53 protein-coding genes and 4 pseudogenes (2 of these 57 cut by a window edge) are annotated in these 57,671 nt (G+C 57.8%); 36 read left to right on the plus strand and 21 right to left on the minus strand.

The annotated features are described in order from the left end of the window. The 6 genes in view from P0R31_RS05330 to P0R31_RS05355 are tightly spaced (at most 32 nt apart) and all read left to right on the plus strand, a layout consistent with a single transcriptional unit that may run on beyond the window. On the plus strand, positions 1-403 hold the 3' portion of the coding sequence (locus P0R31_RS05330) for a 2-aminoethylphosphonate--pyruvate transaminase (protein ID WP_430516799.1). 2,009 nt of this gene lie to the left of the window's left edge; the window shows 403 of its 2,412 coding nt (coding positions 2,010-2,412); the start codon falls outside the window, past its left edge; it ends in the stop codon at positions 401-403. Between the two features lie 32 nt (positions 404-435). After that, positions 436-1,491 (plus strand): dhydrorhizobitoxine desaturase, encoded by a 1,056-nt coding sequence (gene rtxC, locus P0R31_RS05335; protein WP_275513134.1) that lies wholly within the window; start codon positions 436-438, stop codon positions 1,489-1,491. Next, positions 1,488-2,321 carry a gamma-glutamyl-gamma-aminobutyrate hydrolase family protein gene (locus P0R31_RS05340; protein ID WP_157286234.1) on the plus strand — a complete coding sequence of 278 codons (834 nt, stop codon included), beginning with the start codon at positions 1,488-1,490 and terminating at the stop codon, positions 2,319-2,321. The genes rtxC and P0R31_RS05340 overlap by 4 nt, the downstream gene beginning before the upstream one ends. Further along, positions 2,318-3,331 carry a DMT family transporter gene (locus tag P0R31_RS05345; protein ID WP_275513135.1) on the plus strand — a complete coding sequence of 338 codons (1,014 nt, stop codon included), beginning with the start codon at positions 2,318-2,320 and terminating at the stop codon, positions 3,329-3,331. The genes P0R31_RS05340 and P0R31_RS05345 overlap by 4 nt, the downstream gene beginning before the upstream one ends. Next, positions 3,328-4,614 carry an ATP-grasp domain-containing protein gene (locus tag P0R31_RS05350; protein WP_275513136.1) on the plus strand — a complete coding sequence of 429 codons (1,287 nt, stop codon included), beginning with the start codon at positions 3,328-3,330 and terminating at the stop codon, positions 4,612-4,614. The genes P0R31_RS05345 and P0R31_RS05350 overlap by 4 nt, the downstream gene beginning before the upstream one ends. Further along, positions 4,614-5,951, plus strand: a complete 1,338-nt coding sequence (locus P0R31_RS05355; RefSeq protein WP_275513137.1) for a glutamine synthetase family protein — start codon at positions 4,614-4,616, stop codon at positions 5,949-5,951. The genes P0R31_RS05350 and P0R31_RS05355 overlap by 1 nt, the downstream gene beginning before the upstream one ends. A gap of 269 nt (positions 5,952-6,220) precedes the next feature. Here P0R31_RS05355 and P0R31_RS05360 read toward each other — a convergent pair whose 3' ends face one another. Together P0R31_RS05360 and P0R31_RS05365 are read right to left on the minus strand one after the other, a co-directional pair. After that, on the minus strand, positions 6,221-6,598 hold the full coding sequence (locus P0R31_RS05360) for a hypothetical protein (protein WP_275513138.1): 378 nt from the start codon (positions 6,596-6,598) through the stop codon (positions 6,221-6,223). A gap of 262 nt (positions 6,599-6,860) precedes the next feature. After that, positions 6,861-7,790: a TauD/TfdA dioxygenase family protein gene (locus P0R31_RS05365; RefSeq protein WP_275513139.1), complete on the minus strand. Its 930-nt coding sequence runs from the start codon at positions 7,788-7,790 to the stop codon at positions 6,861-6,863. 2,325 nt (positions 7,791-10,115) lie between these two features. On the opposite strand from P0R31_RS05365, the gene P0R31_RS05370 reads away from it, so the two are divergent. Further along, positions 10,116-10,634 (plus strand): hypothetical protein, encoded by a 519-nt coding sequence (locus P0R31_RS05370; protein ID WP_275513140.1) that lies wholly within the window; start codon positions 10,116-10,118, stop codon positions 10,632-10,634. A gap of 86 nt (positions 10,635-10,720) precedes the next feature. Here the strand turns inward: P0R31_RS05370 and P0R31_RS05375 are convergent, their stop codons facing one another. The 5 genes from P0R31_RS05375 to P0R31_RS05395 form a co-directional block, all read right to left on the minus strand. After that, complete coding sequence (locus P0R31_RS05375) at positions 10,721-11,773, minus strand: pyridoxal-phosphate dependent enzyme (RefSeq protein ID WP_275513141.1); 1,053 nt, start codon at positions 11,771-11,773, stop codon at positions 10,721-10,723. Between the two features lie 449 nt (positions 11,774-12,222). Further along, on the minus strand, positions 12,223-12,807 hold the full coding sequence (locus P0R31_RS05380; RefSeq protein WP_275513142.1) for an anthranilate synthase component II: 585 nt from the start codon (positions 12,805-12,807) through the stop codon (positions 12,223-12,225). Next, positions 12,804-14,198: an aminodeoxychorismate synthase component I gene (gene pabB / locus P0R31_RS05385; protein ID WP_275513143.1), complete on the minus strand. Its 1,395-nt coding sequence runs from the start codon at positions 14,196-14,198 to the stop codon at positions 12,804-12,806. The genes P0R31_RS05380 and pabB overlap by 4 nt, the downstream gene beginning before the upstream one ends. A 128-nt stretch (positions 14,199-14,326) precedes the next feature. Further along, the gene (locus tag P0R31_RS05390) at positions 14,327-14,647 is read right to left on the minus strand and encodes a Dabb family protein (protein WP_275513335.1); all 321 of its coding nucleotides are present in this window, start codon (positions 14,645-14,647) and stop codon (positions 14,327-14,329) included. A gap of 96 nt (positions 14,648-14,743) precedes the next feature. Further along, positions 14,744-15,382 carry a GntR family transcriptional regulator gene (locus P0R31_RS05395; RefSeq protein WP_275513144.1) on the minus strand — a complete coding sequence of 213 codons (639 nt, stop codon included), beginning with the start codon at positions 15,380-15,382 and terminating at the stop codon, positions 14,744-14,746. Positions 15,383-15,495: 113 nt separating this feature from the next. On the opposite strand from P0R31_RS05395, the gene bioB reads away from it, so the two are divergent. From bioB to panB, 8 genes are all read left to right on the plus strand, one after another. Continuing rightward, positions 15,496-16,590 carry a biotin synthase BioB gene (gene bioB / locus P0R31_RS05400; protein ID WP_275513145.1) on the plus strand — a complete coding sequence of 365 codons (1,095 nt, stop codon included), beginning with the start codon at positions 15,496-15,498 and terminating at the stop codon, positions 16,588-16,590. Further along, positions 16,541-16,894, plus strand: a complete 354-nt coding sequence (gene panD / locus P0R31_RS05405; RefSeq protein WP_275513146.1) for an aspartate 1-decarboxylase — start codon at positions 16,541-16,543, stop codon at positions 16,892-16,894. The genes bioB and panD overlap by 50 nt, the downstream gene beginning before the upstream one ends. A gap of 91 nt (positions 16,895-16,985) precedes the next feature. Beyond that, positions 16,986-18,122, plus strand: a complete 1,137-nt coding sequence (locus tag P0R31_RS05410; RefSeq protein ID WP_275513147.1) for an 8-amino-7-oxononanoate synthase — start codon at positions 16,986-16,988, stop codon at positions 18,120-18,122. Between the two features lie 385 nt (positions 18,123-18,507). Beyond that, the gene (gene bioD / locus P0R31_RS05415) at positions 18,508-19,140 is read left to right on the plus strand and encodes a dethiobiotin synthase (RefSeq protein ID WP_275513148.1); all 633 of its coding nucleotides are present in this window, start codon (positions 18,508-18,510) and stop codon (positions 19,138-19,140) included. Then, a complete protein-coding gene (locus tag P0R31_RS05420) occupies positions 19,140-20,402 on the plus strand; it encodes an adenosylmethionine--8-amino-7-oxononanoate transaminase (RefSeq protein WP_275513149.1) in 1,263 nt (420 codons plus the stop codon). Before bioD ends, P0R31_RS05420 begins: the two co-directional genes overlap by 1 nt. A gap of 631 nt (positions 20,403-21,033) precedes the next feature. Next, complete coding sequence (locus tag P0R31_RS05425; RefSeq protein ID WP_275513150.1) at positions 21,034-21,531, plus strand: methyl-accepting chemotaxis protein; 498 nt, start codon at positions 21,034-21,036, stop codon at positions 21,529-21,531. 47 nt (positions 21,532-21,578) lie between these two features. Beyond that, positions 21,579-21,884 (plus strand): hypothetical protein, encoded by a 306-nt coding sequence (locus P0R31_RS05430; protein ID WP_275513151.1) that lies wholly within the window; start codon positions 21,579-21,581, stop codon positions 21,882-21,884. Between the two features lie 321 nt (positions 21,885-22,205). Next, positions 22,206-23,078 carry a 3-methyl-2-oxobutanoate hydroxymethyltransferase gene (gene panB / locus P0R31_RS05435; RefSeq protein ID WP_275513152.1) on the plus strand — a complete coding sequence of 291 codons (873 nt, stop codon included), beginning with the start codon at positions 22,206-22,208 and terminating at the stop codon, positions 23,076-23,078. 909 nt (positions 23,079-23,987) lie between these two features. Here the strand turns inward: panB and P0R31_RS05440 are convergent. Further along, positions 23,988-24,599, minus strand: a complete 612-nt coding sequence (locus P0R31_RS05440) for a cupin domain-containing protein (RefSeq protein ID WP_275513153.1) — start codon at positions 24,597-24,599, stop codon at positions 23,988-23,990. Between the two features lie 1,111 nt (positions 24,600-25,710). On the opposite strand from P0R31_RS05440, the gene istA reads away from it, so the two are divergent. From istA to P0R31_RS05485, 9 genes and pseudogenes are all read left to right on the plus strand, one after another. After that, positions 25,711-27,237, plus strand: coding sequence for an IS21 family transposase (istA, locus tag P0R31_RS05445; protein ID WP_275513154.1), 1,527 nt, complete (start codon positions 25,711-25,713; stop codon positions 27,235-27,237). A gap of 10 nt (positions 27,238-27,247) precedes the next feature. After that, positions 27,248-27,988, plus strand: a pseudogene (gene istB, locus P0R31_RS05450) (IS21-like element helper ATPase IstB). Between the two features lie 161 nt (positions 27,989-28,149). Then, entirely contained in the window at positions 28,150-29,154 is a 1,005-nt protein-coding gene (locus P0R31_RS05455) for an ABC transporter substrate-binding protein (protein ID WP_275513155.1), read from the plus strand. Next, positions 29,066-29,449 carry a hypothetical protein gene (locus tag P0R31_RS05460; protein ID WP_275513156.1) on the plus strand — a complete coding sequence of 128 codons (384 nt, stop codon included), beginning with the start codon at positions 29,066-29,068 and terminating at the stop codon, positions 29,447-29,449. The genes P0R31_RS05455 and P0R31_RS05460 overlap by 89 nt, the downstream gene beginning before the upstream one ends. 144 nt (positions 29,450-29,593) lie before the next feature. After that, a complete protein-coding gene (locus P0R31_RS05465) occupies positions 29,594-29,845 on the plus strand; it encodes a hypothetical protein (protein WP_275513157.1) in 252 nt (83 codons plus the stop codon). Positions 29,846-29,910: 65 nt separating this feature from the next. Further along, positions 29,911-30,555 (plus strand): carbohydrate ABC transporter permease, encoded by a 645-nt coding sequence (locus tag P0R31_RS05470; RefSeq protein ID WP_275513158.1) that lies wholly within the window; start codon positions 29,911-29,913, stop codon positions 30,553-30,555. 197 nt (positions 30,556-30,752) lie between these two features. Further along, the gene (locus tag P0R31_RS05475) at positions 30,753-31,274 is read left to right on the plus strand and encodes a carbohydrate ABC transporter permease (protein WP_275513159.1); all 522 of its coding nucleotides are present in this window, start codon (positions 30,753-30,755) and stop codon (positions 31,272-31,274) included. A 287-nt stretch (positions 31,275-31,561) separates the two neighbouring features. Beyond that, on the plus strand, positions 31,562-32,365 hold the full coding sequence (locus P0R31_RS05480) for a ribokinase (protein WP_275513160.1): 804 nt from the start codon (positions 31,562-31,564) through the stop codon (positions 32,363-32,365). Further along, positions 32,362-33,132, plus strand: coding sequence for an SDR family NAD(P)-dependent oxidoreductase (locus P0R31_RS05485; protein WP_275513161.1), 771 nt, complete (start codon positions 32,362-32,364; stop codon positions 33,130-33,132). The genes P0R31_RS05480 and P0R31_RS05485 overlap by 4 nt, the downstream gene beginning before the upstream one ends. Positions 33,133-33,141: 9 nt before the next feature. Here P0R31_RS05485 and P0R31_RS05490 read toward each other — a convergent pair whose 3' ends face one another. Further along, on the minus strand, positions 33,142-33,348 hold the full coding sequence (locus tag P0R31_RS05490) for a hypothetical protein (RefSeq protein WP_275513162.1): 207 nt from the start codon (positions 33,346-33,348) through the stop codon (positions 33,142-33,144). Positions 33,349-33,721: 373 nt separating this feature from the next. Here P0R31_RS05490 and P0R31_RS05495 point away from each other — a divergent pair, with 373 nt between their 5' ends. Beyond that, the gene (locus tag P0R31_RS05495; protein ID WP_275513163.1) at positions 33,722-34,105 is read left to right on the plus strand and encodes a VirK family protein; all 384 of its coding nucleotides are present in this window, start codon (positions 33,722-33,724) and stop codon (positions 34,103-34,105) included. 385 nt (positions 34,106-34,490) lie between these two features. Here the strand turns inward: P0R31_RS05495 and tnpB are convergent, their stop codons facing one another. The 4 genes and pseudogenes from tnpB to P0R31_RS41000 form a co-directional block, all read right to left on the minus strand. Next, a complete protein-coding gene (gene tnpB / locus P0R31_RS05500) occupies positions 34,491-35,315 on the minus strand; it encodes an IS66 family insertion sequence element accessory protein TnpB (protein ID WP_275513164.1) in 825 nt (274 codons plus the stop codon). Positions 35,316-35,655: 340 nt separating this feature from the next. Beyond that, the gene (locus tag P0R31_RS05505) at positions 35,656-35,961 is read right to left on the minus strand and encodes a hypothetical protein (RefSeq protein WP_275513165.1); all 306 of its coding nucleotides are present in this window, start codon (positions 35,959-35,961) and stop codon (positions 35,656-35,658) included. Between the two features lie 347 nt (positions 35,962-36,308). Beyond that, positions 36,309-36,605: an IS4/Tn5 family transposase DNA-binding protein gene (locus P0R31_RS05510; RefSeq protein ID WP_275513166.1), complete on the minus strand. Its 297-nt coding sequence runs from the start codon at positions 36,603-36,605 to the stop codon at positions 36,309-36,311. Positions 36,606-36,712: 107 nt separating this feature from the next. Next, positions 36,713-37,072, minus strand: a pseudogene (locus P0R31_RS41000) (transposase domain-containing protein); the annotation flags it as partial. Between the two features lie 986 nt (positions 37,073-38,058). Between P0R31_RS41000 and P0R31_RS05520 the strand changes: the two are divergent. Next, positions 38,059-39,204 (plus strand): TlpA disulfide reductase family protein, encoded by a 1,146-nt coding sequence (locus P0R31_RS05520; protein WP_275513168.1) that lies wholly within the window; start codon positions 38,059-38,061, stop codon positions 39,202-39,204. 871 nt (positions 39,205-40,075) lie between these two features. Here the strand turns inward: P0R31_RS05520 and P0R31_RS05525 are convergent. Beyond that, positions 40,076-40,420, minus strand: coding sequence for a hypothetical protein (locus P0R31_RS05525; protein ID WP_275513169.1), 345 nt, complete (start codon positions 40,418-40,420; stop codon positions 40,076-40,078). A gap of 294 nt (positions 40,421-40,714) precedes the next feature. Between P0R31_RS05525 and P0R31_RS05530 the strand changes: the two genes are divergently transcribed. The 4 genes from P0R31_RS05530 to P0R31_RS05545 all read left to right on the plus strand — a co-directional run bounded on the left by P0R31_RS05530 (position 40,715) and on the right by P0R31_RS05545 (position 43,544). Next, entirely contained in the window at positions 40,715-40,954 is a 240-nt protein-coding gene (locus P0R31_RS05530; protein ID WP_275513170.1) for a hypothetical protein, read from the plus strand. A gap of 744 nt (positions 40,955-41,698) precedes the next feature. Continuing rightward, a complete protein-coding gene (locus P0R31_RS05535; protein WP_275513336.1) occupies positions 41,699-42,325 on the plus strand; it encodes a J domain-containing protein in 627 nt (208 codons plus the stop codon). A gap of 380 nt (positions 42,326-42,705) precedes the next feature. Beyond that, positions 42,706-42,948, plus strand: a complete 243-nt coding sequence (locus P0R31_RS05540) for a hypothetical protein (RefSeq protein WP_275513171.1) — start codon at positions 42,706-42,708, stop codon at positions 42,946-42,948. After that, entirely contained in the window at positions 42,945-43,544 is a 600-nt protein-coding gene (locus P0R31_RS05545) for a mobile mystery protein B (protein WP_275513172.1), read from the plus strand. The genes P0R31_RS05540 and P0R31_RS05545 overlap by 4 nt, the downstream gene beginning before the upstream one ends. A gap of 140 nt (positions 43,545-43,684) precedes the next feature. Here P0R31_RS05545 and P0R31_RS05550 read toward each other — a convergent pair. The 3 genes and pseudogenes from P0R31_RS05550 to P0R31_RS05560 all read right to left on the minus strand — a co-directional run. Continuing rightward, positions 43,685-43,912, minus strand: a pseudogene (locus P0R31_RS05550) (tyrosine-type recombinase/integrase); the annotation flags it as partial. Between the two features lie 129 nt (positions 43,913-44,041). Continuing rightward, entirely contained in the window at positions 44,042-44,251 is a 210-nt protein-coding gene (locus P0R31_RS05555; protein ID WP_275513173.1) for a hypothetical protein, read from the minus strand. 120 nt (positions 44,252-44,371) lie between these two features. Next, a pseudogene (locus P0R31_RS05560) lies at positions 44,372-44,771 on the minus strand (ATP-binding protein); the annotation flags it as partial. Between the two features lie 163 nt (positions 44,772-44,934). Between P0R31_RS05560 and P0R31_RS05565 the strand changes: the two are divergent. Together P0R31_RS05565 and P0R31_RS05570 are read left to right on the plus strand one after the other, a co-directional pair. Further along, the gene (locus P0R31_RS05565; protein ID WP_275513174.1) at positions 44,935-45,297 is read left to right on the plus strand and encodes an FAD-binding protein; all 363 of its coding nucleotides are present in this window, start codon (positions 44,935-44,937) and stop codon (positions 45,295-45,297) included. 1,149 nt (positions 45,298-46,446) lie between these two features. Next, on the plus strand, positions 46,447-48,705 hold the full coding sequence (locus tag P0R31_RS05570; protein WP_275513175.1) for a S9 family peptidase: 2,259 nt from the start codon (positions 46,447-46,449) through the stop codon (positions 48,703-48,705). A 253-nt stretch (positions 48,706-48,958) separates the two neighbouring features. Here P0R31_RS05570 and P0R31_RS41005 read toward each other — a convergent pair whose 3' ends face one another. From P0R31_RS41005 to P0R31_RS05580, 3 genes are all read right to left on the minus strand, one after another. Beyond that, positions 48,959-49,048 (minus strand): hypothetical protein, encoded by a 90-nt coding sequence (locus P0R31_RS41005; RefSeq protein ID WP_430516803.1) that lies wholly within the window; start codon positions 49,046-49,048, stop codon positions 48,959-48,961. A 208-nt stretch (positions 49,049-49,256) separates the two neighbouring features. Further along, the gene (locus P0R31_RS05575; RefSeq protein WP_275513337.1) at positions 49,257-49,577 is read right to left on the minus strand and encodes an integration host factor subunit beta; all 321 of its coding nucleotides are present in this window, start codon (positions 49,575-49,577) and stop codon (positions 49,257-49,259) included. A 1,201-nt stretch (positions 49,578-50,778) separates the two neighbouring features. After that, entirely contained in the window at positions 50,779-51,186 is a 408-nt protein-coding gene (locus P0R31_RS05580; protein ID WP_275513176.1) for a hypothetical protein, read from the minus strand. Positions 51,187-51,516: 330 nt separating this feature from the next. On the opposite strand from P0R31_RS05580, the gene P0R31_RS05585 reads away from it, so the two are divergent. The 3 genes from P0R31_RS05585 (at position 51,517) to P0R31_RS05595 (ending at position 54,687) form a co-directional block, all read left to right on the plus strand. Then, positions 51,517-51,957 (plus strand): hypothetical protein, encoded by a 441-nt coding sequence (locus tag P0R31_RS05585; RefSeq protein WP_275513177.1) that lies wholly within the window; start codon positions 51,517-51,519, stop codon positions 51,955-51,957. A 248-nt stretch (positions 51,958-52,205) separates the two neighbouring features. Continuing rightward, a complete protein-coding gene (locus P0R31_RS05590; RefSeq protein ID WP_275513178.1) occupies positions 52,206-53,231 on the plus strand; it encodes a cytochrome-c peroxidase in 1,026 nt (341 codons plus the stop codon). Between the two features lie 460 nt (positions 53,232-53,691). Continuing rightward, the gene (locus P0R31_RS05595; protein WP_275513179.1) at positions 53,692-54,687 is read left to right on the plus strand and encodes a hypothetical protein; all 996 of its coding nucleotides are present in this window, start codon (positions 53,692-53,694) and stop codon (positions 54,685-54,687) included. Between the two features lie 3 nt (positions 54,688-54,690). Here the strand turns inward: P0R31_RS05595 and P0R31_RS05600 are convergent, their stop codons facing one another. Next, positions 54,691-55,053, minus strand: a complete 363-nt coding sequence (locus P0R31_RS05600; RefSeq protein WP_275513180.1) for a methylamine utilization protein — start codon at positions 55,051-55,053, stop codon at positions 54,691-54,693. 275 nt (positions 55,054-55,328) lie between these two features. Here P0R31_RS05600 and P0R31_RS05605 point away from each other — a divergent pair, with 275 nt between their 5' ends. Then, positions 55,329-57,671: the 5' portion of an EAL domain-containing protein gene (locus P0R31_RS05605; protein WP_275513181.1), read on the plus strand. The gene runs 555 nt beyond the window's last position; only the first 2,343 of its 2,898 coding nucleotides appear in the window; the start codon lies at positions 55,329-55,331; its stop codon lies beyond the right edge, outside the window.

Below are 57,671 nucleotides of genomic sequence, written 5' to 3' on the forward strand. Positions count from 1 at the left end.
GAAGGAGCACTGCGAGAACGCCAGGATTGTCGCCGAGTTCCTGAGCAAGCACCCAAAAGTGCGCCGGGTCTTCTACCCGAGCCTCTTTGAAGGAGCCGACCGAGAAATCATCGATCAGACACTCAATACCGGGTACGGGCATGGGGCGATGGTCATGTTCGAGGTGGAGAACGAGCAAGCCGGCCGCAAGTTCATCCAGAACGTCGGCTTGATGTATCACGTCTCGAACGTGGGAGATGCCCGCACGCTGGTAACCCATCCTGTCTCTACGACCCACACCACCGTCCCACGGCAAAAGCGCGAGGCGGCCGGCATATTCGGCGGCTCCATCCGGCTTTGCGTCGGCATTGAAGATGTTACCGACATCATCAAGGACTTGGAAAAGGCGCTATCCGCAATCTGACAACCTGAAAGCCGATCCAGGAAGGGGTTCTCATGAAACAGGCAGATGCTTGGAAACTGAGGTCGTCACGTTTTGAGGCGGTTCAATTTGACCGCGAGATCAACCAGCAGCTCTCCGCGCTCAGACCTGATAACATAACGGGAGCTGCTTACATCGTGAAGGACTACGCTGTGATCGCAGCTTGCGTCCTGGCGACGGTCCATGTCTCGTGGTGGCTCTATCCCCTCGCAGTTCTGTTGATTGGAGCCTTCCAGCGTGGATTGACGACAATCGCTCACGATGCCGCGCACCGCACCCTCGCAAAGAATACGACCTGGAACTATGTCCTGGGCATTTTGTTCGCGTCATATCCCTTGTTCCAGCGCCATTGGGCATACCGGATTTCGCACGTATACCTGCATCACCCATATCTCGGCGATCCGGAGAGGGATCCCGACTTGAAGTTCTTCTTGGCCAGCGGCGTTTACGACGTTCAGCCTCCTAAGCAGTACGCTTTCAACATAATCTGGAAGCCGATATTGGGTGGCGCGACAGTTGCGTATCTGAAGTATCTTTGGACCAATCGGTTTTCGGTCGGTGTCGAGGACCAGAGCCGGTCGGGTGTCCTTATCGACAAGTATGGCTTCTATCTCTTTTGGATAGTCATACTCGGTGGGTCATATCTTCTTGGCGTGCTCCACATCGTCGTCCTGTTCTGGATCGTGCCCTATCTCACCACATTTCAGGTTCTCGGCTGGTTCATCGAGCTCGCCGAGCACTCACCTATGTGCGAGACCGAGACAAAGAACGTCTACCTGACTCGGAATAGGAAGGGCAGCTTTATCGAGCGAGCCGTTTTCGGCCAGAATCTCGACGAATACCACCTCGAGCATCACCTCTCGCCCGGCATTCCTTTCTGGCTCTTGCACAAAGCGCAGAAAATTCGGATGCAGGATCCTCAATACGCAAGTGTTGCCGCAACGTGGGGAGGGCTCTTCGTCAAGGGACCTCAAGGTCAACCTAGCGTAATTGCCCAGTTGATTGAGCGAAATCGGCGGCTGTATGAGCAGTCTCTGGCCAGTTCCGATGCGAGGGAGAAGTTGGCTTGATACCGCAGCGGGCAGACGCGGTCCGCGCCGTGGTGGGCGTGACCTCAAACCGTCTTGTGACAGATGGCGTGCACCGCGACTGGTTGCGGCGCAAATACGTTCAAGCCCTCGTTCGCTATGCGGACGTGGCTTGCGTGATATTGCCGACGATCGATGCTGAGGATGCTGAACTGGATAACGATCTGGCGATCATGGGCAGGCTCGACGGTCTGATTTTGACGGGGGATGAATCGAATATCGATGCTGCCATGTTCAGTTCGTGCGCTTCGGGAAGACCGAAGCTAGCAAGTCAGCACGATGTTCGAGCCGGCGTGAGGGATCGCCCTCGTGACAGGCTGTCGGCGGCAGCCATTAAGAAGGCAGTTGCCCTTGGGATGCCGATCCTAGGCATTTGCCGCGGGCTTCAGGAGCTTAACGTCTATTTTGGCGGCACACTTCACCAGTCCTTGTCCGAATGGAGGCAGGAAAGCGGACACATGCATGCAGAGAAGGCCGGTTTGCCGAGGGATCGCCAGTACGATACAGCGCACAGCGTGAAATTATGTCCGGACGGCGTTCTCCGTCCTATCGCGGGCGCGGTCGAAGCACAGGTCAATTCCTTGCATAATCAAGGGATAGAAAGGCTTGCGGCAGAGCTAAAACCGGAAGCCTGGGCGTCCGACGGTCTGATCGAGGCGGCCTCGGTAACAGGCGCGCCGACGCTGCAGATTGGCGTGCAGTGGCACCCTGAATGGCACGTCGAAACTGATCCCCTGAGCAAGCAGCTTTTCAACGCATTTGGAGCGGCGTGCGTCACGTACCGCTTGGAAAGTGAAAGGGGTGTTTTGTGAAGCTTCGATCGAAACGCGGTGCTTTAAGATCGAAAGAAGGAGATCCTTTTGAAACGTCGTCAAAAACACGCTTCTGGTCTCGATCAGTTTTGCAGCCTTTGCACAAGCCGAGCGCAAAATTCGCGGCCGGAGTGCTCTTCGTTGCTCTCTATGTTCTCGTTAGCGCCGCAGGTGACGTCTATGCAGCAGCGTATTTCCAGCAATCAAACGTGTGGATCACTCTCCTGCTATCCTTTGGTATCGTAAGTATGACGTTCAACGTCTTGGCTCAGCGCGAAGGCGTTGGAGTGAGAGTCGGGAAATCATCGGTTCCGGCCTTTGTGTCCCTTAATTGTGTTACCGCGGTAAGTTGGGTCGGCTTGTTTGTCGGACTGAAATATGCCGAACCTGCTATCGTGGTCACGTTCATGGTCGCACTAGGACCCACTGCGACAGCATGGTTGAACGCACTGATCAGGAGACAGGGGCGTCCCCCGAAATCGGATATCATCGCGAGCGTTCTGATCGCAGCTGTCGGCAGTTATATGGTGTGGATCGCTGCCAGCGGCAACGCGGGAATCGAATGGGGGCCACGATCATCCCTTGGTATTTTCCTGGCAATTGTAGCTGGGCTGTCGCTTTCGCTGACCAATATCCTCGTGAAACTGCTGTTTGATCGCGGGTTATCTGGCCGACAAGTACTGGCTCATCGCTTTTACGGAGCAATTCTCTTGCTGCTGGTATTGAGCGATCATTCCTCTGTCTTACACGAGGTCTCACAGCATTGGCTTGCCATCCTAATGATTGCACTCTCGACGATCATTATTCCCTTGCTCTTGGTGCAGGAGGGCATTCGCCGCGTAGAACCATTCACGGTCAACATGGTCTTGTCCACGGCCCCTATCATCACGTTTCTGTTTCAGTATTTCGATTCTCGCATCGTGCCGTCCTTATATACGCTGTTGGGAAATGTTCTCATTACGGCTATCGCCGTAGGTAACCTCTACTTCCAGTATCGGAGATCCGCATGAAGGAACGTCGTTGTGTCATAGTCGACGCATACTCCACAGGCCGATACCTGCCGGAAGAGTTCAAGCGTTACGGAATTAAAACTGTGCACGCGATGTCCAGTGCGCGGATTCCACCGATCTTTCAGTCACACTTCAACGCCGAGATCTACGATGAAGTCCTTCGGCCGGGCGAGCGCATGAGTGACGAGGAGGTCGTGCAGTTTCACCTGGAGGCTCTCCGAGCGAGAGAATTGGAATTCATCATAGCCGGATGCGAGTCCGGCGTTGAACTTGCCGATTCGTTATCCGAACTGCTTGGGCTGCCTTCGAATGGCACCGCGTTGTCAGCTGCAAGACGTGACAAGTCACGCATGTCTGACGCTTTGACGTCTGCAGGAGTGCGATCGATCCGACAAGTTGTGTCCGATAATGCGGATGAAGTCACAAGCTGGATGCGTCAACAGGGCTTCGACGAAATCGTTGTAAAGCCGTTGAACAGCGCAGGTACCGAGGACGTGTTCTTTTGTTCGACCGATGCTGATGTTCGCAGAGCTGTGAACGTTATTGTCGGCAAGACGAATTGCCTCGGAGCGATGAATCGTTTTGCTCTTGGCCAAGAGAAGATAAACGGTCAACAATACACCGTGAACGCTATCTCGGCCGACGGGGAAACGTTCGTGACGGAGGTGTGGACTTACGACACTGTTCCCGTCAAAGGCGCGGGATCAGTCTGTTCGGTCGAGCAGTTACTGGGAGGTAAGGAACCAGTTGTTCAAGAGCTGTCCGACTACTTGGTGCAAGCGTTAAAGGCGCTTGAAATTGTCAACGGACCTGCTCATGCCGAGATTATCGTCGATCGCAAGGGGCCGGTTCTAGTGGACTGTGGAGCGAGGCTTCAAGGGACGATGTCTGCAAAAGCCAGGACCATGGCTTTGGGTCACAATCATATAACACTGACGGCGTGGCGCTACGCAGATCCCGTCGGCTTCACCGAGTATATGAGAGGACGCGGGCCTTACAGGCGACAGGCTCACGCACTTTGCGTCTCGCTCATCTCCGATATGCACGGTGTAGTCAATGGCTATCCCGGACTCGAAGCAATTCGCAAGCTGCCGAGCTTCGCCGATGCGATAGCATTTGTTCCGATAGGTCAGAACCTGGTCCCGACGACCGACTTAGCGTCGACTCCGGGAATCGTTTATCTCGTGAACAACAACTTGACTGAGCTTGATGACGACCATCGCAAGTTGCGAGCAATGCGTATGGACCAGGTATTCGAGTTAAAGGCGCAGGGGCGGGCTTAATGGCGAGCGAAATTCGGCCGGCTCGCGCGAATGGATCGCGTAAGGCCTTGATTGGGGTATGCGACTTCGATGGTATTCTTCGGGGCAAGCACGTATTGTCTGAAGATGTCTCGGCCGAAGACGCGATCATCAAGTTCTCCGAAGCCGTGCTCGCCTGGGATTGTTCGGACCGAGTGATACCAGCCCATTTCGGGCAAGAGCTGCCATCAGTATTCGGAGACGCCGATCTGCGTGTTCTGTCAGCCACGGCGCGCCCCGTACCTACTTCTCATGACCGTTATCTTTACCTCGCCGAGTTTGCAGGTGCGCATGAGAGCATCTGCCCCCGTGGTGTTTTGCGGAAAGTCCTGCGGAGAGCTGCTGACCACGGATACAGTTGCACTGCTGGATTCGAGTTTGAGTTTATGTTGTTCAATGAGAGTACAGAGACAATTCATAAGAAGCCCTATGATCAATGGGTTCCTCTAACGCGGGGCCCCTTCGGCTATTCAGTGGCGCGCACCCTCGCCAGCAATGAGCTGTTCGAAGCGCTTCTAGCATTTTGTGACAATGCGAGACTACCGCTCGCCGGGCTTCACTTTGAAACCGGCCCTGGCGTGATTGAGGCGTCGCTTCGTCATTGTGATGCCCTCGAGGCTGCGGATCGGGCAGTCTTATTCAAGTCGATGGTGAAATCCTGGGCTCAGACCCGGGGTATGATGGTAACGTTTATGGCCAAGGTTTCGGAGAATTGGCCGGGACAGTCGGGACATATTCACATTTCAATGTCGTCAAATGGTCAGAACGCATTTTACGACAGCGAGGCGAGCCGCAACATCTCAGGAATTATGAACCAATTCGTTGGCGGCCAGCTGAAATACATGAACGACTTTTGTGTTCTCGCTGCGCCCAACGTGAACAGCTATAAGAGGCTGCTGCCCGGCTATTGGGCTCCAACTTGCCCGAGCTGGGGAGTTGACAATCGCTCGTGTGCGGTGCGGGTCATTCCGGGAAACAAGTCTGCACACCGCCTTGAGTACAGATTGAGTGGCGCAGATGTAAACCCCTATCTCGCGCTCGCATGTGCCATCGGCTCCGGAATTCTGGGCATTGAAGAGAAAGCTGTGTTAGCAACTCCAGTTGTTGGCGATGCAAGTGACGAAAGAGACCCTGCTTTCGAACGGCTTCCCCAAAACTTAGCTGAGGCCACTTTCCGGTTTGCGCAATCTCCAAAGGCGTCCGACGTGTTCGGCGGCAGGTTTGTTAAAGCGTTCTCGCGTTCCCGGCGATGGGAGTGGGAAGCTGTTCAACATCGAGTCTCCGACTGTGAACGCGAGCGGTACTTCGAGGCTATTTAGGCGCCAGTGCGGGCGACCGTTCGAATTGCGGTTCACGTTGCTGTATCATGTGAGGACGCGAGTGAGGCTGGCGGACGTGCTTGAATTGGGTCGCGCAATCAGGCGGCATCGCGACCATCGGAATCCCAGCACTCCTTGCCAAGCCATTTGTGCGGATAGTGCCCGCGCGCGAGAGACTCATGCATCACCATCGGTCTTGAGCAGCACATTTGCTCATAGAAGCGTCGGCTGCGCGCGAATGTCGTCGCAATTGCCTGCGGCTGGATGACTCACAGAAGTCGGCCCGCCACTTTGGCCTTGCCCCCATTGTTCTGACAGAAGCTGTCGTAGACCCATGGCAGACCGATCACCGCGTCGTTCACGTAGAGGAAGAGTTCGCCGCTTCGCGCCGCCTTGAATGTTGCCTTGTATGCTTGTGGCGTCGTGTTCGGGAGCGGAATGGGATCAAGGAAATATTCGTCGGCGCCAGTTTCACCAAACCGCGAAATGATACCATACCACGGTCTGAACAGAATAGGCCGCAGGCGAATGGCGGAGCCAAACTTCCATCGATTTGCGAGTTCGATGGTCGACGTGCCGAAACCTGCAGGTGTCGCCGGCCGCCCAGCGAGGTGATCACTTGCCATGAGCAAAAAAACGAGACTCATTTTCTACCTTGGGCAAGAGCGAACTTCAACGTGGGATTAAATCCGTGGGGCAAGGTCACGGGTGATCTGCTCAGCCGACGAAAGATCTAGCTTAAGAGCTCTACATCGAGCTCACTAAGCTGCCCACGAATTTCTGTGCATGTGATGTAGGCCCAATTCACCGAAGGGCGCCTCCGGATCTGAAGTAGGAACCGGCGCGGACAACTCAGGCTTGACAAACGAATCGGTGGGGCCGTACGACCGAGACGCTGAAAGTGGCTCGCTAGGCAACTCTAAAGGGCAGCTGCTTTTCGACCTCCAGACGCTTTACACTGGAGCGCCCGTCGACACCGACGGGTATGTCCCCATGGATGGTGGCGCGCCGAACAATACGATGCTGATCGCCGTAATCATTTACGGCATAATGATGTGTTGCGCGGTTGTCCCAGATCGCAACATCACCTTCCTTCCAGCTCCAGCGGATGGTATTTTCGGGCGCAATGATATGCGATTGAAATAAATCGAACAGCTTCTGGCCATCAAATTTCGGAATATCAATGAAGCGCTGCACCAAACAGCCGAGCATCAGTGCACGCTCGCCGGTTTCGGGATGGACTCGCACGACTGGATGCTCGGTCTCAAAGATCGTTCTCGTAAAGACCTCATCAAAATGCTTCTTATCGACTGCACGTACGCGGGCGATTCCAGCATAATCGAAGGCGTTGCTATGGACGGCTCGGAGCTGTTCGGCAAGCCGTTGCAGCGGCGGCGGCAAGTCGAGATAAGCGGCTGCGGTGTTTGACCAGATCGTATCCCCGCCGAATTGTGGGATTATAACAGCCCGCAGCACCAGAATCTTGGGATAAGCATCCAGGAACGTCCCATCGGCGTGCCACACGTCGGCCCGGCCACCACCGCGGGAAGAATCGAGCTCCAGAATCGACGTCGTTCCCCTGGTCGTAGCGAGCGTCGGATGCGGTACAAGCTGTCCCAAGCGTGCGGCAAAGCGTTCCTGCTCGGCGTCATCGAGATGAACCTGATCACGGAAGAAGATCACCTTATGCTGAAGCAGCAATCGATTGATTGCAGCCATAGCCTGGTCCGACAAATCGCCTGAAAGTCTGATATTTCTGATTTCAGCGCCGATGCGAGCTGCGCGTTTGACGACGGTGTTATCCGGAATGCCATTGTCGACCAAAGCAGTTTCGCTCATGTGGCATCCTCCAAATCTATGCGGTTCCTTGGCGATCCACCTCCGCGACTCACGAAGAAGGGGAGTTACAATGCGCACCACTCGGCAATGGGCATTTTGTTGCGAGAGCCAAATCGGCTGCGCATGGATTGCGGCTTATCCGGTGCCATCTTCGGTGGGATGTCGCTTGAAGACGCCTGTCCTCTTTTGAAGGACTGTATTGATCGATGTGTGGAGGAGTGTCATCAGATACCCGACGGTTATTGCTTCGGCGAAAGGCCCCGGTGATTGTAATGCGATTGCGATCCTTCGAAGTCGTCTGGAGCACTTGATGTGTGCTGATGCGGGCGTCGCATTGTGTTCATAGGAGGACTCTCGTTAACGAACGAATGTCGAGCAATCTCCGTGCCAATTGCCGAGGACGCCACTCTGGCGGGCTTCATTGGAGCAGTAGCGCAAAGGATCGGTGTGTCCGGCGCGAGGCGATCACAGGATTGCTCGATAGCTCGACGAAATAGCCATGATCGTTCTCAAAGCTCAGTCGTCCTTCACGTCTCATGTTGTACTGGAGAGAGCCGGGAGCGCACAATATCCTGACCAGGCTTGAAGAGTGGCGGCCCTTTATGCCTGTTGTTTCGAAAGCGACATGACCCTTGTAAGCTGTCACGACATCGACAAGAGCTGCATGCGCGGCAGTTCCTGACAAGAGGCTGTCAGAAGCGCGCGTGGTATCCAGACGTTACCCGCAAACCGAACCGCTTCGCGGTCAAGGTTTGGGACCTCCCGCTGCGCGTGGCAAGTTGTGGCAGAGGTGAGAAGTTGACCTTCAGCTCACGTGTCTACTGCGAGTGAGGACGGGTCGGGTGGGGAGCCGATCTGCCAGAGATCATCGACGCGCCGTCTCCTCCTCCGATCAGCGGTAGCACAGCGCCAATTGAGCACGACGACATGTACCTAGATCCGAGGTCGGCCCTGGCCACCGCGGAGGGGTGGGGTGCGCTATCATACTCAATGCTGCGCATCGCGGCTTGCGATGTTCTGGTCGTTGAGCGAGAGAACGAATTGACTCACAGGAACAGCTGCCACTCAAGTCGTCAAGGAAGCTACTATTCTCGAAGAATTATCGACCGAGCGGATCGGGCAATGCGGCTGAACGGCACGTGCCAAATTAAATTGCGACCGTCCAGAAGATTGTAGTCCAGCTCTCCTCGCCTGAATATCTCGATGCCCGTATTGCATCAGGAGCAACTCGATCAACGTAGCTATCGAATTCGTGGCGCGAAAAGACTAGGGCACGTTGACTAGTGGCATGGACGCGGTCGGCCGCGGCACAAAGCCATCCTGGTGCCGGCCGCGTGCTGCCAACATAATCGCAAACGCCACAAAGAGGATCAGGAGTCCACGCATTTCCGAACACTTCCTCCGAAGGCTCCATCACTATTATGAAGCGACTGACAGGCTGATCCGTTTGCTCTAAGCTTTGGCGGAAAACTCCGCCGCTTTGATGCAGGCTACTCGGCCTGCAACGTCCTACTTAGCCCTAAGAACTCAATATCTCAATATCCCCGGTGTTTCCTGGTAAAACTGCGAACTGCCGGGTGCTCACGCTTAAAAAAGGCGCTCTTGCCTAGAAGGCAGCAGCAATCGTGCAGCGCATCCGTCTAAGTGTTTTAGTCATTTCTGTTCCTCCTCCCGTCAGTGGATTATGCCGGGCGTACACGATCAGTCGCCATCCTTGCGCTGCCCCGCGCGTATAATGTCGTCCTGGCGGTGAGACGTGGTGTGATGCGATGTCAAGCTCGAGATGACAGCCCCATGCAGTGGTGAATTCCGGCATAGGCGATCGTGAATCCAGGCCGATGATCCTAGTCAAAGGCGTCGCCGTTGATCTGTTCGAGATAACGCCCGTTCTTGTTGACCGCCCTTCGTCGTCCCTCAATCGATTAGCTCATCATGCCCGAAGTCATCCATTCGGGCGCAGAGTTGATCGGGCGTTAGTTAGCTGAGCCCGCCTTCTGCGAGCGTGCTTGTTCATCTTTCAACGGAGCGCCTTGTAGATCGCCGCCAGCGCGGAGGAACGCCCCTCCACCGCGAGTGAACTTAGATTGTTTCGCAATCGTATCGCGCTTGCTTGTGCAGCGTTACTGCGCTGAGTGGTGGGTTGGCGCGGGAAAACATCGGTTCGTTGAAGGGCTGGATAGTCGACGCGGAAGCGGCGTGATTTTCCCGATATCGTTGTGCATGACCAATTTTCGTGTCGCGCGGACGGCTCACTGAAGGTCTTGACCGTCATCGACTATCGCGTCAACGAGAGCCATTGCAGGTTGAGGTGCAGGACAAGGGATCATGGATGTGATTGATGAAGCGAACGGCTCGGAGCTGCCTGCCGTCTTGCGCAAGTCATCAAGACGCCTTCCATGGGTTTTTGGACTTGTCGCCATCCTCACGGGCCTATGCGTTGGCGGAGCCCGTTACTGGCCTCATATTGACAAATTCCTGGAGGCGTCGGGAACACCTGAAATTGTCTCAATGCCGGCCTTGTCATCTGAAGACAAAGCAATCCTTTCGGAGATTCAGTTGCGGCAACAGGAGGCGAGCGAAGAGCTTGCGGCGCTCAATCGCAACATCAGTGCGCAGCAAGCCGATTTGCAGCGGATGTTGGATCAAATCGCAGTCCTGACTTTAAGAATTGAGGCTCTGCAGAGCCCACCGACTGCTCCGCCTCCTCCTGCAGATCCTCGTCCGCCAGCAACCCATACCGCTTCGAAGGCGATAACGAGAGCCAGTCGCCCGTCTAAACCAGAAGGGCCGGTTTCCGTCGGGGGCGCGCCGCTAGCCGCCGAGCCGGAGGCGGACCGCCGGTAATCCAATGATGAAGCCCTCCGGCCTCCTGGACATGGCTCGTTGAGAAAATCCATGTCGAGCCAGGAGGGAAGATCGCGGTGATCACATTAGGCCTCCAGGGCGCGTTCGGTGAGGAGGACGAGAATGCGGCTCCGCCCGTCGAGTCCGAGATTGCTTGTATGGCTCGGGATTGCCAAAGCACTCATGGCCCCCGCCAAGCCTGCGGCAGCGGATGGGGTGGTGGCCAGGTCGTGGGCGGAGAGCAGGCGAACAGCATCCACCAATTCCGCCTCGGACACGGTGATGGCCCGAGCGCCGTGCCGCCTGAGCACCGCAACGGCCGGCGCGCTCGCGCGGCCGCAGGAGAGCATCTCCGCGGACGTTCGCAGATCGCCCTTCACCCGAATCGGCCGGCCGGCCGCGAGTGCGGGCGCAACACACGCCGCGCTTTCGGGCTCGACCGTTACGATATGTCCCGGAGGTGCCAGCCAGCCGGAGAGGCCCTCGGCGATGGCGGCGGCGAGTCCGCCCACACCAGCTTGTATGAAGGCGTGCGTCGGACGCCCATGGCCGGCGAAATCCACCTCATTGCGGATTTCGGCCGCCGCGACGCCGTATCCCGCCATGACATCGCAAACGATGGGGTCGTTCGGATCGTCGGTCGTGTCGGCGACAAGAACGCCTGCGCCTTGACAGGCCGCCGCTGCGGCCGCATCGACTGCATCGTCGTAGGTGCCGGGCACCCACACGATCTCGGCACCCTGATGCTCGATGCGGCGCGCGCGCGCGTTCGGCACGCCCTCGTGCAGGAACACGCGGGCGGTCGCCCCGGCAAAGCGCGCGGCGGCAGCTACCGCGAGCCCGTGATTACCGTCACTGGCGCAGATCAGGGTCGGCTGCCCCTTGGGTGGCGCCCCGAGAAGGTCTGCCACCTGCATACGCGAGGCTCGGGCGAGTGCGCGCAACCCGGCATAGGTGCCACCAAGCGACTTGAAGCTACCGAGCGTGCGGCTGCCCTCGTCCTTCGCGAGCACCTGCGCCACTCCGAGCCGGTTCGCCAGCGCCGGAAGGTTCAAGAGTGGCGTGGGTGAGTATGCGGGATCGAGGCCGCGTAGCTCGGCTGCAATTGCATCGACAGGAAAGGAAGCAGTACTGTTCATGCGCTGATCTTGCCCGCAAAAGGGACGCTTTGCTGCGGCAAGCGTGCTGCACAGCAATTGTTTCCGCCGATTATGAACTAGCTATGCGTGAAACACCACCCTTCGGTCTCGCTGGAGACGGAAGACGTCAGATCGCCTCGATGGCTCATTCGGCGTTGCTGCGCAGCCTCCCGTAAGGAAAGCCGCTTGGTATGAGATCGGCGAAGTGAGACTTGTTCCTGCAACCGTCTTGCTGGGCAGACAGTCTAGAGGGCGTTCGCACGAGATGTCTTCCATGACATTCCGACCGTTCGGAACTTGAGCGCCCAATAGCCTTGTCACTCGGAGCCTCGAAGGCGGAGGATCCATCAGACCAGAACCTCTAGTAGATCATTGATGAAAAGCCGGCTTTCACGCTCACGATCCGCTCCCAAATTTAGTTACCGGATCTGGGCAATGATCTTCGTATCTCATAGGCAGGAAGTCTGTGCGAGCCGCAGGAAGTTAGTGAGCAGCACGTGTCCTCGATGGGTAAGTATTGATTCCGGATGAAACTGTAGGCCATAAGTCGGTTTAGAACGATGTGCAAGGGCCATGACCTCGCCATCTTCCGAACGCGCTGTCACTATGACATCCTGCGAGCAAACCTCGCCGAACTCAATGACAAGAGAATGGTAGCGGCCGACGCAAAGTGGGGATGGCAGTCCCGTGAAAAGCCCTCGGCCGTCATGTGTTATATGCGAGGCACGCCCATGCATGGGACGACGTGCGCGCACGACACGTCCGCCGAAAACGCTCCCAATGCACTGGTGTCCGAGGCAGATGCCGAGAATTGGGACGTGCCCCGTAAGCTCACGTATGACGGCGTTAGATATTCCGGCCTCACTTGGCGTGCAGGGACCCGGGGAGATGACGATTGCCCGCGGCTTGAGTGCAACAAGATCACTGATGCTGACCACATCATTCCGAACGACCTCGGTTGATGCACCAAGCGTCTTGAAATACCGCGCGATGTTGAAGACGAAGGAATCGTAATTGTCGATGATCGCAATCATGGCGCACCGGATGTTTCGATCCGGAATGCATCAAATATCCGCTGCGCCTTGGCGAGTGTCTCCTCGTATTCTGCCTCTGGGTCTGACATCGCCGTCACACCGCCCCCCGCATGAAACACGGCCAAGTCGTCACTGATCGTTACGGTGCGGATCGCGATGTTCGTGTCCATATGACCGTCAAATCCGATAAAGCCGATGGCGCCGCAATAGACTTCGCGCGCCACACGCTCGATTTCCGCGATAATTTCCATGGCTCGCACCTTCGGTGCTCCGGTTATGGAGCCGCCGGGAAAGCAAGCGCGCAACAGCCTAACGGCGTCCTGGTCTGCTGCAAGTTTACCCGAAACAGCCGACACGAGGTGGTGCACCGAGGCATAGGATTCGAGTTCGCAGAGCGCTGGGACCTCCACCGAATGCGCAGTGCACACGCGAGACAGATCGTTACGCAGAAGGTCCACGATCATGGTGTTCTCCGCGCGATCTTTTTCAGACGCAACAAGGATTTCAGCACGGCGCCGGTCTTTCCTGGGATTAGCGGAGCGGGCGATCGTACCTTTGATCGGGCGCGTTTCGACCTGTCGCCCCTCAAGCTTCAGGAATCGTTCTGGCGAGCTCGATGCAATAGTCAACTTGCCGTAACGCAGGAGGGCTGCAAAGGGGGCGGGGTTCAATGACCGCAGGCGGCAGTAGAAGGCCAGCGGATCGAATGAAGTCGGCAGCCGGGCGCTGAAGCGTTGCGCAATGTTGGCTTGGAAGATGTCTCCAGCAAGGATCAAGTCGATGACGCGCTGTACTGCGGCAATGTATTCCTCTCGGCTGAAGTTCGAGCGCCATCCTCCCGATGTGCCGGCGGAGCCGTCCCACAGCGGTGTCGGGCCGGCAAGATGAGCGACAAACTCATCAGCGCGACGGCCGGCACGAGCACTCCGGGATACGGGATCCTGCTCCGGCCATCCCGTAGAAACGATCCAGCATCTGTCGTTACGATGATCGTGGGCGAGGATCACGTCATAGAAATGCAGGATGGATTGGGGCAGGCGCTGACCGGGAAATTCCGGCCTTGGCAATCGCTCCAACGTCCGGTTCAGATCATAGGCAATGAAGCCAGCGGCACCACCCTGGAAGGGCGGAAGATCAGGGCGATGCTCCTGGGAATACTTCGCGAGAAGCGTGCGGAGCATTTCCCATGGATCGCCCTTCATCGCTGTTTCGTCGCAACTCGCCTGTCCGTCCGCGACCATATAGGTGCTGAAGGGATCGCAAGCCAGGTAGGAATAGCGCCCCAGTGACCCATGCTTTGCGGCGCTGTCGAGAAACGTGAGGTGGGGTCGATGCGCGAGACGACGCATCGCTGTGACAGGATCGATCCATGGCAGCTCACGAACCTGCATCTGGCTGTCGGTTTCCGGCCGGTAGGAGTGCAAAGACCTTGGGATTTTGCCCCAGCGAGAGCGGTATGCTTCTGAAGCCGCACTCGTAAGATGGATTGTCACGCTAATGCGCCGGGTGCGCTGAGTGACTAGCCCGTTTCCGATATGGAGATAGACCGTCCAATCGGCACATTGTAGTCGGCCGCGAACCGCAGTTCTCGGAGCGGTCGCACCCGCTTGATCGATTCCTGGTAAAGAGCGTGCTCCTTGTAGGCTGTGAGCTCCGTCTCGCTGTCGAACTCGCCATAGACGACAACGTCGACGTCGTTGCCGAGCTGGTCGGTCTTGCGGTTGCGGGCGACCTCCAGCCGGCGCGCATGCGGAATTGCCGTGAGGACCGAGAGGCCCTCAATGATTTGATCAATGTGAGCTTTGTCCTTGGCGGTGAACAAGACGATGTGACGAATCATGGCCAACCATACCGGTGATATGAAGTTGGTTGCCTGATATCTTGGAACGCAGCCCGCCGCAATGCGGCACGCCACGTACGAATGGGCCATCCTTGGTCAGGACGCAGGCAGGGCAAGGCGCTCGATCGTTTGAATGTGGCGCGCAAGCAGGTTGCAGGCTTGATCGATGTTGCGCGCGCGCAGTGCTTGCAGAATCAGGCGGTGATCCTGATTGGGCCGCGGTCGCCACCCAGCCCTGCGCGCCATCGCGAACACCAGCCTAGAATTTGCAAGCTGCAAGCCACCAAGGCTGGCCAGCAGTCGCGGCATGGCACAGGGCGCCACGAGCGCGTGGTGAAAAGCGCGGTTCGCCGTTTCGAAATCCTGGAGCGTCTCGGCATTGTCTCCTTCAGTTATAGCGAGCTCGATCCGCGCCAAATGAGCCGATGTGAGCCTTGGAGCTGCATTGCGCAACGCGACCACTTCTAGCGCGGCACGCATCTCGGCGATCTCTTTCACCGAATTGATATCGAGCGGGGCAACTCGAACGCCACGACGAGGTGCAGCAACGACAAGATGTTGAGCCTCGAGTTGCCGAAATGCCTCGCGCACCGGGACGTGACTTGAATGGAATTCTCGCGCGACATGATCCTGGCGGAGTGGAGCATCCGGCTGCAGGGCGCCGGTGATAATGCGTGCGCCGATCGACTCGGCGATGCGGCCAGCTGTCGTCAAGTTCTCGCCATCAGTCATCATAGATTATCTATCAGAAAAACGAGTGCACTCGTGGGCGACCTCAGTTAGCATCAATCCAGAACAATAGTCATAGATAATTTCCCAGACTATCTATGATTTGACCGAGCGAGCTTATGGTTGATGTCTTGAGAGAAGGGAGCGACAGCGGCAACAGCGCGCCGGTTCGCAATGATTGGAAGCGCGCCGATGCCGCGGCGCTCTATAATCTGCCGTTTGCCGATCTGATGTTTCAGGCGCAGAGCGTTCATCGCCTCAACTTCGATCCAAACCACATTGAAACCGCGAGCCTGCTCAGCATCAAGACCGGCGGTTGTCCTGAAGATTGTGGCTATTGCTCGCAGAGCGCGCACTACGACACCGGCCTGAAAGCCACGCGCCTCATCGATCGCGCCGACGTCGTCGCCACAGCGCAGCGCGCCAGGAACGCCGGCGCCACCCGATTCTGCATGGCCGCAGCTTGGCGCAGCCCTAAAGATCGCGATCTCGATCAGGTCTGCGAGATGGTCAGCGCGGTCAAGGGACTTGGCCTGGAAACCTGCGTCACACTTGGCATGCTGACGCCGAAGCAGGCTGCACGGCTCGCCGACGCAGGGCTCGATTTCTACAATCACAACGTCGATACCTCGCCGGAGTTCTACGGCAAGATCATCACCACCCGCACCCTGCAAGACCGTATCGACACACTCGCGCATGTTCGCGATGCGGGCATCAAGATCTGCTGCGGCGGCATTCTGGGCATGGGCGAGCACGTCGAGGACCGCCTTGCGATGCTTGTTCTGCTCGCCAACTTGCCGAAACATCCGGAGAGCGTACCGATAAACGTGTGGAACGAGGTTCAGGGCGTTCCGGTGAATGAGACTGCAGAGCGTCCAGATCCGATCGCGATGGTGCGCCTGGTGGCTGCCGCCCGGATCATGATGCCGCGGAGCGTGGTGCGGTTGTCCGCAGGAAGGCAGTACATGACCGATGAACTCCAGGCGCTTTGCTTTTTGGCCGGTGCGAATTCGATCTTCATTGGCGATGTGCTGTTGACCACGAAGAATCCGCAGCGTGACCGAGACATGAATTTGTTGAACCGGCTTGGCCTTGCATCTGGGCTTGCCCTGAGTGAATCAGGCAAGCCTGCACGTTCTCCGCAAAACGGCATTGTAGGTAAGAATGCAAATTACCTTGATGAAGGGCAGAATCCATCGGGCCTCGGTGACTGAAGCCGATTTGCACTATGAAGGCTCAGTCTCGATCGATCGTGCACTGCTCGACGCTGCAGGCATTGTGATCAACGAACGTATCGAGCTTTATAACATCGAAACCGGAGCGCGCTTCGTAACCTATGTCGTCGAGGCGCCCCGAGGTTCTGGTGTCATAAGCTTGAACGGGGCGGCGGCGCGGCTCGCGTTGCCCGGCGACAAAGTGACCATAGTTGCATATGCCTCCTTTGATGAGGAGGAAGCAAAAACGTTCAAGCCACGGATTGTGCTGGTTGACCGAGAAAATCGCATCTTGCCGGGCTGAAAGCTACCATCGTCCAGTTTCGTTCTTGTAACCCTTAAAATCGCTTGGCACCTCTTGGGGCAGCCATGGTGAGCGATGAGCCCAATCCCTCATGAACCTTCATGCCTATGTGACCGCTTTGCATGACCTGAAAGAAGACGGCCGCCTGCGCGGCTTGAAGCCGCGCAGAGGCGCCGATTTTGCGTCGAACGATTACCTCGCCCTCGCAAGCGCGCCGCGGATGAAAAAGGCTCTTTTGGCGGGCCTCGAAGCTGGCACACCCATCGGAGCCGGTGGGTCGCGGCTTCTGCGGGGCAATTGCGAAGAACATGAACATCTCGAAGCAGAAGCTGCCAGGTTCTTTAAAGCAGAGACGGCACTGTTTTTTGGCGGCGGTTATGTCGCAAATTTCGCTATCCTGACAACGCTGCCGCAGCGGGGCGATTTACTCGTTCTGGATTTTCTGGTGCACGCAAGCATTCATGAAGGTGCGCGTGCCGGTCGGGCCGAGTTTCGAGTGAGTGCCCATAATGATCCCCAGTCGGTCGAAAATATAATCCGTGACTGGCGGGCCAAGGGCGGAATGGGCCGAGTCTGGGTCGTAGTCGAAAGTCTTTACAGTATGGATGGCGATTTCGCGCCGCTTGAAAACCTGGTCGGGATCGCAGACCGCTACGATGCATTTCTCATCGTGGACGAGGCGCATGCCACAGGCGTCTACGGCGAGCAGGGGCGGGGGCTTACCGCGCCTTATGAGGGGTGCGAGAATCTTCTGGTCGTTCATACGTGCGGCAAGGCGCTCGGTGCCGCCGGGGCGCTTGTCACTGCGCCAGCGGTGCTGCGCGACTTCTTGGTCAATCGCTGCCGTCCCTTCATCTTCGCCACCGCCCCCTCACCCTTGATGGCGCTCGCCGTGCGGGAAGCAGTGCTAATCCTGCAGCAGGAGCCCGGGCGTCAGCAGCGTCTGGCCAACCTTGTCACGTTTACACATCGGCAGATGCGCATTCGCGGCTGGCAAAATCCTTCGAACTCGCAGATCGTGCCTTATATCGTTGGCGACAATACGCGTGCAATGCAGATTGCCTCTGCACTGCAGGCTCGCGGTTTCGACATCCGCGGCATCCGTCCACCAACCGTGCCGGCTGGCACAGCTCGTCTTCGTATTTCACTGACGCTCAACGTCGCCGAGGAAGATGTGCTTGCAATGCTCGATGCTCTTGTCGAGGAGACAGCAAGTCAGGCTCCATGAACCGGCAAATCGTGTTAGCCGCTTACGGCCGTTTTCGAAAGGGTGACCGAGCTCCTGCGAGCTATCGGAAACCCTTCATTCTGGTCTCGAAGAAGAGATCGGCATCAAGCTCGTCGCGCGGCTTGGCAATGTCGAGCCTTAATCGTTGCAAACCTCACATCACCTCTCGAGGTTTGCTCGTGCAAACGCACACATCTGAGGCCTGATGGCATGAAAACCTTTGTATTGGCCTCATCGAGTGCCGAAATTCGCCAACAAGCGGCTCAATATTGGGCACGTTAGGCTTACGGTCCAGGCAATAAAGAACGCGAACATGAAATCTTCAGTCGAGGGCAAGGCGTCCAATGCTCGATGCGCGCGCTGAGGGGACGAGGGGAGTAGCTTGATGAGTCAGCGGATCGTGGTGACCGGTACGGATACTGGTGTCGGGAAAACCGTGTTTTGCGCGGGGCTCGCCGATCTTCTGGGCGCCAGCTATTGGAAGCCGATTCAGGCCGGCCTCGAAGGGGAGACCGATACCGAGATCGTCGCAAGACTTGGCGGTCTGTCGGGCGATCGCATCGTGCCGGAGCGTTACCGCCTCACAACGCCTGCTTCCCCCCATCATTCTGCGCAAGTTGACGGAGTTCGCATCGACCCGGACTCGCTCAATGTGCCGGAGACCGGGGATCGGCCGCTCGTGATCGAGGGCGCCGGCGGGCTGATGGTGCCGCTCAGGGGTGATACGCTCTACATCGATGTCTTTGAGCGATGGCGGCTTCCAGTCGTTCTTTGCGCGCGTACAGCGCTTGGCACTATCAACCACTCGTTGCTGGCAATAGAAGCTCTGCGAAGGCGGGAGATTCGCATTCTTGGAATTGCCTTCATCGGGGAAAGAAATGCTGAAGCTCAGACCGCAATTCGCGAGATTGGGCGGGTACCTTGGTTGGGGCGTTTGCCCTGGCTTTCTTCCCTTACCTCCGACACGCTGCAGCCGGCGTTCAAGGCCTCATTCCGGCCTGACGATTTCAATCTGTAATGCCGAAGCCGATGTCGCCAATCTGGCATCCGTTCACCCAACATGCGCTTCAACATGAGATGACAAAGGTGGTGCGTGCTGATGGTGCTTACCTCTACACCGCAGATGGCTGCCGTATCGTAGATGCAATTTCATCCTGGTGGGTGGTGACGCACGGTCATTGCCATCCGCACATCGTGCGCGCCATTCAAGATCAGGCGAGCAAGCTCAACCAAGTGGTCTTTGCCGGCCATACCCATGATCCCGCCGAGGAGGTTGCTGCGCTCCTCTTGAAGCTCGCGCCCCAAGGTCTCGACTACGTCTTCTTCTCTGACAGTGGGTCGACCAGCGTCGAGGTGGCCTTAAAGATGGCCCTCGGCTATTGGCACAATATCGGCGAACAGCGAATCCGCATTATCGTAATGCAGCATTCCTACCACGGCGATACGGTTGGGGCGATGTCGGTCGGTGCCCGAGGCGTGTTCAATGCGTCATATGGACCCCTGCTGTTCGACGTTAGATCAATCCCGTTCCCAACGAAAGATCGTGAGCAGGCGACGCTGGATGCGCTAGAATCCGCTTGTCGAAACGAAATTCCGGCCGCCTTTATCGTGGAGCCGCTGATATCGGGGGTAGGCGGAATGCTGATGTACCCAGCCTGGGTGCTGAGGGAGATGAAACGGATCTGCGAAGCCTCGGACGTCCTATTCATTGCGGACGAAGTCATGACGGGCTGGGGCCGGACTGGAACATTATTCGCCTGCGAACAGGCCAATGTCACGCCCGACATCGTCTGCTATTCCAAGGGAATTACCGGAGGGGCGCTTCCACTCGCAGTGACACTCTGCCGCGCCGATATTTTCGATGCTCATTATTCGAAAGATCGCACGCGCACGTTCTTCCATTCGAGTTCATATACTGCGAACCCGGTGGCCTGCGCCGCCGCGAAGGCCAATCTGGACCTCTGGCAAGATCCTGAAGTTCGTCAGCGCGTGGCGTCGGTCGCCATCATGCAAGAGCAGGCAATTGAGCCATTCCGCGCAGACGCCCGCTTTAGAAACGTCCGACGCCTGGGCACGATTGCCGCACTCGATCTGATAACGAGCGATGCGGGTTATCTCGCCGAGATCGCTCCGAAGCTCCAAGCTTTCTTTAGAGAGCGAAATCTGCTGCTGCGGCCGCTCGGCAATACGATTTACGTGATGCCGCCCTATTGCGTCACCGCGGCGGATCTTGATGAAATTTACGCTGGCATCAGGGAAGCCGCCGGTGTGCTGGCCTGAAGCTGTTCAAGCGTCAGCCGGGACCCGAAGCCCCTGATTCTAGTTGACCAGACAAACAGTCGCGACGGCACTATGCAAATCTACTTTAGTGCACATGATCAAAGCCGGTGCTGCAGTTACCACGCACCGCCTTTGGACATTCATTGCGTCGCGGATCCGCCGTGAAGAGGACATTCCAATACTCACGATGCTTGCGCAGCATCGCCACTCCTCAAGATCGCAAAAGTGGCCAGCGCGTCGGCTGCCCCCGCGACCATGCCTGGCTGCAACGTGGACGCGAGGCGATGGCCGGGCGCGGTGTGCCAGCTACTCGCCTAAAGTGTCATGTTCACCTGGTGGGGTGAATCCTGCGCCGTTCGGCCGACATTCGCCGAACTTGTGCGTCGTTTATCCTGTCTAGCCAGTTTACGGCAAGAAACGGTGATACCCTTGGGCTTCTGGTTCGCCAAGTTGGTCATTGGACGAAACTAACATGCAAGAGCTTGCAGCGCAGGACGGAAAAGGGGCACTGGCACCGCTTAGGACGGCGTTGCCAGGCGCATCGCGGATCCCGTTCCTAATATCGTGCTGTTAGCCCGTGGTGCTCCCACGTGTTGTGCTCATCACTAGGTGGCAAGCGAGAGCTCAGTTCTTGAGCGCGCTGATCAAATCGCACCGACCATGTTCGCGCATGCACTGGAACGTGATGCAAGCCTCAACGATTGCGAATCGCTTTACCGAAATTCTCAGTAAAGCCAGTCTACTGGCGCTCACTGCAAGCGTCGAAGCTGCTCACGCGGGCAATGATGATCGCCGATTTGACCTGGTTGCGCGCGAAGTGAAGCTGCCGGCGAAGCGGACTGCGAAGACGAACTCCGAAATTGCAGGGCAAATTGCAGGCAGCGGCCGAACAGTCGCTCAGCTCTACCGTCTGAATCAGCAATTGATATTGATAGTATCTTACAGATTCTATCGCTGGGTGCTGTTGCGCGGGGCCGCGGCAATCAAGCCTTCCTCAAGATGCGCATCATGCACCAGACATCCGGCGCTCGGGCAGGTGGCACTCGAACTCGTCCTCGCCGCGCTCACGGCTGCGGATGCGCATCACCCAACCAGCATCGTTCAAAAAGTCGAGGTCGAGAATTGTTAGCCAGTCAGGTCGTGCTCATTTGAAGGTGTGCTCGTCGGGGATCTAGAATGCCTAACTATGTTGCGTCGTACGATTTGAAGGAGACCAGTCCTGATCCGCACTCCGTATTTTTGAAGCGGGCCATAGCGTACGGCTGGAGTTGTTGGATTCTTGCCTCCAACAATGTGTGGTATCGGCTGCCGAACACGACCCTGGTTGGCGCATTTGATAACTTGGCCGTTGCTGAAATGAAACTCGAATCAGCCCGGGTGGCAACACAGAACGAGTTGGGACGCGCGGTCACTATGAGCAAGTGGATCATCGTGGACTACGGATCCGTTCGGTTCAATTCGAATGAGCGGCAGAATGCCTAAAATGGCGCCGATGGGCTTTTGGCGACGGCCCAAAGCTCACCAAAAGCCCCGCTGATACCCTCAGCGATTGTATCGGGCCCGCGTCAACGTTGCCATTTGGGAGCTTAAGGTTGAGCTCGCTCAAATCCCTCCGTTGGTATTTGCGGAGGATCGGTTGCAAGGATTGATCGGTGTTGGAAGCTGCGGTGTGCTCCAACCCGTGTGTACCCACTGCGTCACGAAGATGCGCAAGTTTCTTTGTTGTCAGCATTGACAGTTTCCTGTCACCTTCTTTAGGAAGCGACGAGACGAGGGTAGCGGGCCAGCCGATCGGGATCTGAGATGAGTCAAAATTCGGAGACGCCCATTGAACGCATTACGATTCCAACCCTGCTCCGGTGGAAAAGAGAGGGCCGACGTTCGGTAATGACCACTGCTTACGACGCCGTCACGGCACACATTGCCGACCGCGTCGCAGACATCATCCTAGTTGGCGACAGCGTCGGCAATGTCTGTCTCGGATTCGAAAACACGCTATCTGTCAGCGTGGCGATGATGAACCATCATCTTGAGGCGGTTGCGCGCACAAGGCCTCGTGCCTTGCTCGTGGCCGATATGCCCTATCTTAGCTTTCATGTCAGTCGAGAGGAGGCGATACGCAACGCTGGTGGCTTCCTGCAGCGTGGTGCAGATGCCGTCAAATTGGAGGGCGGGGCCAAGCGTGCAGAAATAGTGCGCGCCTTGGTCGATTGCGAGATTCCTGTGATGGGCCATCTCGGCCTAACCCCTCAAAGTGTCAATGTCATGGGTGGTTTCAAGGTTCAGGGGCGGACAGCCGATGACGCTTTGCGCCTACTCGAGGACGCCCAGCGTCTGCAGGAGGCCGGATGCTTTGCTCTGGTCTTGGAAGGAATTCCGGCCGAACTCGCTGCCAGAGCGACCGAATTCCTGACGATTCCGACAATTGGAATCGGAGCAGGTCCTGATTGTTCAGGCCAGGTACTCGTTCTCCACGATGTGCTGGGCCTAACTGAAGGCCGCCGCCCCAAATTCGTTCGCGCCTATGCGGATGGCTTCCATGTGTTAAAGGAGGCGCTGTCTCGCTGGGCCGCAGATGTCCGCAACGGTGCCTTCCCGGCATCCGAAGAGTCATATCGGCTTCCCGAGGATCTGGGCGATACGATCGCAAATTGGACGCCTTCCAACCCGACCTAATATAGCGGGATCGCCAAGGTCAAAGACCGTAACCATGCGTTCGCCTGGCCGATCGCAAGCTCGCCCATTCTGCCCTGTCTCATCGAATGCATACGAGGTGCGCCCAGAGCGGCATTTGATCTGCTCCGCACGCTTCTCTGAGGAGCAGAAGGTGCCGCGGTCTCGCCAAAATAGCCGTAAGATCTACATCTCACCCGGCTCATAGCCCGGATGACAGCAACTGCAGGCGGAAAAGGACATCGTTCGCTTTAGCGAGGCGGCACTCACCCCACAAGGCAACGCAGCTATACGCACTCCTGCGGGCCCGACGTATTGATTTGCGTCCAAAATGCGGGGCAAGTTGCGGGATTTCATAGTTAACGGGCTGTTCATTGCATGAATTAAGATTGAAGTATCGTTAGTGTCAGCAGTCACGGCGAGCCACCGGTTGAACGTGCGGTTTTCGCCAAGGAGGACGCATCGGATTCGGACGCTTGCGGCAACCGTCCGTCGCGAGACGGGCACGTCGAACCGCAGTCCGGTGATGCGGTGGAGGAAATGCAGGGGGGAGGGGCATCCAGGTAACGCCGACGGGAGGCGAGAATGAACGACAGACCCTATAGTTCCCAGCACTGCTCAGTGCAGTGCTGCGCAATGTGCGGTCGGAGATTTGGCCTCGTCCGCTATTATCGCTGGCGAACGGCCCTATGCTCCAAGAAATGCGTGGTCCGTTTCAAAGAGCGGCAGGAGGCCGACCATAACTGGCTCCGTGCGATTGCGAACGGCTAAAGGTGAGATCAGGCCGCTGTATCCAGTCGGCCAAGCAGCCTCTCTCGCAACCCAGGAGATCGGGGAACTCATCAGCTGGATCTCGAACATCTCCACTCAAGCTGCCGATCAATGTCGCTGTTTGGAGCGATTGACGCGAAGCTACTGCAGCGTCGTCACCCAGATCACGCGCGCCACCTGCTGGGTCGGGTTGTCGAACATGTGCGGCACGATGCTCGGAAAGCGAAAGCTGTCGCCGGCTTCCAGCACATGGGCCTGGTTGTCGAGCCACAGCCGCAGGCTGCCCGAGAGGATGTAGCCGGCCTTCTCGCCGGTGTGCTGCAGGAAGTCGGTGCCGGAGGAGGCGCCAGGGTTGAGCGAGAGCTCGTAGAGCTCGAGCTGGCCCTTGCCTTCCGGGGTCAGCGCTTCCTTGACGACGCCGCTGGCGGTGAGCCGCAGCAGCCGCCGGTTGGACTTGCGCACGATGTAGCGTTGCCCGTCGGCGCGATCGCTGCTCTCGAAGAAATAGGAGATGGGGACGTCGAGCGCGATGCCGAGCAGGCGCAGCGTGCGGATCGACGGCATCGCGCGTGCGCGTTCGAGCTGGCTGATCATGCCGGTGGACAGGCCGGTCTTGTTGGCGACGTCCTGGATCGAGAGGCCGGCGCGCTGACGCAGTAGCCGCACAGTCTCGCCGAGGCGCTGGTCGACCGCATCATCGGCTTCGATCGCCGGGGCGTCCTTCGAATCCTTCGTATCGCCGCGACCATTCATGTCGCTCTCCCATGCATCATCTCAGCCACAGCGGTGCGGGCTTCGGTCGGAGTGAAAAGGTTGCGCATCCTAGCATGTGACTGCCAGCTATATTTCGTCATGACGAAATTTGGGCTGGAGAAATCTAGAAGGAAAGCCAACCTCTGTCGTGCTGCCGGCTTTTAGAGGGCTGGGAGGCGGCGCCGCGCCCCCATAATGAAGAGTGAGTCATGGCAGAAGACGGTCAAGTCCGGCGTTGGCGCACTGCAGCTTCCGCATGGCCGGCAATTCTTCCAGTTCGGCGCGCGCGCAGCGGCGAGGTGGACTCTTTCGGTAACCGCCTTTGGCCCAGGGCGACCATATCTCGTGCCGAAGGCCAAATTCTAGCGATCGCGGTCGCATTCCGCTCCTCGACCAATTGCGATTTCAAGCGTGGATTGCTGCCGACCCATTCTATGTCACTGACAAGCTGCAGCCGGTCAGATCACCACGAGGACGCTTGCAGAGATAATACCTATTCGACGGTGATCGACAGCACGGTCACATCTTTCGATAAGGCACGGATATGGCCCAAAATGTCCCGTTCGGTTCGTTCATCAAGCGCGGGGCTGCTTCATCGGGAAGGACCGGCGGATTGCCATAGCGGTCGAGTGGGAGCCATCATAGATGCGTCAGTCGACCGGTGTGATGCTTGCGCGGCAAGCTGATCAGCGGCCTGCCGTTTTGCAGGCGCTGGCTCCCATGCATCCGAGTTCAATATACCCTCCGGCCAGCGGAGCTTGCTGACGGCCCGCAGTTCCTCTCCTGAATCATCGTTCTTCGACGTTACCCAATCTTACTCAACTCTGGTTCGAAAAGCCGGTTACGACGTAAGAATGAGGGCTAGCCTTCTCGCCACTGCGGCCTTTCGGAAGAGGAGGGGCGCGTGGTGCCGATTCCGAGGCGATCGCGCGCACCGTTCCGATTTGATCGCGCGCGGCATTCCGAAGTGATGGCGCGCAGCATTCCGAGAATTGTCCGCGCAGGATTCCGAAGCGATCGCGCGCACTTTTGAGGTAGGAGAACCTGATCGTTGGGGCATTTTCCGGTCGGATAGCGACCGGAGAAATGGATGCCGACGAGGAGGGTTACGATGCGCCACGTGCGCGAGATTTTGCGTCTGAGCCTGGAAGCAGGGCTATCGACCCGGGTGATCGGCGAGCGTTCCGGGGTCGGGGCGACGACGGTCCGGGATATGCTGAAGCGGTTTGCCCGCTCCGGGCTGAGCTGGCCAGTCCCTGTGGAGATAAGCGATGCCGACCTGGAAGCGTGCCTGTACGGCTTACCTGGGGTGAAGCCCGGCCGGCGCAAGCAGGCGGAACCGGACTGGTCGGCGGTGGCACGTGAGCTGAAGCGCAAGCATGTGACGCTGCAGGTTCTGTGGGAAGAATATATCGCCGCGCACCCGGGTGGCTATCGCTACAGTCGTTGGTGTGACCTGTTCCGGCGCTGGGAAGGCCGGCTGCCTCTGACGATGCGGCAGAACCACGTGGGCGGCGAGAAGATGTTTGTCGATTACGCCGGCGACAGGGTGCCGGTTGTAGTCGACCGCCGGACCGGTGAGGTGCGCGATGCCCATCTGTTTGTGGCGGTGCTCGGCGGATCGAGCTTGTCATTTGCCTGCGCGACGTGGACCGAGCAGTTCGCCGACTGGATCGAGGCGCACAATCGCGCCTTCGCATTCTTCGGCGGCGTGGCCCATCTTCTGGTCCCCGACAACGCGAAGGTCGCCGTGATCAAGGCGTGTCACTTCGATCCGATGGTCAACCGCAGCTATACCGACATGGCGCGCCATTACGGCACGGCGGTGCTCCCGGCGCGGCCGAGGAGGCCGCGGGATAAGGCGAAAGTCGAGGCCTGCGTCGGCATTGTCGAACGCTGGGTTCTGGGCCGCTTGCGTAGCCGGATCTTCTACAGCTTGGCCGAGGTGAACGCTGCGGTCGCCGAGTGCATCGCCGATCTCAACGACACACGGGTGCTGCGCCAGTACAGCAAAACGCGGCGTCAGCTGTTCGAGGAGATCGACGCGCCGAACCTCAAGCCGCTGCCGATCGAACCGTGGATCCACGCTGAATGGAAGCGTTGCCGGGTCGGGCTCGATTATCACATTGCCATCGAGCATCACCATTACTCGGTACCGTGGCGCTTCGCCCGCCGCGAGGTCGAGGCCCGCATTACCGCACGCACGGTCGAAATCTTCCTTGATGGCGAACGTATCGCCGCCCACATGCGTGGAAGCGGCAACGGGCGGCATACGACGATCCCCGAACATATGCCGTCGAGCCACCGGCGCTACCGTGAATGGACGCCATTGAAGATCCGGGAAGAAGCTGCGCGGATCGGGCCGATGCTGTCGCTGCTGGTCGAGAAGATCATCGAGGATCGGCCGCATCCCGAGCAGGGCTATCGGTCATGCCTCGGCATCATCGGACTGGAGAAGCGCTTCGGCACCGAACGCCTGGAAGCGGCCGCGCGGCGCGCGCTGGAGATCCAGGCGCGCAACTATCCCTCGGTCAAATCGATCCTCGAGAAGGGGCTCGACAAGATCCCGGTGCGCAAAGCCCCGGAGCAAACGCCGATCTTCCACACCAACATCCGGGGCCCCGGATATTACCACTGAAAGGACTGCAATGCTCAAACACCCGACACTCGAACTGCTGGGGCAACTCGGTCTGGCAGGCATGGCCAATGCGTTCATCGAACTGGAAAGCAACAGCGATGCCGCCAACCTCAGCCACGCCGAATGGCTTGCCCTTCTCCTCGATCACGAGGCGACCTACCGCAATGGCCGGCGCCTTGCGCTTCGCCTTCGTCACGCCCGGCTACGCCACCATGCCGTGCCCGAGGACGTCGATTACCGCGCGGCGCGCGGTCTCGATCGCCGGCTGTTCGACAGGCTGCTCAAGGGCGACTGGATCGCCGCCCATGAGAGCTTGGCCATTATCGGGCCGGCCGGCGTCGGGAAGAGCTGGTTGGCCTGCGCCATCGGCCACAAGGCTTGCCGTGACAATCGCTCGGTCCTCTACACTCGGCTGCCGCGCCTGATCGATGACCTGTCCCTGGCCAAGGGTGACGGCCGCATCGCCGCGCGCATGAAAAGCCTCGCCAGGGTCGATCTCCTAATCCTCGACGATTGAGGGCTTGAACCGCTCGGCGGCAATGCCCGTCACCACCTGCTCGAAATCCTCGAAGACCGGTACGGGCGTCGATCAACGCTGGTGACCAGCCAGCTCCCGGTGGCCCGCTGGTTCGATCTGATCGGGGATCCCACCTACGCCGATGCCATCCTCGACCGCCTCGTTCACAACGCTCACCGGCTCGAACTCAGCGGCGAATCCATGCGCAGGTCCACCATCCCCGCGGCCGCTTGACCGGACCCCAAACACGGTGACATCTTGCCACGACGATCAGGTGCTCCACCTGCGCGCGATCAGATCGGAAAGCTGCGCGGCATCAGATCGGAATACATGCGCGCGATCGTCGGAATCCGCAGCGCGTGGTTTGCGGGCCAAAAAGCCCATCGGAGGGAATCATGCCAAGGAAGCTCGCCGCTGGTCGCGGCCATTCGGCCAATTTTGCCGGAAAAGCACTCATATGCTCTACGCTTTTGGCCGGGCTGGCCATAACGTTTACTCAAGCCAAGGCGGACGACGTCAACCGGCGGCAGTTCGAAGGTGCGTCGATCGTCTGGGCCTATGACATCCATCCGTATGCCGACGCCGTCGCGGCCCAATTGCCTGAGTTCGAGAAGCTCACGGGCATCAAGGTAACGCCGGAGCTTAATCCAGACGACGCCTATTGCAATAAGCTGACCATCCAAATCAGCACAAAGTCACCAAGCTGGGACGTCGTGGGCACCGGGATCCAACCCGCTTGGAATCCCGCGCCGGGCCAGTTGCTTGAACCGCTCGATGGTTATCTGAACGATCCCAAACTCACCGCTGCGAGCTATGATTATAAGGACTTCTTCCCTGCCCTGCGGGATGCGCTGACCTGGAGAGTTAAGGAGGGACAGATCGAGCCCGGAAGCGGGCAAGTGTGGGCGATCCCGCATGGCTTTGAGAACATCCAACTGTTCTATCGTAAGGACATCCTTGACAAGTTCGGCCTCAGGGTTCCGACAACCCCGCCGGAGATGTCCGCGACATGCGAGAAGCTGAAGGCTTCGGACCGCGCGATTACACATTTGGGTGTTCGCGGCGTACGCTTTTGGAGCAGCATCCACACCGCCGCGATCTTAATTGCAAAATCCTATGGCGTGCACGATTTCCTCCTCAAGGATGGCAAGCTCGAGACAGGTCTGGACTCACCAGAGTCGATCGCGTTCCACAATGACTATGTGGACATGATCAGGAAATGTGCGGCACCGTCCTTTGCCAACGACAACTGGTATCAGGTGGTCGATTGGCATCAACTCAGGACGAATAGCTATGGCAATCGATTCCAACATGTTCGGTTTTTGGAACGACGTAGCCGGCAAGCCGACCTCGGGGAAGATCGCCTTCGCACCGCCCTTGCGTGCTCCGAACAGCAATAATTTTGAATCCAACATCTGGCTCTGGTCGCTCGCGATGAACGCCGCTTCGCAGAAGAAAGGTGCAGCCTGGCTGTTCATCCAATGGGCAACGTCAAAGCAGGTCGAGCTGACCGGTGCCATTTCCGGCAAGCTGGTCAACTCTCCGCGCGCCTCCACCTGGACTGACAAGGCCTGGCTCGAATACGCGGCCAAGCCTGAATTCAACAACTTCGTGGACACGTTCAAAGCTGTGCGGAAGAGGGCTGCATTGGCCTTTACGCACCGGGTCGGCTTTGCTGAAGCAATGAATGCTTAGGCTGTTGCCATGCAGAAGATCGTCAACGGAGCCGATGTGAAGGCGACCCTCGCCGACCTCACATCAGAGATCCGTTCTTCAATGTAAAGCACAAGCAGGGGCGGCAGTGGCAATTGCCGCCTCTCGCCCTCTAGAGAAAATGCGATGGACCTCCGTGGATCCGACGGGATTGCCACACTGCAGTCTTCGACCGGTCAACTCGCCTCGTCAAAACATGAGACGGCGACTGGCCTTGAGGAGCCGCGTCTCGACTGGTGGAGCATTGCTGCGATCGCTCCAGCTATCACCATATTGCTCGGGTTTCTTTTCTTGTTCTTCTATGGTGTCTTTCAATCTCTGACTGAACTCAAATTTGGGCGGCCGCTGGTCCGCTTCATTGACCTCGACAAAATGTAACTCTGGTCAATACGCCAGATTTCTGGAATAGCGTCCGCGCCACCATTGTTTACGCCGGATCGGCAGTGGTTGTGCAAGCCGCGTTTGGTCTCGCACTTGCTAAGCTCTTCGCCACGGACGTCTTTCTTGCGCGTCTGATGCGCCCCATCATTCTCCTGCCGCTCGTCCTGCCTCCGATGAGCGTCGCGCTGATGTGGACGACGATGATGGACCCACAGAGCGGGATCATGAACTATTTGCTTTCGCTGACCGGCATCAGTCGTTTTGCTTGGATCTCAGACCCCGCGACCGCAATCTTTTCGCTCGTCTTGATCGATGTCTGGACTTACAAGCCGTTCTTCGCGCTGATCATTTTTGCCGGACTGCAGGGTATAAATGATGAGGTGAGGGAGGCGGCGCGCGTCAATGGAGCGAAGGGATGGGCAACCTTTCTGCACATCGAGCTGCCGCTCGTCGCTCCCTACATCCTGATCGCCTCAATGTTTCGGTTGATCGAATCCCTTAATCAATTCGACATCATCTTCGGCACAACGCAAGGAGGACCCGGCAACACTACCGCCGTGCTCTCAGTGCGCGCCTACATCACTGCATTCCAGAATCTCGCCTTCGGGCGTGGGGCTGCCATTATGGTAGCCAAATGGATGGTCGTGCTGGTCGGGACATTCGCCGCTGTCAAGCTGTGGCGCTTCGTTCGGCAGCGCGTCAGCTGAGAGGAACACAATGCGCTTCAAACGTTCAGCCGCCGCCAATCTGGTCGTAAACGTCCTCGTCGGTATATGCGCATTGATCCTGGCATTTTCTCTTGTCTGGATCGTGATGATGTCGCTCAAGCAGCAGGCGGAGGTCATGGCTTGGCCACCAAGCTTCGTGTTCTCGCCGACATTGGACAACTTCCGTGTCTTGTTTGATGTGGCAGGCGGGTGCGACGAGCTACGGCACCATAAAAGTCGACTTCCTTACCCCAATCACGAACAGTGTCGTAATTGCGCTCGGCTCCGTTGCCGTCTCCTTAGCGGTGGGGGTTCCTGCGGGATACGTTCTGGCGAGGCGGGATCTACCCCGCAAGGAAGACATCGCCTTCTTCATTCTTGGATTCCGCTTTGCGCCGGTGCTTCTGGTCGTCATCCCACTCTTCAGCGTGTTTCAGACGATCGGACTGTATGACACCTATCTCGGCATGATCTGGGTCTACCAGGTCGTCACACTGCCGATGATTGTTTGGCTGAGCCGCTCCTACATAGAAGACATCCCAAAGGATATCGAGGAGGCGGCGGCGATGGATGGTGCCCGACCCTTTCGGATCATGTTGCACATCGTGCTGCCGCTCTTAAAGCCCGGCCTGATCGGTGCCTCGTTGCTCATCTTTCTGCTTGGGCCTGGCACAACTTCGCGCTCGGTCTTATGCTCAGCTCGACCAAGGCGCCGGTGACTGTGGCCCTTCTTAAACTGCTCAACCCAGGCGTACAATTCTACCCTGTCATGGCCGCGGGCCTGGTCATGACAATGGTCATTCCCGTCATTCTGATCGTTATCGGCCAGCATCATCTCGAACGTGGCCTTACCTTCGGTGCGGTAAAATGAGTGTCAGGCCATTGGCGTTCTTTGGAACGACAAATCTCGATCTCTGCTTCGCTGTCGATCGACTGCCAACCCCAGGTGAAAGCCTGATGGGCACGTTGACCCGCAACCCTGGAGGAAAAGGCGCCAATCAGGCCGTTGCCGCCGCCCCGGCTCGGGCTCAAGCCTCACTTCTACACGCGGCTTGGCGACGATGAGGCCGGTCACACCCTGTTGCGGTCGCTGTGCGAAGCCGGCGTTTGCGCGGATGCGATTGATATCTGTGCCGGCGAGATTTCGGGGTCGGCCATGGTTATGGTCGGTGACGACGGCTCCAACATGATTGTGATCGACCCTGCCGCAAATCTGAACGTGACGCCAGATATGATCGAGAGCGCGGCGCAGTTCATAGAGCCCGATACCATCGTCGTTGCGGAAATGGGTATGCCGATCGGAGCGCTCAATCGGCTCTTCGAGATGAAGCCCGAGAGGGGTTTTGAGCTCATCTTCAATCCGGCGCCGGTGCGGCCGGGGCTTTCGTCGGCGGCCTGGCGAAATGTCGATTTCGTGACGCCGAATCAGACGGAAGCTTTCGAGCTGACGGGAATCGAGGTGTACGATTTCGAAAGTGCCGCGCACGCTGCCATGAGGCTTGTTGATCTCGGATCAAGTGCCGCGCTGATCACCCTTGGTGCACAGGGCGTATACTATGCCGATACGGAAACCTCATTTTCGCTGCGGGCCTTCCCTGTCAAGGTGATCGATACCACCGCCGCGGGAGATGCCTTCAACGGGGCGTTCGCCGCATCATTGGCCCAGCGGCTGCCTCTAAGGCAAGTAGTGAGAAGGGCGCTAGCCGTAGCCTCGCTTTGTGTGACGCGGCGCGGCGCCCAAAGCTCCATGCCTACCGCGGAGGCAGTTGACGAGTTTCTGAAGTCCCAAACGATCTTGGAGTTGGAATGACTGAACAGTTCTCAGTATCAGATAGAACGGTGCTCGTAACCGGAGCCGGAGGCGGCATCGGGTCTGCCATTGTGAATGCATTTCGGGCAGGAGGGGCGAACGTCCTTGCCACCGACAGCAACCTGGCAAACCTCAGGAACACTTTGGCAAGCTTGCCCTATGGCAACGGCGTCGTGCCCATGGCAATGGATGTGGCGCGCGAGGAAGATGTCACCAGAGTTCTCGATAAGATTGGCAAGAACTTCGGCGGGCTCGACGTGCTGGTCAACAATGCGGGCATCAAATCTGCCCAGCCGCTCTTAAACGGCAACACCGCGAAGATTGAGCGCACGATCCAGATCAACTCGGTAGCCGTTTTGCGATGCTCGAAACTGGCGATCGAGCGTTTCATGCAAGCCAAGGGGGGGCGGATCGTCAACGTCGGCTCCTCGCTGTCCGCACAGGGGGCAGTCTTCAACTACCAGGCCGGCGGCGCCGACTATTGCTTGTCAAAGGCAATCGTTCACGACGTGACCAAGCTGCTTGCCTATGAATGCGCGCCACTCAACATCAATGTGAACGCAATCGCGCCCGGAATCATCGATACGCCGATGCATGGACGCCCGCGTGAGGAGACTGAAGCTCGCCATAGCGGCCGGATCCCCTTGGGACGGGTCGGGGTGCCGGAGGATATCGCGGGTCTTGCGGTCTTTCTCGCAAGTCCTGCAGCTTCCTACATGACCGGGCAGATCGTTCACGTGAATGGCGGGATGCTGATGAATGGCTGACGCGGACCGTCACATCAAATGGCCGCCAATCGAGGGATCATTTCGGATCTGGATGGCGTGGTCTATCGCGGGAGTGCTGCGATCGAACACCGGCGCGTCACGCGACAGGTTCACGAAATTGGTCTTGAAGCTGAATCCGCCGCCGAACGCCGGATAGTTGAGCACGTCCGAATAATCGATCAGGGGATAGACGACCGGCACCTGGCTTACGCTCATGTGAACCACCACTCGTGGGTCGCAAACCAAGCCAAGTTCCCAGTTGCGACCAGGTGTGTGTCAGCTTGCCGTCAGCTAGGTCCACTATCAAGGTCCATAGGCGGACAACGCCGCGCAAAGTCGCAGACAGAACGGTCATCGCATGTGCATTCAAAGCAGTGTTTCGCCCATCGAAAAATGGTGCGTGGACGAGGTTGGAACGGAACAGTCACGAGACAGCGCCGCGCGAAAGAACGGCAAGTGGTTTACAGCGCGGCATCGAGAGGGTCGCCTGGCGCCTAACTTTGTGGCTGAGCGATCAGAGGTAGAACGTTGCAGGCTGTTTAGAAACACGCGCCTGTCGGTCGCTGTGTCCTTGATTGCGGCCGTAAGCGTGAGCACGCTCGTCAGGGCAGATGAGCCCTCGCCGAAATACATCGAGGTGCTGAACGCCCTCCAGGCGGGAAAGAACGTGAGAGTCGTGATGGATCTGAGTCGCTGTACAGTCGCCGATGGTGGAAAGCCAGGGCCGGCGACGCAGGGTGGGTTGGCCATCAGTGCTTTCCGGGTGACGCCCCAGAATGGCATCAGCTTTGCCAATGCGCATCAAACCCTCGATAGTTCGGGGCGCGCGGTGACGGAATACATTCGGCACAACCTCAGCCGCGAGGGCAAACTCACCGTGCGCGCATCTAAACTTGTGGTAGGCACAGCCGATGTCGTGAATCAGGGCGAGTTTGTCTGTGAGCTGCCCGAGGGCGCGAAGTTCATGTGGTAACCAATTGGTCTCGCCGGCTGAAGAAAGTTGGTAATCATTGCGCCACTGAATTATGGCGTGAAGAGCCTCGCCATGAAACCTGTACGCGGAGCTTTTCCGGATGTCGCCCTGCGAGCAGGTCGACCACCTTTACTAAGCCCGTGAGGTGTTTAGATAAGCGTCGTTTCCTTAAATTTCTCGCAGCACATGGGATCTCTTCGAAGGGATCTGTACCTGAGCACATGCTTAAGTCTGACGTGACAGCGCGTTGGCCGGAAGTGATCACGAAGCTGGAACGCCGTCGTTGGCTCTCGAAGAAAGACAAGTGCCGGACCGTAGGGGGCGCTGTACCAAGGCGCACGGCGTTCCCGAGAATAATCCCCCGCGACACGCCGAGAGTAGACGTTCATCGTTTTCTGCGCCGACGGTGCCATGCCCAACTCGGCACAGAGTCATTTTGCCGCACTGATCCAGCGATCTGTGGGCGCCGCGCTTCCTCCGGGCGGACCAACCGCCAAGCCAGGCCCTCAAACAGCGCGGTGAACATTGCCGGCGATATCCGCACCACGCCGTCCGCAAGCTTTGGCCACACGAACTTGCAAGCCTCGAGGCGTTTCTGCACCAGCACCAGGCCGGTTCGATCCCACACCAGAATCTCAATTCGGTCCGTCCGTTTCGACCGGAACACGAAGGCCGCACCGCTGAACGGATCGAAACCAAGTATCTCCTGCACCTTCGCACCAAGCCCATCGTGCCCACACAGTGGAAGTCGACGGGTCGCGTCGCGATATAAATCTTCAGTTCGGAGCCGGGGACAATATCGTGACGCCCGCACCGCGCGGATCAATCGAGACAGCTGCTCCCCATCTATCGCCTCATCCGCTTTCGCCGCATCCGTTCGCACGACGACGTCGCCAATCGCAATCTCGAGCTTGACTGCCGGAACGTGACGCTCCTCTAACAGCCCGTCCACGACAAGCGGTTGCGAACGGCGGCTGCGGAGCCTCGCGCGACGATAGTTCGCGGCGCTGTCGGAAGCGTCGTTGCCAATGGTAAATTTGCCAGCGCGTCGCTCCGAGCTTGCGCGCTGCCTCCGCACCTGAGCGCCGGGCAGCAGACTTTCGCCGACGATCCGAGCCCACTCGGCCTCTGAACGCACACGACGCCCGGACGGCCCCTCAAGCACTTCCAGCCGGCTGACTGCTTCGGATCCAACTGATGAGCTGTCCAAACGCGCGTCTTTAATTACCCATAAATCTTTGCCTCGATCGCGGCTCCCAGTTCGATATCAGTCAGCCGTGACAGTCCGCGCTAGATAACGGCATTTCCTGGAGGCTGATCGATGGCTCGGGCCAGAATATCCTCCGAGCCGCGCGATCTTGACGACATAGTGCGAGAGCGTGCTTCGTGGCGATCAGCACCCCTGTCTTTCACCAAATGATCAAGAAGCCTGGGTTCGGGATCTCAGCGCCGTCTGCGGTAGGGCATTCGGCGAGGAGCGATTGAGTATCGTCATCCAGAAGACGCGCCAACTTACAATCCAAAAAACAGCGATCAGATTGACCAGACGCTCAGCGGTTCGCAATTTCGAGTCCTCCGCCTTGGAGCTTCCACTCGATCTTCTTTCGCCGCTTCGGCGTTCTCCGCTCTTGAGCATGGATCACGGTCAGAGTGAGTGCGGGATATTTTCTTCTGCTTACCGACCGGCGGCAGAATTCGAACTTGCGGAAACGAATTTCGAGAAGCGCTTCATCCGGATCGCCTTTGTCGTCCTTGACCTTGATCCGATGTAGGCCTTTGACCGTAACCTCGTCCATTTCGTCGGCAATTGTATGATTGCCATCCCCGGCAAGCCGACCAACACAGGTTCGCACCAAGAAGTGTGTTCCAACCTCCCTCGGCCAGGCAAAACAACTCATAGATGTTGCTCTCGCGATCACCAATATGAACGCATCGTCCAGGGGCAGCGAGAAGGTCGGTCGATTGCCGTAAATTCTCCAGCCAGCGGATACTCTCCTTCTGCTCGATCGGAACACGCGTCGGATTGATCTTCCGCTTCAGCGCCATCGTCCCCCTTGAACTTCTTGCGTGTCCAAAACTTGATTGCCGCTAGTCCGAGCGGAAGCCCCTCGTCGTCACGGCGGTGCTCGAATGCGTCAGGATGCCGCACTGTGTGCGCCCTACCGTCTTGCGCGTAAAGCCAATCAAATCCGGCTTCTCGCGCTTAAGCTGAATTCCGTCCCGTGTCATGGAGAACGAGGATCGATCCCTTCTCGTTGACCCGTTCGTTGGAGAAGAAGCGATAGGCGGCCTTCGTGTTGGCCCAGTCCTGACAAACCAGCGGGATGCTTTGTCCCATATCGCTCCCCATTTGTGGGAGCAGTTTGCAGAACCGGCGGCCAAGCCGCTCATCCTTAAACTCGCATCCCGCAGCTTCCCGATCAACCCACGTCTCAATACCGGTCGTCAATCGCTGAGCACGCGCCTCCGCGCGTTCCTTCCAAGCCCATCGAGCACCCACACTCGCGAATCAGGTGCTCAACAACGAATCACAACAGAGTCTTCCGATTCAAGAGTTCCCCCGCGGCGCGGCGTTCACAACCGATGTCAAATGTGCGTAATTGAAAGTTACCCGCAACCCTCTTGATGCCGGCTTGACGTTTTGCGGAATCGCCATGGCATGAGGTCGTCAATTTTGCTTGGTGGATGGCCGGCGATGATCGCTTCGAGTGTTTCGGCGATGTAGGCGACCGGGTTGACGTCGTTGAGCTTGCAGGCCGGCACGATGGATGCGAGCAAAGCCCAGTTTTCGGCTCCGACCTCGTGACCGGCGAAGAGCGCGCTTGTTTTCTGATCATGCAGATCGGCCGAATCGCGTTTTCAACCGAATTGGGTCGAGCTCGATACGCCCGTCATTGAGGAAGTGCGTCAGTTCCGGCCCAATGCGTAGTGGACTTCCTCAGCAAGCGTCGAGCCGCTCGAGGTCATAAGCACGGCTTCGTTCAAGAGCCCATACGCGCGACAGATGTATCGAAAACCGACAATGTCGTGTTCATTCGATCACATACTAAAACTCTCGAGCAGCGGCTACTAGCGCTGCAATTGTAGCGTCCGATTGTGTTAGCAAGAGTAAACCGCTCATCCCAACCAAGCAAAGCGGAAGATAATAAAGCCGCAAGAAATGGCTTTGCTACTTTGGCGATGCTTTTGTGGACAGGTTCTTCCCCTGGTATGTACAACTTGACGCTACATGCGAATTCAATCCCTTCGAAGGGATGTTGCGTGAGTGTCTCCCATAGCTAGGACTGGTGGCTTGCAATCCTCGGACTCTCCTCCGCGAGCCGCGCCTCTGTCGAAATGCGGTAGACGTTTAGAGGAAGGGACCGGCATTATGCTAAGGCTCGATCTTCTCTTGTCGTCGGTGTCACCTTCAAGACGGCCAATGTGGGAAGCGTAATAAGGCGGCCCGCCATTTCAGAATGGTAGGCTGAGGTCTACGCGGAATTCACTCTCCTGTACCAAGACGGCATCAGATTCCGAGAGTGGCACGCAGATTGCTGGTATGAGCAACAAAGAGCCGCGCGGCCAAAACGGTCGGCGAATTCGCCGCAGATGTTGCACGATGAGACTTGCCCGATTTATCCTGATCAACGCAACTCTTATGCCGTTTATGCTCGGAAATGCGGGAGCGGCGAACAACAATGTGGCGGTGACCGCGCCCCCCACAGAGCCGGCGAAGATTGCAGCGGGTAATGCTGTTGGCGTCAACGCTTCCGGTAAGACGGGTTTAACTTTGCATTCAGGCTACTGCGGATGGCGCAGAGCCCCAGGATCTCCTCACAGCTACTACCACTACTGCATGATCAAGGCGCTGGTTGCGCGGGCACTGATCCCGAAGCATTTGCCGCCTTCCGCGAGAGCAGAACGAGTCTGAGAGTGTCGAGCAACCTTTAGCAATAGCTTTGGAGAGCAACATGGTGCTGCGCATGGAATCCCTGGCCCCTCCTATCAAAGTGCAGAGCTGGCCGCGTGGCCAACCTCTGAAGAGCTTTCAATCCGGTAAGATGTACATTGTCGAATTTTGGGCGACTTGGTGCGGGCCATGTGTGGAGGCGATGCCCCATCTGGTGCAGCTGCAAGAGCAATATAGAGACAGGGGGCTTGAGGTCGTCGGAGTCGCAGCCAGCGAAAGAGCTCCAACCGCGAAAGAGGCCCGAACCAATTTGGACGCGTGGTTGGCCGAAAAATTTCCGAAGCTGAACTATCGGATCGCGTTCGACTACTCAGGCGAAATGGACAAGCTCTGGATGGAGCCCAGTTTTTCTTGCGGAATTCCCACCTCCTTCGTGGTCGACCGTGACGGCCGGATCGCCTTTATCGGACACCCGAGACGACTCGACGGCGTTTTGCCGAAAGTCATCGACGGCATCTGGCGAACTAGCGATCAAGCCAAAGCTGCCGATGCGAACCGGATCGAGGCAGACCAACGCCTTGCCCGCGAAATAGCCGTGATCGGACCAATCTACGACAAACTTCGGCCGGCGATGGAGGCCGAAGATTGGAAAACCGCGTTCTCGGCCGTTGAAGAGGGCCTTGGCTTGATGCCCAATCGAATGGACTTCCGTCAGCTTCATGTCAATCTGTTGCTTCACAAAATGCGCGACATGCGGACGGGCCTGCCTGCCATGCGCCAATTGGTTCGCGACGCAATCGACCAAAAATCCCAGGAGTGGATGACCGTAGCTATAAGCGAACTCTTCGATCCGGCGATTGACACGTCCCATCTCCCGCGTGCCGAGCGTTTTGCGATGGGTAGGGAGCTGTCCGAACAAATTCTGGCCCTCAAACCCCCGCCAGGCGACTACTACAAGTTCCGGGCATGTGAGGCGGTCGCTCAGTATTACTATGAGAGCGGCAACAAGGAACGCGCGATCGAGTTGATTGAGCTGGCACTGAAATCAGTGGAGGATCCGCATCCTATGCAGGAAAAAAGGAAACAGAACTACGTACCTAGGTTGGTCCAGGCTTTGGCCAACTACAAGGGTGAGAAAGCTTGTTACGGAGAGTTTTGTTCGGCTCCGCAAACAAAGCAACCTCCTGAGAGCCGGACCGAAAAATAAGTGAGTGATTTCGATCCGGCTGTGATTCCTTCGGATTTGCGAAGGCGGGCTTTGCCGAGCGTGTTCCCGCCGTACTCGATGCAGTGCTATTTTTAGGCTTGGCGCGACAGCGTCAGATGGCAGAGGATCGTACAAGCTTGGTTCGGCAGGCGCGGCGCAAGCGTCGGCGTAAGCCGAGGGCGACGGCCTCAGCGGAAGAATACCGATCATCGACGATCTCGAGGAGATCTCGGCGCTGTTCGGCGGTGAGCGGCTTGGGTTCCCAGTCGTCGGGTCACGCTATGATCAACGTGACTGGACGATTGTGGATTGTCGGCGCTCAGCGCCGCCGAGCGGCGAGATGTACTGAAAATGCTCGAGGACCGCCATGGCCATGCCTCCACCATCGTAGCCAGCCAAGTCCCGTAGATACATGGCAAGAAGCTATGGGAGAGCCGATGACTTCATGGTGCCTCGTTCTTCGATCGCTCGGTGTGTCGTACCCGGTTGCGATGGTGAGTAATTTGTGTCTGAGAGCTCGATCTGCCATGGCTCGCCCTTGGCCAACCCCTGCCAGCAATCCGCGCGCGAGATCATTGAACACCGTCTGCCGGGTCACTCCAAGCTCAGCCGCGGCGCCCTGAATCGAGAAGCTCCCGTCGGGCCAGCGCATTGGGTTCTTGTCCATGCCGTTGATTTGTAAGCGCTTAGCCGGGCTTTCAATTTCCCATAATCTTTGCCTTGATCGCGGCTCTTCGCGGGCCACTACTTTCGATCAAAAGGCGAAGTATGCATCTAACGAGCAGTTTCTTGGACTCGGCCATTGACGTCGATCAAAACGAGATCCGTCGAGCAGCGGTGCACCGGCGGCTGCCATTGGCCGACCATCAGCTCAAGCGAGAGGTTCTGTGAGTAATGTTTGATGTTTAGAAACAAGCTGCGCTCTTGAAGGTCGGGCAAGAAGAGGTTGAGCGGTATCGACCAGACCTTGCAAAACATCCATGAGTTCGCTTCCGATCACCACGACAGTCTGCGAGAGGTGCAAGGTGAGGCGAGTCACGATCGAGAAGTCGAGGAGATGCAAAGGCTCATTCGTTTCTCTTGTATTTGCCAACGGAATTAGAACAGGATCAAGGACACCGAGCAGCGGCAGAAGGACATTTCTGTGATCGTTGATGGTTTCTTCGAAGCCGGCCGAAAGATCGAAGCAGACCAGTTGAGGCGCCTTCATGGGCACCGGGCGCGCCGCCGCCGTTTAGCTGCCTGAGCCAGCTGAAGCAACTCCGCGAGGATATCGAGCTCCACGAAGTGATGGACAGCGTCATCTCGGAGAGAGAACGACGAAGTGAAGGATGTCGCTTGGCCGGCGGACATCCACATTGTGGGCGCCGATTCTACGCGCTTCTTGACGCGGGATTGCCGCGGACCGATCCATCAGCGGGCGACTTTCCCGCACGGCTTATTGCCTTTGAGAAGATGAAATTGCTCCAGCAGCAACCAATCATCATCTCGGCGCTGGTGCGTTGCCTTGTTGAACATCGAGGTCGGTCGCAACTTCCTGTTGGACATGAACATCCTATCATATCTGCGCATCCGCAAATACGACGGTGAGATGGCGACACTAGCATTCAAGCAGCAATGCATTGTCTCGGTCATGAATGTGCTCGGAACCGGGAAAGAGATAGAGCTCGGCGCCCTCAACGCCGACCTTGAAGAAGGATGCGATCGTTGCCCGCGCTCACCTCCAAATCAGCACCCGCACATCGACTAAAGGCTTCAATCTGCCATGCGGTTTGAGGGCTGGGGCCAAGAAACGAGATCATCGTGACGAGCCGCCTGCAGTAAAGCCGGTCAGATGCGTCCGATAGCACAATCATTCCGTCACCAATGGAAGGTCCGCACGCCGCAGCGGTCGGGCCAATTCCGATGATCTGTTCACTGACAACGCCCCGATCGCATGCTTGGCGTGCCATTCGCAAAACACGAAAGGTACTCCATCCCTTTTCGAGCCTGCCGCCCGCTCCATAACGCGTGGCCAGGCTGATGTTATTTGTCGGTTTGCGCGGATGCTGATCTTCCTTGCTAACCGCCGTCGAGCTAATCCGGTGGCTCCGTCCAGAGATTACAGGGAAGTTGCGCCGTAACACTTTTGGTGAACCAACGCGCGCTTCATCCTAATTGCGCGTGGCAAGCGACGAAGGAGGCGGTTGATCAAAAAGTGTAGATTGATCTTGCATGTCGAACCCTTGTAGCGATCGCTTTGGCAGGCACGACATTCATAACCAATTATGTGACATGTTCTTGCCATGCAAATCAATTGCTAGCGTTGATAGGCGACAAAGGCACCCATGTTGCTAAAGAGCTGAGGAAGACGTCGAAAATAGAGCCACAACTAAAAGAATGTTCATCGAGCGAAGAAGGTAGAGCATTTCGATCGGAATGCAGCAATCGAGTTCACCGCGCCGCGATCGACGACGGGGTGCTGATAGTTCCTTGCGGAGTTCGACCATCAGGCATGCCGATCGATTTGTCCAAATTCTTCGACTCCATCCGCGTCAAGCCGCAAGCCAAGCAGCAAGCCAGGCCGCGCGAGACTGTGGTCGTCTGCGAAAAGATCGGCTGCCAGAACAAGGGTATTTATCGCGCGCCGAAGGGCCGCCAAAATCCGAGCAAGTATTGGCATTTCTGCCTGGTTCACGTGCGCGAGTACAACCAGAATTACAATTTTTTCTCTGGCATGAATGCCGAAGCTATTGCGCAATATCAGAAGGATGCGCTGACCGGCCATCTTCCGACGTGGAAGATGGGAGCAACTGGCGGCGTCAAGAAGGTCGCGGAAGCGGAGATCGACGGTCCCTTCGATCCGTCGAGTATGTTGTCGGAGAGAGAGGGCCCTGCCAACTACGACTCGGACTCACAGTCCAAGGCCGAGACGCGCAAGGTCATGAATGCCGAGCGCAAGGCGCTCCAGATCATGGGCCTCGACCACAACGCCACGCTCGGCGACGTCAAGACCAAGTACAAGGCGTTGGTTAAGCAGCATCATCCCGACGCCAATGGCGGTGACCGCTCCACCGAAGATCGCCTGATCGAGATCATCAAGGCATACAATTACTTGAAGACGGTGCTGCGCGATCTCTAGTCCTATTGAGTCAGAGTGTTGTGTCCTTTGGACGCACTTCAGCAGGGAGGTGAAATGGATCTGACAAACGGAGGACGTAGAGGTGCGATTTCCGGCACCTGTTGTGGGTCTTGCGGGCGTCATCGGCATCCAGAGCGCTGCGCGATTGTCTTACGGGCTGATGGTTCGATCGGATAGAGGAAGATTGGACGCTAGGTGTGCCTCTGAGATGAACGGGAGGCCGGCTCCATGGCAAGCTCCTATCGAGATTGCGTCGGGATGGTGCCCGCCTCTTAGCGTCGATAGCGGGCCTGACGGGCAGAAGTTTCGTGGTTCGATGAGCACAGGGCATAATTGGGCTGGTGTGGGTTTGATGGACAGGGGCAGCCACCCTGAAGTCGATGCAGGCTGCAGCGGAAGCAATGGGATGCCGATTTGTCTACGCCGTCCTTCCCGTCGGAACCATCCAAGATGTAATAGCTGCTCAAGCGCAAAAAAAGGCGCAGGCGTTGGTTCGTCGGGCAAGCACACATATGGCGCTCGAAGACCAAGCGCTCTCAAAGGAAAAGATGGCTGCGGAAGTGGAGCGCATCGCAGCCATTCTTGTGCGGGAGATGCCGTCTGATTTCTGGAGCGACAAATGACCGGACTGACAGAATATCCGGAGGGCGCGACACCCTTAGATCCCAATGAACTCGGGGGGGTGAAGTTCAAGCACATTACGACCCGCGAAGAGCTGGACGAGCTTGAGCAGGCGAATATTGAGTCTGGCCTGCAATGGCTTGGTCGCCATCGCGGCGATGTTCTGACGGACGATTTTGCAGTTGCCCTTCACAAGCGCCTGTTCGGTGACGTGTGGGATTGGGCAGGTACGTTCCGAAAGACAGGCAAGAGGATCGGCGTCGATCCCATTCACATCCCAGTTCAGCTGCGGACGCAGGATGACGCGCAGTACTGGTCAAAGAATAAGACTTATCCTGAGTTAGAGGCAGCGGCTCGGTTTCATCACCGGCTTGTTCAGATTCATCCATTTCCAAACGGAAACGGAAGGCATTCTCGGATCATGGCGGATACGATACTTGAGCGCGTCTACGGAGCGAATCCTATCGACTGGGCGGGCGGCTACGATCTTCAAAAGATGAATGATCGCCGCACCTCCTACATTGTGGCGCTCAAAGTTGCCGACGCAGGCAACATCATTCCACTGATAGACTTTTGCAGTCCGCGTGGTGGCCATTGACAACGACATGAGACAGCGATGGCCAAGAAGAAAAAGCTAAGTGAATACGAGGCTGCCTGCGTTACGGGGATGTCACCCGAGCTGCTGCGCAGGTACGTCTGCGTCGTCTCGACCGATTCATGACCGAGCCACAGCGCGATCACGGAGCAGTCGACGCCCGCTTGCAGCAGTTCCATCGCAGCGCTGTGCCTCAGCACGTGCGGCGACACACTCTTGGCCTTCAAAGACGGGCAACTTTTGTGAGCCGCACGAACATGCTTTCGCAGCAGCGACTGGGCGCTATCGGCACTGAGCCGGCCCCCGTGCACGTTCGGGAACAACGCTGTTGCTCCTTTCCACGACGGTTCGTTGAGCCATGCCTGGCGCACGCACCGAGCAAGTGTGGTCAGCGGAGCGGTCCGCTTTGCGGTATGTTATCGGCAGACCAAGAGGACAGAGCCGCTGTGCCCGCAAACGGCCAGGTTGGTCCATCCTCTTAATTTGTTCTGTCCGGTTGTTTAGTGGATTATTGTCCCTCTGCACTCCGGGTCGCATAAGCAAAAAAAGGTTTCGCAGACCCAAGCCATCTCCGGGCTGGCGCTGCAAACATCTTGCGGATCGGCGACCTGCGCATCGGTGTCGACCTGTGCCGCGGCCTCAACCACGATATTCGGCGCTGTCGCTGCGATCGCGATGGCGGTCGCAGTCACAAACAACATTTTCTTCATTCGAGCATCCCTTCCTCAGATTGGCTCAGCCCCGTCTCTACCTAACAGCACCAACGGGAAATGCAAATCTCACGTTACGTCAGGTTCTAGCTTACAGATTCGGGCGCCACACGCGCAGGCCCGATAGCTCGATCCCTCGATTTGGATAACAACCGCGTGGTGAAGCAGGCGATCAAGCAATGCGGTGGCGACGACGGCATCTCACAAAGACCTCGCCCCATTCGGCAAAGCCGCGTTTTAACGTGAAGAGCATCGCACCCTATTTCATAGCGGGCGTTGACCAACTGGAAGAACAAATTGCCGCCGCCGGGCACGACCGGGAAGTAACCGATTCGTCGACGACAAGGAGGGAGTCGCGGGCGAGGAACCGCAGGCGCTCGCGCAAAGTGCTTTCGCGTTCGGCTTTTGAGAGGGTGCTAATGATGTCGGCTAGCGTGGCGAACGCGACGCTCTTTCCCGCCTTCAGGGCCTCGACAACGAGTGCCGTCGCGAGATGACTCTTGCCGGTGCCTGGCGAACCAGCGTCATAATGCCGGGTGTCTAAGATCCGAGATTGGGATCCTCTAAGCGTTTCACCGCGATGCGGAACGTCAGTTATTGTTGTCGACTGCAAGCGGCTTGGCGATGAGACGCATTTTGTTATCAGACAACCTGATCCGACGTTAACGCTTCTGGCGGCATGGATGGCGGCTCCCGCCGCCGCTTCTTTCCTCCGACTGGCAGCTGATCCGCGGCTCGTGGGAACGAAACATCCAAATCTTGGACCAATCAGAAAGGGCCCATTCGTCGCGCTGGCGAGCGTCCCGGCAACGCTAGGTACGGCGGCTGGGCTGGCAACCGATACTGACGGCAAAGTATTGGACCGAAATGGCAGCCCAATCGCGGGTCTTTATGCCTGTGGCAATGACATGACCTCGCCAATGCGTGGGATCTATCCCGGAGCAGGCATCACAATTGGCTCGGCCATCGTATTCGCATATCGCGTTGTCAATAGCATCCTGGCTTCGGCTCGTCAGGGACAAAAGGCTGCGGCTTCTGGAGCTTAATGGTCAAGTTCAGGGGCCTGGCGGCGCGATCGCGCTCTCTCTGTTCGGGCGCAGATAAGCCAGTTGGAACGAGAAGTCGAAGCTAACCAGCGTCTTGATTGCCGAGATGCGCGTCATTTGTAACGCGATCCTGATGCGGCCTTGCGCCCCGTGAGCTCCTAGGCGAGTAGGGCTATAGTGCAGGTGTGAAACTTCGCGAATGGGGCGTATGGACAGTCTCTCTGTTGGCAAGCCGCCGAAAAACGGCGCTGACGATCCCGCTCACGGCTGGTCCCCATAATCATCGGCCAGTCCGGCTGTGGGCACTCATTGCTGGGCAAATCAAGTGGTGGCTACGCAGGGATGGGGGACGGGCGCAGGTTGGATATTGGGCTTTGTGCGGAGCGTCGATCAGCATCTCGGCGGCGGACCCCAGCTTAACGGCCTCGGAGCCGATGCGCTCAATGGGTGGTTCGCGTGAAGGTGCGTCATCTGTGTCTAAGAGGCAAGAAGGCCAAGTGAAATTGAAAGCGCATCCGCTTGTCTCGGTGGAGGCGACGACCAAAGACCAAGGTAATCTGATGGTCACCGCGGCTCTTGTCGTTGGCGAGCACGATCGCATCGTCGGCGACGCGTGACCAAGACATGCAGCAGATCGCCGAGACGCAAGCCAGTATGACGTCGAGATCGACTGCATCGGCGATCTCGCCGCAGGCGTTCTTGAACGAGAACAGGCGTCAGTCCAGATGATCTCGAAGAGATCATTCTTGTGGGTCGCTGGCTGATGGTCGAGCGGAATAAAGGCGGGGCAAGCAGTGAAGTCGTAAATCATCTGAAAGATCGCAGTGCTCACCATCGATCAGCCGACCTGCGTCGACCTCGGGTATCTGTTCGATCTAAGACAGGAGTGTTAGTTCATCCACTGTTCTTGTGGTTTAGACGACGCCAGGATCGAAAAACAAGGTGTTATCGCGTGGTGCCCCGCTGGCATCCTTTCTGCAAGGGGCAGAAGAGGGGGAGACAGCGCTCAAGGTGCTCTATGAGTTAGACGGCCAAAGCGCTGTCAGCCTCCACATAACGCTGCTGTCATTGTCCCACACAGGAAATAACTGATTCTGTACAAGTTGGGCGCATTGGCGATTGCTTTGTTGGCTCAACAGGAGGGGCCTCGTGAATAGTCGGAAGGATAAGACCGTAAACGATACCCTGCTGCTTTCCGGTTACAAACGAGCGCTCACGATTGGCGGTCACTATGCCCAGCTCACTGTCAATGTCCCGGACGTGCCGTTCTGGGTTTCGAGTGGTGACGCGTTTGCCTACCGGCGCAGGATTAAAGGCAAGCACCAGTTCATGCTCGTGGATGCTGCCACGGCCAAGAAGCAGCCCGCTTTTGATCACGCCCGCCTCGCGGATGCGCTGAACAGGGCAGCCCAGAAGGATTATAGTGCGGACGGTCTGCCTTTCGATCGTTTTGAACTGGCGGATAATGAGATCACCTTCAGCGTCGAAAACACCAGCTGGAGCTTCGATCTTGTAAGCTATGTCTGTACAAGCAAGACCACGCTCGAAGTCGCTCAGCAATACGTCTATGACGATACGCCGCCTGCGGAAAACGATCCGAGGAAAACGATCGCATCTCCTGACGGTAAATGGCTGGTCTATATCAGGAACTACAATATCTTCCTGCGCAGCCACGACGGTTTGCAAGATATCCCTTTGACCTGGGACGGATCTGAGGGCAACTACTATGCTCTGTCGACGCTGACATGGTCTCCAGACTCGCGTCACCTCGCGGGCTACCGAATCCGTCCAGGTCACAAACGGGAGGTCCATTTTGTCGAGTCATCGCCTACGAACCAGCTTCAACCGAGACATTGGACCATGACGTATCCAAAGCCGGGTGATCCTTTGGCGCTACCCCAGCCGGTGCTGTTTGGCATTATCAGCCAGCGTGAGATCGCGATCGACAATGCCTCTTTCCCAAATCCCTACTATCTCTCACCGATCCAGTGGTGGGAGGACAGTCGCGGTTTCACTTTCGAGTACAATCGGCGAGGCCATCAGCTCTATCGTATTGTCGAGGTGGAAGCTGCCACGGGCAAAGTACGCTCTCTGATCGATGAGCGCAGCAAGACTTTCATTGACTACCATTGTCTAGTGGACCAGGAGCATACAGGGAAAAAATTCCGCTACGACGTTGAGGACGGACGGGAGATCATTTGGGCTTCCGAGCGCGACGGATATGAGCATCTCTATCTTTTCGATGGTCGGACCGGCGAACTCAAAAATCAGATCACCAGAGGAAATTGGGTGGTCCGCGCGGTCTATCACGTCGATCCAGTCAAGCGTCAGATCTGGTTCGGTGCGAGCGGGATGAACGCCGGGGAGGATCCTTACTTCGTTCACGCCTACCGCATCGACTTTGACGGGACAGGACTGACCGCGCTCACGCCCGAGACGGCCAATCATCACATCGAGTTCTCACCCGATGGCCGGTACTTTGTCGACCGGTGGTCACGCCTCGATGTTCCGCCGCGTTTGGTGCTGCACCGGACCAGTAACGATGGGGAGATATCTCAGGTCGAGAGCGCGGATATCTCCGAACTCGTCGCCGCTGGTTGGCAGCCGCCACTCAGCTTCCACGCAAAGGGGCGGGACGGAGAGACCGATATATGGGGGATCATTCACCTGCCGGCCAATTTCGATCGAAACAGGAGATATCCGGTCGTGGAGCACATCTATGCCGGCCCGACCGGTTCGTTCGTTCCCAAGTCCTTCTCGGCCTCGGTCCAGCCGCTCGCGCAGCTAGGATTTATCGTCGTTCAAATCGACGGTATGGGTACGAACCACCGCTCGCGTGCGTTCCACGATGTCGCCTGGAAGAATTTGAAAGACGCCGGCCTTCCGGACCGAATCCTGTGGCACAAGGCGGCGAGCGCGACCTATTCGTGGTATGATATCTCGAGCGTCGGGATTTTTGGCGGATCTGCCGGCGGGCAGAACGCTGTGAACGGGTTGCTCTTCCATCCCGATTTCTACAAGGTAGCGGTCGCCACCAACGGCTGCTACGACAACCGGATTGACAAGATCTGGTGGAACGAACAGTGGATGGGGTGGCCGGTCGGCATCGAATATGCGCAATCGTCTGCCGTCGACAACGCCCACAGGCTGCAGGGTAAGCTGATGCTTATTGTCAGCGAAATGGACCGCAATGTCGATCCGTCCTCTACATTCCAGCTTGCGGATCGGCTCATCAGGGCGAGAAAGTACTTCGATATGCTTGTCGTGCCTGGCGCAGACCACGGAGCACCCGGCAATTATTGCCAGCTCAAGCTCGTAGACTTTTTCGTTCGCAACATTCTAGGGCAGATACCGCCTAACTGGAATGCCGCAGGGACCGAGTTGCGGATAAGCGATTCAGGATCATGATGACGTGAAGAGCCAACATTTCGCGGCCCCCTCAGATATCAGGAGTGTTGCCCTTGAAAGCTGGCGAAGCAAAAGCTTTTCAGTGATCTCTGATATTGGAGCGCTGCGGTCGTATGAAGTCGGCGCGTAGCGCATGGCTTTCGGGCGCCGCTTCGCTGATGGCCTCCGCGCCGGCGCATGTGTGTTGCCTCGTTTCATAACTTAGCCCCGGCCTTGGAGTCGGGGTATTTGATCGCACCCTGAAGGGAAGAAATCATGAAAACAATGACCTAATTGAGGTCCGCGCTTGTGGGACGATATGCCCAAGCTGGTAGTGGTTCGCAATCAACCGATTCGCCGAAATGTTCCTCCGTCAAACCGTGTTCGCCGCGCCAGCGTCGTTGGTCTTCCGCCGGACGGACTTGTCGATCGAGCTTAGCCCACGCCATTGAAAGGCACCGCGATCGTGCTGCCAAGAAGGTATGAATGTTGGCCGACATGCGCCAATAGGTAGTTGTATGTGGCGCCAGGCAGAGCTGATTTGCGTTCAGCGCCAGCTGATGGGCGTGGTCTTAGGCTGCCTCGGACGGCAAACTTGCCGACTTTCCGTCTTGCGTCGCGTTCAAGCGCCCGTGCATCTCCTTGCTGGCCTTAAAGTGCGGAAAGCGCTTCTCGCCAACTCGCACGAGCTCGCCTGTTCGCGGATTTCTGGTCATGCGAGCCCGCCGTTGCTTGGTAGAAAAGATTCCGAAGCCGCGAAGCTCGACCCGATCTCCGCGCTCGAGCGCAGCAACGATCTCGCCGAGAATTGCGCCTACAATTTTCTCGACGTCACGCTGGTAAAGGTGCGGATGTCGGCCGGCGATACGCTCCACGAGTTCGGACCTAATCATTGACGCTACCATCCACAGCATTGATGAACGATCATTTCCTAGAAAGCGCTGGCGCATGTCAAGCCGCAGCTGGGTAGAACGACCAGAACCTGCCGAACGCAATTCGGCGGATATGACGAAGCATTTGAAATTTGGCATCACCAAGGTAGCGGTGGTATCTGGATCTAACAAGTGCCTGCAACGACTCTGAAGAACTGTGCTCCTTTTTTGCTCGCTTGTGGCTGTGGTGTTGCGTTGATCCTCAAAAACTTGGGGGCCGTTTCATCTATTGTCGCGCAATCTTGCCAAGCATTCACGATCGAGAGCTGGTGCTGTTGGGAATGAGAACGGACAGTCTGATATCTGACGTGCGAAGCCAGCATGCCACATCGCCGGCGAAGATCGGCACCTGTTGTTGATCATATCGATGGATCCAGAGTAATCGACAATCAGACAGGAAGGTCGATTGAGCGATGTCTCAACCCTACGTCAATCGACGTATCGAATCATAGCGCAGCCAGCGTTGTCGCCGAAGAGGGCGGTTTTCGGGGCGTCTCATCTGAGCGCGCCTGTGACAGCCCCGATTGCCACCACTTTGGGGACGAGGCGATCCGGTGTTTTCTGGCCTGTGTCGGTGACGACTATCCCCGCGCTCTTAACGTGGCACGGTGGCTGATCGGGCCGTGGGTCGCCGGCCAAGATTGAGCGAGCGAATCATCCTAATTCGATGGAGCGTTGGTGGGGGCGATGCCCTCCGTAACTGATCCGGGGCTTCGGCGGCACTGTCAGCGGAGCGCCTTCTGATCCTTCGCCGACATGGCTCCGATATACTTGCCAGCGTCACGAGGCCTCGGCCGCCGAGCTCAAGCTGATCGTCGATCGGCCGCCCCTTGCCCACCGGTCATCCACTTCGCCGATTATTGGTGATGCGAAGGATTGCGGTTGTCTTGGTTTGCAGATGCCCCCTCCGAGCTGGCCTTAAAAGCGGCCTTCGCATCTCGAGATCATCCGCGCTGCCAAAGGGCGCGTCGGCCGGATGCACACGGATATCCCGGAACTCGCTAGGCCGGTGGACGCTTGCCGACGTGGCGTTCATCTTGCCGATCGCTGGCAGCTATATTTTGACGAACCGTCGAATTTCAGAACGGCAATTTCCAAAAGACATAGAGAAGCCAAGCGATGGCCCCCCAGAAAACGATTCCCCGGACTATGAAAATCAGTGTCATGGCCGAGCCGAAACATATGATCCGCCTGAGTGCCCATGCGGCTGCGCCATAGCGATTTCATCGATCGCGTCCGCCAGTCCTCGTAAGAAGACCTGATACCACGCATCATCATCAGGCAGCTCCCACTCCCGCAGGCCGGCGACGTATCGGGTAAGAGCGATAACGCCCCCGATCGTGGTTGGCGCCGATCGGATGAGCACATTTGCATGCTCCGTGAGAGCCAAGTTCCGTTGGCCGCTGATTTCGTCGGCGGCTTCAAATTCGCATACCTTCTCAAGTTTCGCCGATACCGACGCGGCCGCATCGTAGTAGGCGGACAGTTCGCGATGCTTCTGAATGACGGCGAAGATCAGATCTCGATCAGCTGCAGCAGCCGACGGCGTGAAAAGTTCCTGCGATGACATGCTGGCCCCGGGTAAATAGCAACGCGATGTTAGCATGCCAGCTACGGCGATAATCGGCGTAGAGGCGCTTTCATCCGCTGTCTTTCTGCTCAATCGGCTTGAAGATGAGATCACTTTCGCGAGGATGGCGCGAGAAAGGAGGTCGCGGGCCTCAGAATGATCCAGTCGCACTGTTCGGCCGTATCGGAATCTTCTGAGTGGAGGCCACTCTCAGGACGATCCCTGCTCGCGAGCTGTGAGAAGGCCGGATATCATCAAACACGGATGGTAGGACAAATGTCGCTCTAGCCCTTCGTTGCAAAGATGCCAGCGAGTTTCAGGACCTTGGCGATGCTTCCTCCTAGTAGGACCTTGATGGCGGGATGCCCCGACCTGATCCAGCCCGCCAGGGCCTCCATCCCTCGCTCGGCGCGCCCTAACCTTGATGAGGGCCACATCGATCTGCCCGCCTCGGCCCGGCCCTTGGCGGGCCTCGTCTGCATCGATCGGTTCCAGCACGCGATAGCCGCACCCGCGCAAGTATTCGGCGAGCGGCTGGCGCACCAGTACTGGCGCTCTACCACCAGGACGGTCGGCTTCGACAGCGGATGCCCTCCTTGCATCGATCCTGCGATCAGCCGCGCAATACCGCGATACGGCTTTGGGATGAACCTGCCGGGCAACTGCTTCTTTTTGGCCCCCGCAGCCGATAAGAACAGGCACCTGTGGGTATTTGGCGCGAACAAGCTCGGCAAATCGGACCGTCGAGCTCTTCACTTTGGTTTCGGCTGAATGCCCGCAGGCGGCCACGCCTCAAGCCTCTGTTAGTGCAGAAATGTCAAAGCAAGTACGCGACCTGAATTAGGGCATCATTAAGTAAGAACGTTTACAAGAGAATGCCGGAGCCGTCGCTTGTCTCGCGTAACGGCTCCGTGGCCTGCTTGCCAACTCGCCGCCGGTTCGGTCGGAGCGCCAATCGCACGCGCTGGCGCATTAAGATTATTCAAACTGATAAGCGAGCATCTCATCCGATGGGTCCGATGAGGCTTTGGGTCGGCTTGGCATATCTGGTGGCATTTTTGCCGGTGGGCCTGTCTTTTGCTCTGACCACGGGAGAGCAGCCGGATGAACTCGCGGCCGTCCGCGCCACCTATCGTCGGCCGCAAGTGATTCCATTTCCGAGCAGCAACCCCTATTCGGACGCGAAAGCTGCTCTGGGAGAAATGCTGTTTTTCGACCCGCTGCTCTCGCGGTCGAAAACGCGCTCCTGTGCGACGTGTCATAACCCGTCACTTTCCTGGGGAGATGGCCTCGCGCACGCCATCGGCGAGGATCCGAAAGGCCTGCCGCTTCGTGCGCCGAGCCTGATCGATGTGGCCTTCATTGAGCCGTTGGGGTGGGACGGGAAGTTCGCCGATATTGAATCGGTTGCCTTTGGTCCGATCACGAATCCGTTGAACATGAATCTCACCGAAGCGGACCTGATTGCGCGCCTCTCGGCTATCCCTGCCTATTGCGAGGCGTTCGTTCGCGCGTTCGGAGATGATGCTATCACCCGGCCCCGGATCGAAGCGGCGTTGGCAACGTTTCAACGCACCATCGTGGCCGGCGAGTCACCGTTTGACCGTTGGATCATTGGCGACGAGACCGCCATCAGCACGGCAGCAAAACGCGGGTTTGAGGTTTTCAACGGCAAGGCGGGCTGTTCGACCTGCCACAAGGGACCATCCTTCACGGACGGATCGTTTCACGATATTGGCACGGCCAAGAACGAAGACATAGGACGTGGACGGCTGTTCCCGCGGTCCGAAAAGCTCCGGTATGCATTCAAGACGCCGACGTTACGCGATGTCGCTCGCCGCGCTCCCTATATGCATGATGGATCGGTTGCGACCTTGGAAGATGTCATCGAGCTTTACGACAAGGGTGGCATTGACCGCCCAAGCCGCTCCCCCTCGATCAAACCTCTGTCTCTGACGCCAGGCGAGAAGAAGGAGCTCATCGCCTTTCTCCAAAGCCTCAATGCCTCATCGCCACTTGCGGCGTTTCCGAGGCTACCGCGATAGCTGTCAGGGCAGGCAGTATTGACGCTCTAGGGAAGATGCGGCAGAGCCGCGCCCAGCAGTCCGAAGCCGAGGATCATAATAGCGCCGGCGCAAGTCTCGAGCATTTCGGCGCGCGCTGGACGCCATCTTGCCCCGAATGCAAATGCTGAACCCACCACCACAGTTGCAGCACTGATCGCCCCGAACATGCCACGGCTCCCCCATCTCCGATCTGCCTGTCTTTGAGTACGACAGCCGGGTTGAGGAGCCATCATTGAGATGGCTACAACTTGAAGGGACTTGCAGCTGCTAGCAAAACGGCAGGGGAATCGCCGTTAACCACGCGGATGCAGGTGTGGCGAAACCTTTAAAACTTCTGGTATACTGAACGAATAGTTAAGGGTGGGCGGTAATTGCCATGATTGGGGATCGGAGCCGCGCTTTCGGCTCGGCATTTCGTGGAAATCTCCTCAAGGGCATCGTGGCGCTCTCGTTCTGGGTGGCGGAGACCCAGGGCGCCAGTGCCCATGTCAAGTGGTTTTGCGCCTATGACGTTTCCGGGCAGCCGCGCCGCCTCGAGAATGTCCTTTGCCAGGATTTTGAGCTGCTTGTTGGGCTTGCGCTGTTTTGGCTGTTTGCCGGCTGCCTGGTTGAGCGCACCTCGTTAGGCGAGGCCATGACGCGGTCGCTCGACCGCGTGACCTGCGAATTGCGGCTGCACACCGAAGAGATGATCCGCGTCGTCTGCGGTTTTTTCTTCATCGCGGTCTGGGCAGTAGGCGGTATCATGCTGACGCCCGAACTGAAAACGACGTCACCCTTCGTCGGACCATTGCAGCTTGCGATCGCTGCGGGCGTGCTGTCGCGGCGCACGCTGCCGCTGTCTGCAGCCGGGATCGTGGTCCTGTTCGGGCTCGCCCTGCGCGATTACGGCACGTTTCACCTCGCCGACTATCCGATCTTTCTGGGCCTCGCGGCCTACTTGGCGTTGGTTGGATTGCAGAAGGACGTCTTCGGCATGCGGCCGCTGGATGTGGTTCGGTATTCGACCGCCGTGACCTTGATGTGGGCCTCCGTGGAAAAATGGGCCTATCCGGAATGGAGTTTTCCGCTTCTGATCGAGCACCCCGGTCTCACGCTGGGTTTGGAAAGCGAGTTCTATATGCGCGCTGCCGGCGTCGTGGAATTCACGCTGGCGTTTGGTCTTCTTTGGACCGCGCTGGTCCGGCGTGTGGCGGCCGCAGTGCTTGCCGGAATGTTCATCAGCGCGTGCCTCGAATTCGGGAAGCTCGATGCGATCGGGCATTCGGCCATCATTGCTGTCTTGTTGGCGATCATTGCTGACGATTGGCAGCCCGCCGGGAGCGATCGTCGCGTTCCCTGGCTGGCGCCGGTCGGGCTGGGCGCGTCGCTGACCGTCACCGTCTCTGCCTACTATGTCGCGCACGCGACGATCTTCAATACATCGATTCTCTAGGCGCTATTTGGTGACGTGGACGGCGAGCTTCATTTTTGGATGTATGCCACACAAGACGGTATAGTCACCGCCGACCGAAAAAACGACGTCGAACTGGCTGCCTGGCTGTTGATCGCCGGAATCGAACTCAAATTTGTCGGAGCTCAAGTAGGCGTGATGCAAGAGCTCGCCGTCATCATTAACGAACCGTAAAGCATCACCGCGCTTGATCATGATCTCGCGAGGGCGGAATTCCTGGTCCTTTTGCGAGATCAGGTAGGGATTTGCACCCAAGGCGGCGCCAGCGAGCAATCCCGCAGCAAGTACCCCCATGATCTGAAACGCACACTTGCCGAGGGGGAGACGGCGCAACAACAATGAAAACATCCCGTACTCCTTAAATTCAGAGCGCCCTAAAACTCAAGCGGACCGTCGCATCGGTGGTTCGCGGTACCGAATTGTCCCGGCCCTTTATCGCAAGCCGATCTTAACGATTTCAGCATTGGTTGCAGGCATTGTTGGAGCAATTTGAGATGGGCGAGCTGCCTCGCGCAGAGACTTGACTGCGCGCCGGGAGCCTCGCCAAACCAGTTTTTTGGCGCGGCTATTCCGAAATGGGCGTTGTCACCAATCGCTTTGACAATCGGAGGACTTGCGGCCTCATGACGTTTCGGTCCATCACAATGTTCTCGCGCCTTGCCCAGGCAAACGGGTCCATCCGAGCTCAGATCCTGATCTTTTGTCTTGCGATGGGCGCGATCATTGTCGCGCTGGGGGGCTACGCCACCCTTGGCATCCGCCATGCGGCCGATTTGGTCGCCAAAACGTACGATGAATCGTTGATGTCGATCAATTACGCGCGTGCCGCCGGCGCGGACTTCGCCGCAATGCGCGTGGCATCTGCACAACGGCGCATGACCAAGGAGCCCGCAATCCGTGCCCGCCTTGACGACGACATCGAGCGGCTGGCCAAGTCGCTCTCGGAGGACCTGACGATCGCCGCAGAGCGGTCACAATCCGCGCGCGCCGCGGGGGCCACCGCCAAGGTCCGGGAAGCGGCCGACGCTTGGGTGGCGCTCCATCATCATGGCATAGAGCCTTCCGCCGAGAAGGGTGCGAACTACGAAGCAAACGTCTGGGATCCTTTGACCGACCAACTTGATCAGCTCTCCAGGACTGTGAATCAGCAGGTCGAGCTGCTTGTCAACTACACGGCTGGCGATGGTTTCCTGTTCCGGCAGCGGGCGCTCTCCGCCATCAAGCGAGATCTGCAGTTCAATGTGATCGGGTTGAGCATTGCGCTCGCTCTATCCATGGTCTTCTCGTGGCTATTGCTCCGTCGCATCATCGGGCCTGTGGCTACTGCATCCAGAGCCGCGAGGAAGATTGCCGACGGCGATTTGACCGTGAAGATTCCCGAGGGCGGCAGCGATGAGCTAGGGACACTTCTCACCGCGATGGCGACAATGCGGAACAACATCAGGGCGATGGTTGATCGCGAGGTCTCGCAGCGCCGTTCCGCGCAAGCGAGGCTTTCCGATGCGCTTGAAAACTCGCGTGAAGGCGTTGTGCTGCTGGATCGCGATGGCCAGATCGCCCTGGCGAACTCACGGGCCAGCGAGTTCATCGGAAGCGCGCCCCAGCTTCTGTCACCGGACCTCTTGCGGTCTGCACTGGTTCAAGGTCCAGCCGCAAAGGCAACGCAGGTCGCGGAAAGTGCGGTTGGCATCCAGGAACTGGCGAGCGAAGCCCAGCTTCCGGATGGACGGTGGTTGCGGGTCAGTCGCAGCCCAACCCAGGAAGGCGGCGTCATCGTTGTCTTCAGCGATATCACCGCTCTAAAGCAGCAAAAGGCCGAGTTGCATGCCACCAACTTGAAGCTAGATGCGGCGCTCACGCATATGTCACAGGGGCTATGCCTGTACGACAGTTTAGCACGGCTCCAAGTCGTCAACCGCCGGTTCTGCGAAATCTTCAATATCATGCCCGAGCTGCTCCGGCCGGGCATGAGCTTCGAAGACGTGCTCTGCCTGAGCGTGGCAGCCGGAAACCACGGCAACCAGAGCCTGGCCGATCTGCTGGCGGAGCGCGAGAGTTTCCTGGCGTGCCAGAGCGGCAATTATTTCCAGCACCTCAGCGATGGACGCATTGTCTCGATCGGCCACAGATCAACATCGGACGGCGGCTGGCTCATTACCTGCGAAGACGTGACCGACAAGCAGCGGGCTCAATCTCAAATCGCTTTCATGGCGCGCCATGATGTGCTGACAAAGTTGCCCAATCGATCATTGTTCGCCGAGCGCATCGAGCACGCCATTGCCCAGGCGGGCCGCGGTTCTGGTTTTGCCGTGCTCTGTCTGGATCTCGATAATTTCAAGCAGGTCAATGACACTTTGGGGCACCCCGTCGGTGACGCACTGCTTTGCGCAGTGGCCGACCGCTTGAGCGCATGTGTTCGGGAGGTCGACACCGTCGCGCGCTTGGGCGGCGACGAGTTCGCGATCATCCAGGCGAATATCCAGAACGCGGGAGACACGGAGCGTCTCGCCCGCCGCATCGTCGAGCAGGTGGCGGAACCCTATGACTTGAATGGACATCCTGTCGTCGTCGGATGCAGCGTTGGCATTTCGGTGGCGCCCACCGACGGTGCGACGGGCGAGAAGCTTCTGAAGAATGCCGACGTGGCGCTGTACCGGGCCAAGGCCGATGGCAGGGCAACCTGGCGGTTTTTCGAACCAGCCATGGATGCGACCTTGCAGCAGCGCCGGGCGCTGGAACTCGACCTGCGCGAGGCAATGGACAAGGAGGAGTTCGCCCTGTTCTACCAGCCACTATATGACCTGCGCCGCGACCGGCTCAGCGGCTTCGAGGCCCTGCTACGCTGGGCTCATCCCGAAAGGGGACTGATACCTCCCGACCAGTTCATTCCAATCGCAGAAGAAACTGGCCTGATCAGTCCGATCGGGCAGTGGGTGCTCAATCGTGCCTGCGAGCAGGCTGCCATG

It is taken from the genome of Bradyrhizobium yuanmingense (assembly GCF_029167105.1).
In the GTDB taxonomy this organism is placed as follows: Bacteria; Pseudomonadota; Alphaproteobacteria; order Rhizobiales; family Xanthobacteraceae; genus Bradyrhizobium; species Bradyrhizobium yuanmingense_A.

Coding starts and splice junctions, on each gene's coding strand:
- rtxC (WP_275513134.1), top strand. CDS start 436: ATGAAACAGGCAGATGCTTGGAAACTGAGGTCGTCACGTTTTGAGGCG.
- P0R31_RS05350 (WP_275513136.1), top strand. CDS start 3,328: ATGAAGGAACGTCGTTGTGTCATAGTCGACGCATACTCCACAGGCCGA.
- P0R31_RS05355 (WP_275513137.1), top strand. CDS start 4,614: ATGGCGAGCGAAATTCGGCCGGCTCGCGCGAATGGATCGCGTAAGGCC.
- P0R31_RS05360 (WP_275513138.1), bottom strand. CDS start 6,598: ATGAGTCTCGTTTTTTTGCTCATGGCAAGTGATCACCTCGCTGGGCGG.
- P0R31_RS05365 (WP_275513139.1), bottom strand. CDS start 7,790: ATGAGCGAAACTGCTTTGGTCGACAATGGCATTCCGGATAACACCGTC.
- P0R31_RS05370 (WP_275513140.1), top strand. CDS start 10,116: ATGGATGTGATTGATGAAGCGAACGGCTCGGAGCTGCCTGCCGTCTTG.
- P0R31_RS05375 (WP_275513141.1), bottom strand. CDS start 11,773: ATGAACAGTACTGCTTCCTTTCCTGTCGATGCAATTGCAGCCGAGCTA.
- P0R31_RS05380 (WP_275513142.1), bottom strand. CDS start 12,807: ATGATTGCGATCATCGACAATTACGATTCCTTCGTCTTCAACATCGCG.
- pabB (WP_275513143.1), bottom strand. CDS start 14,198: ATGCAGGTTCGTGAGCTGCCATGGATCGATCCTGTCACAGCGATGCGT.
- P0R31_RS05390 (WP_275513335.1), bottom strand. CDS start 14,647: ATGATTCGTCACATCGTCTTGTTCACCGCCAAGGACAAAGCTCACATT.
- P0R31_RS05395 (WP_275513144.1), bottom strand. CDS start 15,382: ATGATGACTGATGGCGAGAACTTGACGACAGCTGGCCGCATCGCCGAG.
- bioB (WP_275513145.1), top strand. CDS start 15,496: ATGGTTGATGTCTTGAGAGAAGGGAGCGACAGCGGCAACAGCGCGCCG.
- panD (WP_275513146.1), top strand. CDS start 16,541: ATGCAAATTACCTTGATGAAGGGCAGAATCCATCGGGCCTCGGTGACT.
- P0R31_RS05410 (WP_275513147.1), top strand. CDS start 16,986: ATGAACCTTCATGCCTATGTGACCGCTTTGCATGACCTGAAAGAAGAC.
- bioD (WP_275513148.1), top strand. CDS start 18,508: ATGAGTCAGCGGATCGTGGTGACCGGTACGGATACTGGTGTCGGGAAA.
- P0R31_RS05420 (WP_275513149.1), top strand. CDS start 19,140: ATGCCGAAGCCGATGTCGCCAATCTGGCATCCGTTCACCCAACATGCG.
- P0R31_RS05430 (WP_275513151.1), top strand. CDS start 21,579: ATGCCTAACTATGTTGCGTCGTACGATTTGAAGGAGACCAGTCCTGAT.
- panB (WP_275513152.1), top strand. CDS start 22,206: ATGAGTCAAAATTCGGAGACGCCCATTGAACGCATTACGATTCCAACC.
- P0R31_RS05440 (WP_275513153.1), bottom strand. CDS start 24,599: ATGAATGGTCGCGGCGATACGAAGGATTCGAAGGACGCCCCGGCGATC.
- istA (WP_275513154.1), top strand. CDS start 25,711: ATGCGCCACGTGCGCGAGATTTTGCGTCTGAGCCTGGAAGCAGGGCTA.
- P0R31_RS05455 (WP_275513155.1), top strand. CDS start 28,150: ATGCCAAGGAAGCTCGCCGCTGGTCGCGGCCATTCGGCCAATTTTGCC.
- P0R31_RS05460 (WP_275513156.1), top strand. CDS start 29,066: ATGTTCGGTTTTTGGAACGACGTAGCCGGCAAGCCGACCTCGGGGAAG.
- P0R31_RS05465 (WP_275513157.1), top strand. CDS start 29,594: ATGGACCTCCGTGGATCCGACGGGATTGCCACACTGCAGTCTTCGACC.
- P0R31_RS05475 (WP_275513159.1), top strand. CDS start 30,753: ATGTGGCAGGCGGGTGCGACGAGCTACGGCACCATAAAAGTCGACTTC.
- P0R31_RS05485 (WP_275513161.1), top strand. CDS start 32,362: ATGACTGAACAGTTCTCAGTATCAGATAGAACGGTGCTCGTAACCGGA.
- P0R31_RS05490 (WP_275513162.1), bottom strand. CDS start 33,348: ATGAGCGTAAGCCAGGTGCCGGTCGTCTATCCCCTGATCGATTATTCG.
- P0R31_RS05520 (WP_275513168.1), top strand. CDS start 38,059: ATGGTGCTGCGCATGGAATCCCTGGCCCCTCCTATCAAAGTGCAGAGC.
- P0R31_RS05535 (WP_275513336.1), top strand. CDS start 41,699: ATGCCGATCGATTTGTCCAAATTCTTCGACTCCATCCGCGTCAAGCCG.
- P0R31_RS05540 (WP_275513171.1), top strand. CDS start 42,706: ATGCAGGCTGCAGCGGAAGCAATGGGATGCCGATTTGTCTACGCCGTC.
- P0R31_RS05545 (WP_275513172.1), top strand. CDS start 42,945: ATGACCGGACTGACAGAATATCCGGAGGGCGCGACACCCTTAGATCCC.
- P0R31_RS05555 (WP_275513173.1), bottom strand. CDS start 44,251: ATGAAGAAAATGTTGTTTGTGACTGCGACCGCCATCGCGATCGCAGCG.
- P0R31_RS05565 (WP_275513174.1), top strand. CDS start 44,935: ATGGCGGCTCCCGCCGCCGCTTCTTTCCTCCGACTGGCAGCTGATCCG.
- P0R31_RS05575 (WP_275513337.1), bottom strand. CDS start 49,577: ATGATTAGGTCCGAACTCGTGGAGCGTATCGCCGGCCGACATCCGCAC.
- P0R31_RS05580 (WP_275513176.1), bottom strand. CDS start 51,186: ATGTCATCGCAGGAACTTTTCACGCCGTCGGCTGCTGCAGCTGATCGA.
- P0R31_RS05585 (WP_275513177.1), top strand. CDS start 51,517: ATGCTTCCTCCTAGTAGGACCTTGATGGCGGGATGCCCCGACCTGATC.
- P0R31_RS05590 (WP_275513178.1), top strand. CDS start 52,206: ATGAGGCTTTGGGTCGGCTTGGCATATCTGGTGGCATTTTTGCCGGTG.
- P0R31_RS05600 (WP_275513180.1), bottom strand. CDS start 55,053: ATGTTTTCATTGTTGTTGCGCCGTCTCCCCCTCGGCAAGTGTGCGTTT.